General features: G+C 61.9%; 45 protein-coding genes, 1 tRNA gene, 1 other RNA gene and 1 pseudogene (2 of these 48 only partly in view). 35 read left to right on the top strand and 13 right to left on the bottom strand.

The features are described 5' to 3' along the window. From M1L53_RS14460 to M1L53_RS14450, 3 genes are all read right to left on the bottom strand, one after another. Window positions 1-282: the 5' end (the start) of a pentapeptide repeat-containing protein gene (locus tag M1L53_RS14460; protein WP_054188621.1), read on the bottom strand. It extends 537 nt beyond the left edge of the window; 282 of the gene's 819 nt are visible here — the first part of the coding sequence; the start codon lies at window positions 280-282; its stop codon lies off the left edge, out of view. A 229-nt stretch (window positions 283-511) separates the two neighbouring features. Beyond that, window positions 512-1,777 (bottom strand): Fic family protein, encoded by a 1,266-nt coding sequence (locus M1L53_RS14455; RefSeq protein ID WP_054188620.1) that lies wholly within the window; start codon window positions 1,775-1,777, stop codon window positions 512-514. Window positions 1,778-2,135: 358 nt separating this feature from the next. Next, window positions 2,136-2,223 (bottom strand) — tRNA-Ser (locus M1L53_RS14450). Window positions 2,224-2,359: 136 nt separating this feature from the next. Here M1L53_RS14450 and ffs point away from each other — a divergent pair. The 4 genes from ffs (at window position 2,360) to M1L53_RS14430 (ending at window position 5,847) form a co-directional block, all read left to right on the top strand. Continuing rightward, an RNA gene (ffs, locus tag M1L53_RS14445) (signal recognition particle sRNA small type) lies at window positions 2,360-2,459 on the top strand. A gap of 41 nt (window positions 2,460-2,500) precedes the next feature. Next, entirely contained in the window at window positions 2,501-3,793 is a 1,293-nt protein-coding gene (locus M1L53_RS14440) for an aminotransferase class I/II-fold pyridoxal phosphate-dependent enzyme (protein WP_019746524.1), read from the top strand. A 98-nt stretch (window positions 3,794-3,891) separates the two neighbouring features. Continuing rightward, the gene (locus M1L53_RS14435; protein WP_054188619.1) at window positions 3,892-5,247 is read left to right on the top strand and encodes a glycosyltransferase 87 family protein; all 1,356 of its coding nucleotides are present in this window, start codon (window positions 3,892-3,894) and stop codon (window positions 5,245-5,247) included. Between the two features lie 18 nt (window positions 5,248-5,265). Further along, the gene (locus tag M1L53_RS14430) at window positions 5,266-5,847 is read left to right on the top strand and encodes an HhH-GPD-type base excision DNA repair protein (RefSeq protein WP_054188618.1); all 582 of its coding nucleotides are present in this window, start codon (window positions 5,266-5,268) and stop codon (window positions 5,845-5,847) included. Window positions 5,848-5,854: 7 nt separating this feature from the next. Here M1L53_RS14430 and M1L53_RS14425 read toward each other — a convergent pair whose 3' ends face one another. Further along, window positions 5,855-6,763 carry a LysR family transcriptional regulator gene (locus tag M1L53_RS14425; RefSeq protein WP_007731572.1) on the bottom strand — a complete coding sequence of 303 codons (909 nt, stop codon included), beginning with the start codon at window positions 6,761-6,763 and terminating at the stop codon, window positions 5,855-5,857. A gap of 101 nt (window positions 6,764-6,864) precedes the next feature. Between M1L53_RS14425 and M1L53_RS14420 the strand changes: the two genes are divergently transcribed. Beyond that, window positions 6,865-7,911, top strand: coding sequence for a YeiH family protein (locus M1L53_RS14420; protein WP_083471245.1), 1,047 nt, complete (start codon window positions 6,865-6,867; stop codon window positions 7,909-7,911). Here M1L53_RS14420 and M1L53_RS14415 read toward each other — a convergent pair. Next, the gene (locus M1L53_RS14415; protein WP_007731570.1) at window positions 7,904-8,908 is read right to left on the bottom strand and encodes an AraC family transcriptional regulator; all 1,005 of its coding nucleotides are present in this window, start codon (window positions 8,906-8,908) and stop codon (window positions 7,904-7,906) included. The genes M1L53_RS14420 and M1L53_RS14415 overlap by 8 nt on opposite strands. Before the next feature lie 200 nt (window positions 8,909-9,108). Here M1L53_RS14415 and M1L53_RS14410 point away from each other — a divergent pair, with 200 nt between their 5' ends. The 7 genes from M1L53_RS14410 to M1L53_RS14380 all read left to right on the top strand — a co-directional run bounded on the left by M1L53_RS14410 (window position 9,109) and on the right by M1L53_RS14380 (window position 16,162). Then, window positions 9,109-10,083 (top strand): quinone oxidoreductase, encoded by a 975-nt coding sequence (locus M1L53_RS14410; RefSeq protein WP_003943928.1) that lies wholly within the window; start codon window positions 9,109-9,111, stop codon window positions 10,081-10,083. A 30-nt stretch (window positions 10,084-10,113) separates the two neighbouring features. After that, entirely contained in the window at window positions 10,114-11,013 is a 900-nt protein-coding gene (locus tag M1L53_RS14405) for a TauD/TfdA family dioxygenase (protein ID WP_007731564.1), read from the top strand. A 52-nt stretch (window positions 11,014-11,065) separates the two neighbouring features. Further along, window positions 11,066-12,118 (top strand): 3-keto-5-aminohexanoate cleavage protein, encoded by a 1,053-nt coding sequence (locus tag M1L53_RS14400; RefSeq protein ID WP_003943988.1) that lies wholly within the window; start codon window positions 11,066-11,068, stop codon window positions 12,116-12,118. Between the two features lie 97 nt (window positions 12,119-12,215). Beyond that, entirely contained in the window at window positions 12,216-13,577 is a 1,362-nt protein-coding gene (locus M1L53_RS14395) for an MFS transporter (RefSeq protein ID WP_007731563.1), read from the top strand. Further along, window positions 13,577-14,200 carry an alpha/beta hydrolase gene (locus tag M1L53_RS14390; protein WP_050656466.1) on the top strand — a complete coding sequence of 208 codons (624 nt, stop codon included), beginning with the start codon at window positions 13,577-13,579 and terminating at the stop codon, window positions 14,198-14,200. Before M1L53_RS14395 ends, M1L53_RS14390 begins: the two co-directional genes overlap by 1 nt. Next, window positions 14,193-15,782, top strand: a complete 1,590-nt coding sequence (locus M1L53_RS14385; protein ID WP_054188617.1) for a long-chain fatty acid--CoA ligase — start codon at window positions 14,193-14,195, stop codon at window positions 15,780-15,782. Before M1L53_RS14390 ends, M1L53_RS14385 begins: the two co-directional genes overlap by 8 nt. 8 nt (window positions 15,783-15,790) lie before the next feature. Next, window positions 15,791-16,162 (top strand): carboxymuconolactone decarboxylase family protein, encoded by a 372-nt coding sequence (locus M1L53_RS14380; protein ID WP_054188616.1) that lies wholly within the window; start codon window positions 15,791-15,793, stop codon window positions 16,160-16,162. 6 nt (window positions 16,163-16,168) lie between these two features. Here M1L53_RS14380 and M1L53_RS14375 read toward each other — a convergent pair whose 3' ends face one another. Continuing rightward, window positions 16,169-17,482 carry an ammonium transporter gene (locus M1L53_RS14375; RefSeq protein WP_003943791.1) on the bottom strand — a complete coding sequence of 438 codons (1,314 nt, stop codon included), beginning with the start codon at window positions 17,480-17,482 and terminating at the stop codon, window positions 16,169-16,171. Window positions 17,483-17,644: 162 nt separating this feature from the next. On the opposite strand from M1L53_RS14375, the gene M1L53_RS14370 reads away from it, so the two are divergent. From M1L53_RS14370 to M1L53_RS14340, 7 genes and pseudogenes are all read left to right on the top strand, one after another. Further along, window positions 17,645-19,858 (top strand): DNA polymerase III subunit gamma and tau, encoded by a 2,214-nt coding sequence (locus M1L53_RS14370; protein WP_054188615.1) that lies wholly within the window; start codon window positions 17,645-17,647, stop codon window positions 19,856-19,858. A gap of 678 nt (window positions 19,859-20,536) precedes the next feature. Then, window positions 20,537-26,647, top strand: coding sequence for a type I polyketide synthase (locus M1L53_RS14365; RefSeq protein WP_054188614.1), 6,111 nt, complete (start codon window positions 20,537-20,539; stop codon window positions 26,645-26,647). After that, window positions 26,644-28,200 (top strand): hypothetical protein, encoded by a 1,557-nt coding sequence (locus tag M1L53_RS14360; protein WP_054188613.1) that lies wholly within the window; start codon window positions 26,644-26,646, stop codon window positions 28,198-28,200. Before M1L53_RS14365 ends, M1L53_RS14360 begins: the two co-directional genes overlap by 4 nt. 88 nt (window positions 28,201-28,288) lie before the next feature. Next, window positions 28,289-30,099: pseudogene (locus tag M1L53_RS14355) on the top strand (multicopper oxidase family protein). 222 nt (window positions 30,100-30,321) lie between these two features. Beyond that, window positions 30,322-31,536: an acetyl-CoA C-acetyltransferase gene (locus tag M1L53_RS14350; RefSeq protein WP_007731553.1), complete on the top strand. Its 1,215-nt coding sequence runs from the start codon at window positions 30,322-30,324 to the stop codon at window positions 31,534-31,536. 45 nt (window positions 31,537-31,581) lie between these two features. Then, window positions 31,582-33,723, top strand: coding sequence for a 3-hydroxyacyl-CoA dehydrogenase NAD-binding domain-containing protein (locus M1L53_RS14345; protein ID WP_003943799.1), 2,142 nt, complete (start codon window positions 31,582-31,584; stop codon window positions 33,721-33,723). 140 nt (window positions 33,724-33,863) lie between these two features. Then, window positions 33,864-34,901, top strand: a complete 1,038-nt coding sequence (locus tag M1L53_RS14340) for a type IV toxin-antitoxin system AbiEi family antitoxin domain-containing protein (RefSeq protein WP_003943834.1) — start codon at window positions 33,864-33,866, stop codon at window positions 34,899-34,901. A 36-nt stretch (window positions 34,902-34,937) separates the two neighbouring features. Here M1L53_RS14340 and M1L53_RS14335 read toward each other — a convergent pair whose 3' ends face one another. Together M1L53_RS14335 and M1L53_RS14330 are read right to left on the bottom strand one after the other, a co-directional pair. Beyond that, on the bottom strand, window positions 34,938-36,239 hold the full coding sequence (locus tag M1L53_RS14335; RefSeq protein WP_054188612.1) for a class I SAM-dependent methyltransferase: 1,302 nt from the start codon (window positions 36,237-36,239) through the stop codon (window positions 34,938-34,940). Beyond that, window positions 36,236-37,639, bottom strand: coding sequence for an FAD-binding oxidoreductase (locus M1L53_RS14330; protein WP_042447764.1), 1,404 nt, complete (start codon window positions 37,637-37,639; stop codon window positions 36,236-36,238). Before M1L53_RS14330 ends, M1L53_RS14335 begins: the two co-directional genes overlap by 4 nt. A gap of 338 nt (window positions 37,640-37,977) precedes the next feature. On the opposite strand from M1L53_RS14330, the gene M1L53_RS14325 reads away from it, so the two are divergent. Continuing rightward, on the top strand, window positions 37,978-38,412 hold the full coding sequence (locus tag M1L53_RS14325; RefSeq protein WP_003943959.1) for an SRPBCC family protein: 435 nt from the start codon (window positions 37,978-37,980) through the stop codon (window positions 38,410-38,412). 54 nt (window positions 38,413-38,466) lie between these two features. Here the strand turns inward: M1L53_RS14325 and M1L53_RS14320 are convergent, their stop codons facing one another. The 3 genes from M1L53_RS14320 to M1L53_RS14310 all read right to left on the bottom strand — a co-directional run bounded on the left by M1L53_RS14320 (window position 38,467) and on the right by M1L53_RS14310 (window position 41,160). Beyond that, the gene (locus tag M1L53_RS14320; protein WP_054188611.1) at window positions 38,467-39,978 is read right to left on the bottom strand and encodes an alpha/beta hydrolase; all 1,512 of its coding nucleotides are present in this window, start codon (window positions 39,976-39,978) and stop codon (window positions 38,467-38,469) included. Continuing rightward, window positions 39,978-40,274, bottom strand: coding sequence for a hypothetical protein (locus M1L53_RS14315; protein WP_054188610.1), 297 nt, complete (start codon window positions 40,272-40,274; stop codon window positions 39,978-39,980). Before M1L53_RS14315 ends, M1L53_RS14320 begins: the two co-directional genes overlap by 1 nt. Window positions 40,275-40,359: 85 nt before the next feature. After that, window positions 40,360-41,160, bottom strand: a complete 801-nt coding sequence (locus M1L53_RS14310) for an Rv3717 family N-acetylmuramoyl-L-alanine amidase (RefSeq protein ID WP_054188609.1) — start codon at window positions 41,158-41,160, stop codon at window positions 40,360-40,362. 109 nt (window positions 41,161-41,269) lie between these two features. On the opposite strand from M1L53_RS14310, the gene M1L53_RS14305 reads away from it, so the two are divergent. The 4 genes from M1L53_RS14305 to M1L53_RS14290 all read left to right on the top strand — a co-directional run bounded on the left by M1L53_RS14305 (window position 41,270) and on the right by M1L53_RS14290 (window position 44,369). Next, a complete protein-coding gene (locus tag M1L53_RS14305; RefSeq protein ID WP_003943929.1) occupies window positions 41,270-41,608 on the top strand; it encodes a YbaB/EbfC family nucleoid-associated protein in 339 nt (112 codons plus the stop codon). Between the two features lie 12 nt (window positions 41,609-41,620). After that, entirely contained in the window at window positions 41,621-42,241 is a 621-nt protein-coding gene (gene recR, locus M1L53_RS14300; protein ID WP_003943917.1) for a recombination mediator RecR, read from the top strand. Next, window positions 42,241-42,810, top strand: a complete 570-nt coding sequence (locus M1L53_RS14295; RefSeq protein ID WP_054188608.1) for a TetR/AcrR family transcriptional regulator — start codon at window positions 42,241-42,243, stop codon at window positions 42,808-42,810. The genes recR and M1L53_RS14295 overlap by 1 nt, the downstream gene beginning before the upstream one ends. 86 nt (window positions 42,811-42,896) lie before the next feature. Continuing rightward, window positions 42,897-44,369, top strand: coding sequence for an MFS transporter (locus tag M1L53_RS14290; protein ID WP_054188607.1), 1,473 nt, complete (start codon window positions 42,897-42,899; stop codon window positions 44,367-44,369). Here M1L53_RS14290 and M1L53_RS14285 read toward each other — a convergent pair. Next, window positions 44,356-45,069: a TetR/AcrR family transcriptional regulator gene (locus M1L53_RS14285; RefSeq protein ID WP_172827063.1), complete on the bottom strand. Its 714-nt coding sequence runs from the start codon at window positions 45,067-45,069 to the stop codon at window positions 44,356-44,358. The two genes, M1L53_RS14290 and M1L53_RS14285, sit on opposite strands and share 14 nt — an antisense overlap. A gap of 65 nt (window positions 45,070-45,134) precedes the next feature. Between M1L53_RS14285 and M1L53_RS14280 the strand changes: the two genes are divergently transcribed. The 11 genes from M1L53_RS14280 (at window position 45,135) to M1L53_RS14230 (ending at window position 56,770) form a co-directional block, all read left to right on the top strand. After that, entirely contained in the window at window positions 45,135-45,713 is a 579-nt protein-coding gene (locus M1L53_RS14280; RefSeq protein ID WP_054188606.1) for a MaoC family dehydratase N-terminal domain-containing protein, read from the top strand. After that, window positions 45,710-46,138, top strand: coding sequence for a Zn-ribbon domain-containing OB-fold protein (locus M1L53_RS14275; protein ID WP_054188605.1), 429 nt, complete (start codon window positions 45,710-45,712; stop codon window positions 46,136-46,138). Before M1L53_RS14280 ends, M1L53_RS14275 begins: the two co-directional genes overlap by 4 nt. Beyond that, a complete protein-coding gene (locus M1L53_RS14270) occupies window positions 46,135-46,548 on the top strand; it encodes an acyl dehydratase (protein ID WP_030535712.1) in 414 nt (137 codons plus the stop codon). Before M1L53_RS14275 ends, M1L53_RS14270 begins: the two co-directional genes overlap by 4 nt. Then, window positions 46,545-47,726, top strand: a complete 1,182-nt coding sequence (locus M1L53_RS14265; protein WP_042447777.1) for a lipid-transfer protein — start codon at window positions 46,545-46,547, stop codon at window positions 47,724-47,726. Before M1L53_RS14270 ends, M1L53_RS14265 begins: the two co-directional genes overlap by 4 nt. A 32-nt stretch (window positions 47,727-47,758) precedes the next feature. Continuing rightward, window positions 47,759-48,967 (top strand): DegT/DnrJ/EryC1/StrS aminotransferase family protein, encoded by a 1,209-nt coding sequence (locus tag M1L53_RS14260; RefSeq protein WP_042447780.1) that lies wholly within the window; start codon window positions 47,759-47,761, stop codon window positions 48,965-48,967. Between the two features lies 1 nt (window position 48,968). Then, complete coding sequence (locus M1L53_RS14255; protein WP_054188604.1) at window positions 48,969-49,823, top strand: SDR family NAD(P)-dependent oxidoreductase; 855 nt, start codon at window positions 48,969-48,971, stop codon at window positions 49,821-49,823. Then, window positions 49,820-50,950, top strand: coding sequence for a steroid 3-ketoacyl-CoA thiolase (locus tag M1L53_RS14250; RefSeq protein ID WP_054188603.1), 1,131 nt, complete (start codon window positions 49,820-49,822; stop codon window positions 50,948-50,950). The genes M1L53_RS14255 and M1L53_RS14250 overlap by 4 nt, the downstream gene beginning before the upstream one ends. Before the next feature lie 27 nt (window positions 50,951-50,977). Further along, on the top strand, window positions 50,978-53,188 hold the full coding sequence (locus M1L53_RS14245) for an acyl-CoA dehydrogenase (protein ID WP_047271590.1): 2,211 nt from the start codon (window positions 50,978-50,980) through the stop codon (window positions 53,186-53,188). Window positions 53,189-53,205: 17 nt separating this feature from the next. Further along, entirely contained in the window at window positions 53,206-54,411 is a 1,206-nt protein-coding gene (locus tag M1L53_RS14240) for an acyl-CoA dehydrogenase family protein (protein WP_047271591.1), read from the top strand. A 1-nt stretch (window position 54,412) separates the two neighbouring features. After that, window positions 54,413-55,540 (top strand): acyl-CoA dehydrogenase family protein, encoded by a 1,128-nt coding sequence (locus M1L53_RS14235; protein ID WP_054188602.1) that lies wholly within the window; start codon window positions 54,413-54,415, stop codon window positions 55,538-55,540. Between the two features lie 66 nt (window positions 55,541-55,606). Continuing rightward, the gene (locus tag M1L53_RS14230; RefSeq protein WP_047271595.1) at window positions 55,607-56,770 is read left to right on the top strand and encodes a low temperature requirement protein A; all 1,164 of its coding nucleotides are present in this window, start codon (window positions 55,607-55,609) and stop codon (window positions 56,768-56,770) included. Window positions 56,771-56,774: 4 nt separating this feature from the next. Here M1L53_RS14230 and M1L53_RS14225 read toward each other — a convergent pair whose 3' ends face one another. Continuing rightward, window positions 56,775-57,671, bottom strand: partial view of a VWA domain-containing protein gene (locus M1L53_RS14225; RefSeq protein ID WP_054188601.1) — the 3' portion only. Its footprint extends 804 nt past the window's final position; the window shows 897 of its 1,701 coding nt (coding positions 805-1,701); its start codon lies beyond the right edge, outside the window; the stop codon is at window positions 56,775-56,777.

Raw genomic sequence — 57,671 nt, 5'->3', positions numbered from 1 at the left:
CGACGCGGTCTCCGGGACATCACGCCAGCTGATGCCGTCGTAGGTCTGCTGTGAAACCTTCTGTCCCGCACCGAAACAGTCGTAGACGGTGCAACCGGTGAAGCCCTTCTTTCGCAATCCGGTGTGAATGCCGCAACCGAAATCCTCCTGCAGGTTCTTGCAGGGGTCGCCGGCATTCTTGTTGGTCGCGAAGTCGGACGACTTGGAAAAGGGGAGTGCGACGCAGCATAGACCGAAGCAACTGCTGCAATCTGCGAGCAGATTGGTCTGGCCGGCAATCACGCGTACTCCCGATGGTTGGGTTGGACGGAAAGTCTGTCCTCGGGTTTGTGAGTCTGTCAAACGAAATTGCGTGGTTCGGCAGCAAGAAGTCCAGCGGCTCCGAGGTCGTATCCCGCGCAAATTGCGGGGTACCAATCCGGCAGACGTGATTCTGGACCACGCTCGTGAAGTAGGTCGAAAATCGGGTGGACGGCCCAGCTCGCCTAGCCCATCTGCGACCTGGCGAAAATCACTCCCCATCCAGATCGAGGAGCGATACCCCCCGTGCCGTGAGCCGGAAGCGCAGCGGTCTCTTCGTAACCGTCTCAATGATCCCGGCATCGTCCAGGCGCTGAAGTCGCGGGCGGGCGAACTGGCTGGATCGACCCACCACCTCGACCAGGGTGTTCAACTTGATGGCGCGGTTCGCCTCGAAGCAGTGGGCCTGACCCAGGGTGAACAGGACTGCGCCGATGTGGTTGCTATCAACCGGCGGCGTCGACTCGCGATCGAGTCCCAAGTTCAGCGGAAATTCCTCATCCTCCACCAGAACGCGGATACGCGCCTCGAGTGTGTCGATCTTATGCCGCCTCTCGGAGAGGTCGAGCAGCAGTCGATGTTGCCCCTCGGCGATGATCTCCAGCATATCGATCAGGTAGGGCGTCAGATCTCCGCGGTTCAATGGATTCTCCGCGTCAGAGAATGCTTTGTAGTAACGATCCTTGTTGTCGGCGACGGTCGCCGACAATGCCAGGCTCGCATACGGAGCCAACACCTGTCGAAGGTCCAGCGCGAGAAGGTAGCGTCCGGTTCGGCCGTTGCCGTCGTAGAACGGGTGCGTGTACTCGAAGATGAAGTGCGCGACCACTGCCCTGATCAGTCGTGGAATCGAGTCGTCGCCCCCCTGGCTCAGCATGAGGGTCAGCGCGTCGTCGATCGCTGACTCGGGTACCACACCGGTGTGCACGACCTTGATTCCTGACGTGATCGATACTGGCCCTTGCCGGAACCGCTTCCCATCGGGGGCGTCCTCGTCGCGAATCTCGCCCCGAGTTACCGCGTCGTAGACGTCTCGGATGTCGTCGAGCGTCTGCGGACTCTCGGCCTGGTCGTTGCCGATATTGAGATAGAGCCGCACCATCTCGGCGAACCGCTTGTTCGCGAGGGGTTGCTCCGCCCACACCATCTCGATTGCCTCGCTGATCTCCTTCCGGGTTGAGCGGACCTGTTCGATCTCGTTCGTTGCCTGGATCTCGTCGATCACCATGCGATGCAGGTAGTGGGTGCGCGCGAGGGCAGGCAGCCCGTTCCACTCAGCCCGGATCTTCGGCTCGAAGCTCATGATCCGTTCGATCAGCGCTGCGACTTCGGGTGTCATCAGTGCGAACGTCGAGTGTTCGCCGATCAGTAGGTCCCAGTGGACGGCGGCGGGAGAATCGCGTCGCGCTCGCTCCTCAGCATCGGCACCAGCACGATCTCGTTGGTGAAAGATCGATTTCAACGTCCTGTACGCCATCTGGTCTCTCCCCGTATCCACGCTATATTGCCGCCTTGCTTTCCATGCCTATCTTATCCAGAATGGGATCTGGATAAATAAGACTTGCGGCGCGGGTGTCATTTCATGACCAACGCGGGCTGCAGGAGCAGATGTGGCCATAGCTTCCCGAATCGGGTTCGGGCCATCGGCGGGCCACTCGAAATCACGCAGCAGCATTCCGATTCGGCGCGCTGCGGGATCGAAACCACCACGAGTCGGCAGACCGTCTGAGCTCGCAGAACATCGAGCTGAACCGAGACCCTGTTGCATTACTCGTTGCATGAGGACAGAAAAGAACCCCTGTGAACCGCTTCTCAGCAGTTCACAGGGGTTCCTTTGGCGGAGGATAGGGGATTTGAACCCCTGAGGGCGTTAACCCAACCCGCGTTCCAGGCGAGCGCCATAGGCCACTAGGCGAATCCTCCGTGGAGCAGCATACCCAATTGCGGGCGCGAAGCGTTAAACGGGTACCTGACCTGCGAAGAACCGGTGGGACTCGAGGTTTGCATCTCGGCCCCGGTAGGTGGTGTGCAGCGGCCGGAGAAAGCCGTCTATACTGTTCATTGGATCCCGCGCGGCGCGCATCCTGTGAACTCCCCCAGGGCCGGAAGGCAGCAAGGGTCAACGGGCTCTGCCGGGTGCGCGGGGTCCTCTATTTTTTCACATACCCGACCCCGCCTCGTCGGTGAAAGGCCGCTCCGGATGCCTATCCAAACCCAGATCGGGTTGATGAGCCATGAAGAACTCACCTCCGAGCATGAGAGCCAGAGCGCGAAGTACACGCAGCTCCAGGCGCAGAAGCTCGCACTCGATCTGACCCGCGGTAAGCCTTCCCCGGAACAACTCGACCTTTCCGCAGAGCTGCTGACGCTGCCCGGCGACGGTGATTTCCGTGACGGAAGCGGCACCGACTGCCGTAACTACGGCGGACTCACCGGTCTGCCGGAACTGCGCGCCATCTTCGGTGAGCTGCTGGGTATCCCCGTTGCGAACCTTCTCGCCGGAAACAACGCGAGCCTCGAGATCATGCACGACAACGTCGTGTTCTCACTGCTCCACGGCACTCCGGATTCGGCCCGGCCGTGGGCACAGGAAGAGAAGATCAAGTTTCTCTGCCCCGCACCGGGCTACGACCGCCACTTCGCGATCACCGAGTCCCTCGGCATCGAGATGATCGCGGTGCCGATGAACCACGACGGCCCGGATGTCGTCAAGATCGCCGAACTTGTTGCGTCAGATCCGCAGATCAAGGGCATGTGGGCGGTTCCGGTTTACGCGAACCCCACCGGTGCCGTGTACTCCGAAGAAATTGTCCGTACGCTCGCGTCGATGCCGACGGCCGCGCCCGACTTCCGCCTGTACTGGGACAACGCGTACGCCGTACATCCGCTTGTCGGCGAGACTGCGCCTTCCTACGACATTCTCTCGATGGCAGCGGAGGCCGGACACCCCAACCGTCCGCTCGTGTTCGCGTCGACGTCCAAGATCACTTTCGCCGGCGCTGGTGTGAGCTTCTTCGGTAGCTCGGCGGAAAACCTTGCCTGGTACCAGAAGTTCCTGGGCAAGAAGAGCATCGGACCGGACAAGGTCAATCAGCTTCGCCACCTGCGTTTCTTCGGCAATGCCGACGGCGTTCGTGCGCACATGGAGAAGCATCGCGCGTTCCTCGCGCCCAAGTTCGAGCTCGTACTGCGGATCCTCGAGGATCGTCTCGGTGCATCGAAGGTCGCGTCTTGGACCGAGCCGAAGGGCGGATACTTCATCAGCCTCGACGTGGTCGACGGCACGGCCAAGCGGGTCATCGAACTGGCGAAGAACGCGGGTATCGCGCTCACCGCTGCCGGGTCGGCTTTCCCGTACAGCACGGATCCGGATGACCGGAACATCCGGTTGGCCCCGAGCTTCCCGTCCACGGCTGAACTCGAAGTTGCCATGGACGGCGTGGCTACGTGTGTCCTGCTCGCAGCCACCGAATCGCGTCTCTCCGAGATCTGAGTTCTCGAAGCGGCGTGCCCGGTCGGTACTTTTCGGTCTCGTCTTGTACCGTTCGGAGCATCAATTCCCGACATAGGGTGTAAATCCCGGAGGTTGTAGTGACGGGCGCGATCAACGCTTCGGATGGGCCTTCTTTCGAGGCGCACACCGCGAAATCAGAGTCGGTCATCGAAGCTGACATACCGCGACGCACCCTCCGTGTCGGTGTTCTCGGATTCTCTGTACTCGGTGTTCTGGCAGTCGCGTCCGTGCTGATGGTTCTTTTCGCCGTGCCGATGAATACGCGGTACTGGGGCATCTTCGAAAATTTCCTCGATCTCGACGTCTACCGCCACGGCGGCAGCGTTGTGGTTCAGGGCCTTCCGTTGTACGACGGGCCAGTCCTGGACGGGATGATGTTCACGTACACCCCGTTTGCGGCTTTGCTGTTCACGGTGTGGGCGGTGCTCTCGTTCAAACAGGCGATTGTCGTGTGGACGGGTTTGAACATCGCTGCGTTGTTCGCAGTGATCGTGTTGTGCTGGAAGTATCTCGGTTATCGGCTCGACGTGAAGGCGTACGCCGTGAGTGCGTTGGCGACGACGATCTTTCTGTTCATGGAACCGATACGTACGACGCTCTGGCTCGGGCAGATCAACATCTTCCTGCTGCTCTTGATCGTGTGGGACCTCGGGCGGGACGAGAAGAGTCGCCTTCGGGGAATCGGAGCCGGCATTGCCGCGGGTGTGAAGCTGACTCCGGCCTTCTTCTGGGTATACCTGTTCATCACGCGCCAATGGCGCGCGCTGGTGACTGCAGTCGTGACGTTTGCAGCGACCGTCGCCCTCGGCTTCATCGTCATGTACCACGATGCGTACACGTACTGGACCGGCACTCTTGTCGACAGCGAACGCGTCGGACCGACGGACGCTCCGAGCAACCAGTCCGTGTCCGGTCTGATCGCTCAACTAACCCACACACCGACTCCGTCACGACTGTTGGTTCTCGCGTGCAGTGCAGTCGCCGCGTGCCTCGGGCTGGGGGCAGCGTGGGTCGCTCACCGCCATGGTCAGAAATTGCTCGGCCTCACCATGACGGGGTTGACTGCGACCACTGTCTCGCCGTTCTCGTGGGGCCATCACTGGGTGTGGTTCGTCCCGCTGGTCGTCCTCGCCGCGCACTACGCGATGGTGTCGAAGAAGCGCTGGGCGTGGGTGGCGCCGTTCGTTTTCCTGCTCCCGGTCTTGAACTGGTCTCACACCTGGTGGGACCCGTCGGTCATTCCGGGTACGGATCGCTTCATCGGAATGGGCCTGTTCATGTTCGTGCCGCCCGAGTATCTGCGGATTCCGACCGTCGGCGTCTACCTCTGGGTCTTCACGCTTGCCGCGGTCTCGACGGTGGTTCTGTTCGGCTGGAAGAAGTGGAAGATTCCGGCCCCGGATGCGTCGGCGCCGGTCACAACTGCCGCCTGACGTGGCAGTATCGGACTCATGGCACTTCAACTGAACCTTGTCGGTGACCCCGAAGCTGATGCTCTCCTCGCCGAGGACCCGTTGGCGTTGTTGATCGGAATGCTTCTCGATCAACAGGTTCCGATGGAAACGGCCTTCCTCGGTCCGAAGAAGCTGGCGGATCGGCTCAGCGGTATCGACGTCAGGCGTATCGCCGACATGGACACCGACGAGTTCATCGCCGTCTGTGCCGAGCCTCCGGCTGTGCACCGATTCCCCAAGTCGATGGGCGAGCGTATCCAGCTCATGTGCCAGTTCATCGTCGAGAACTACGACGGCGACACCGGCGCGATCTGGACTTCGGGAAATCCCGACGGCAAGGAAGTGCTGAAGCGGCTCAAAGCCCTACCCGGTTACGGGGATCAGAAAGCCCGGATCTTCCTGGCGTTGCTCGGAAAACAGATCGGCGTCGAGCCGAAAGGTTGGCGCCAAGCGGCCGGCGACTACGGGCTCGAAGGTTCGAGGCGCTCGATTGCAGACGTGGTCGACGAACAGTCTTTGCTCGAGGTCCGCGAGTTCAAGAAGGCCGCAAAGGCAGCAGCGAAGGCCGACAAGAAGTAAGCCGCTTTCAGGATTTCCGGGACCCGCTCGCACGCACTACTTTCATCAGGTCTCCTGCGGGACCCTCGAGCTGACGCGGGGGACGCCACACTGCGCGCAGGGATCGGTCGAGTTCCAAGCCTTCGACGGCTACCACCCGAAGTTCTCCCTGCTTCACCTGGTCCTCGACGGCCAGCGTGCTCAGTACCGCCGGGCCGACGCCACCGAGCACGCTGGTTCGAATCGCGGCCGAACTACCCAGTTCCAACAACGGTGCACCGCGCTCGTATTCGTGTAACGCCAGGTCGAGAGTCGTTCTGGTTCCCGATCCGGGCTCGCGCACCAGCAGCGGCGTCGCTGCCAGTTCGGCGACGGTCAGCGGCTTTCGTCGACGCGCCCATGGATGATCCGGATGAACGACCACGACCAGCGAGTCACGCGCGACGGTGACGCTGGACAGGCTCTTCGGAACGGTCGGTGACTCGACGAATCCGAGGTCGCACATTCCCACCTCGACAGCCTCGAGGACGCGGGTCGAGTTGTAGACCTGAAGGTGGACGGTGACACCAGGATGTAGTGACCGAAAGATACCGAGCCAGGCCGGAATCAGATGTTCGGCGACGGTCATGCTGGCACACACGGTCAATTCCGCGGATCGTTCGGTCCGCATCCCTTCGGCGACGTCGAGAAGCTGCCTCGAGTTGGCGAGGACGCGGCGCGCCCAGTGGACGATGACGGTCCCCTGCGGAGTCAAAGCCGCCCCCGTCGACCTTCGGTGTATGAGTGGCATCCCGAGCTGCCGCTCGAGGGCTTTGACGGCGCGGCTGGCATTCGGCTGCGCAATGTTTGCTGAACGGCTTGCCGCACTGAGACTTCCGTGATCATCGATGCCGATGAGTAGCTCGAGAGTGGTGAGGTCGGGCCACCGTCTGGTCATGCAAACAGGCTATACCCAACTTCACGTTCATATCGATTTGATATGCCGTGATGGTAGAAATCGCCCTACCGGAGCGATGGTGGCTCAAGGACGCTGGATGAGTGAACCGTGATGTGAAGTCCGTGGCCGAGAAACCCGCAGTCGCCCCTTCGTCAGAAGTACGACGGGGGTCCAGTGTGGCTGCATTGGTGCCCGGAGTTGCGTTGTGCGCCTTGGGGGCCACGGTCGCGCTGATAGCCGGTCAGTTCACCTCCGCCGTGAGTCCGTTGCTGATTGCGATCGTGGCGGGTGCGGTGTTGGCGAATACCGTCTCTTTGCCGGCGAAATTCCAACCTGGCCTGGCATTCTCGGCGAAACGGCTACTTCGGGTGGGTATCGCTCTGCTCGGGCTGCAATTGATGTTCTCCGACATCGTCGGTTTGGGCTGGGGAGTGATCGCCGTTGTGGTTGCGATTGTGTTCCTCGGTATCGCCGGGACCATGTATGCCGGAAAATTTCTCGGATTGAGTTGGTCGCAGAGAATTCTGATTGCCTGCGGCTTCTCGATCTGTGGCGCTGCCGCCGTGGCTGCTGCGGACGGTGTGGTGAATGCGCGAGAGGAAGAGTTGCTCACCGCTGTTGCGTTGGTGGTGATCTTCGGAACTCTGATGATTCCGACAATCCCACTGTTGGCCAACGCTTTCGGTATGAACGAGGTCGGTGCAGGCATGTGGGCCGGTGGGTCGATCCACGAAGTGGCGCAAGTGGTGGCTGCCGGCAGCGCTCTCGGCGCCACCGCGTTGGGTGTCGCGACCGTGGTGAAACTTGCGCGCGTGTTGATGTTGGCGCCGGTCATGGCATTTCTGAGCATCCGGCAACGCAGGATGGTCGACAGCACCGCCACCAAGCGTCCTCCGTTGGTTCCGTTTTTCGTCGTGGCGTTCATCGGCTGTACGGGCTTGCGCTCCACGGGCATCTTGCCGGATGAGCTTCTGGGGCTGGCGAAGACGGTGCAGACGGCGCTGTTGGCCGCCGCGATGTTCGCACTCGGGCTGGGGGTGCGGTTGAGCGTCATTCGTGGAGTTGGCGCCCGGCCATTCGTGCTGGCCGCGATTTCCACTGTGTGGGTGGCAACGATCGCCTACGTCGGAGTCGTGCTGGTCAGCTGATCGAGCGCTGAGTCCGCCACGCGCTCGGGCTCATCGAGAACTGAGTGCGAAACCAGCGCGAGAAACTACCCTGCGTCGAAAACCCGAGGTGCACAGCCACTTCGGTCAACGAATAGCGAGGGTTGGAGACAAATCGTTCCGCGAGGGAGCTTCGAACCGAATTGAGAACGGCCGTGAACGTATCTCCGGATTCGGCGAGATGACGGTGCAGTGTCCGCCGGTCGAATCCGAGACTGCGTGCCACTTGCTCGACAGAGCAGCGGCCGGTCGGAAGCAGAACTTCGATCAATTCCTTGGTGCGGCTGAGGGTATCGGAGGTTTCCGAGGCGGGAAGCGAGTCGAGGAACTGGCGAGCGTACGGCCGGAGTAACTCGTCGGAAAGTTGGTTAGCCGCATCCAGGTCGGCGGCGAAGAAAACGATACCGGTGAACTCGTGATCGAATTCCACCGTCTCGCCGAGGATTCGCCGATGCGTGCTCGTGTCTTTCGGGGCATTGTGCGTGAATCCCACGCTGACCGGTTGCCATCGAGAACCCAGGAAACTCCGCAGGATCTGCAGTGTCGCGCCGACTGCGAGTTCGACGCTCTGTCTGGTGTCGACCGGTTCGCCGACCTCGAGCGAGATTCGCAGGGTGGCGAGTCCGTTGACCTCGTTCAATCGAATGCGTAATGACTCGTTGTACGTGTGCTCGTATCGCATCAATACGTCGAGTGCGCTCCTGACGTCTGGTTCTTCCCTGATGACCAAGCTGAGGGGGCCGAGATTGGACAGTCGACGCAGGCCGGCGAGTAGAAGCCCGAAGTCTTCGTGTCCGGACTCCGCTGCCGATCGCTCCAGGAGCGATGCGATGGAGGCGGCCGGTACCCATTGGTCGGGGTTCGCCAGGCTTGCCGGGCTCAGGCCGACACTTCTCATGAGGGCCACAGCGTCCACATCCACTGTTCGGCACAGGTCGACGTATCGGTTCAGTGACGCGTAGCGGGCGAGTGGCTTCATAGGGCCCCCTTTACTCGATGTCCCGAAATGTTGTGTTGTGTGTCTCGTCAAGTTAAGCATGTGAGCCGGATCTCACATAGTTTTGTTCACATCAGTTCGGCACGACCACGAAGCCGAGCACCGACTTCTGGAAGTTGTTGCGTACGAATACAGCTCGACCGTAATCGAGTCGAGCCCGCCCACAGAATTGGAGAGCATTGATGGCAAACGCCATTCGGTTCCACGAGATCGGCACACCGTCCGTCATGCGTTGGGAAGAGATCGAGGTAGGACGACCGGGCGCCGGAGAGGTTCGGGTTCGTCATGAAGCGGTGGGGTTGAACTTCGCCGACACCTACTTTCGAAGTGGCCTCTATCCTGCGCAATTGCCTGCCGGGATGGGCGTCGAGGGCGCCGGTGTGGTCGAAGAGATCGGCGAGGGAGTAGTCGATTTTGCAGTGGGGGACCGTGTGACCTACACCGGCAGTCCGCTGGGTGCGTACGCCACCGAGCGGATCATGGCGTCGTCCGACCTGATCGCGCTACCCGACGGCATCGCCTTCGACACCGCGGCCGCCATGACCATGCGAGGACTGACTGCCGCCTACCTTCTGCGTCGCATCTACCCGTTGAAAGCGGGAGACACCGTGTTGCTACATGCTGCGGCGGGCGGGGTTGGACTGATCTTCACCCAGTGGGCAAAACTGTTGGGAATCAAAGTGATCGGAACGGTGTCGAGCGACGAGAAGGCGAGCGTTGCCCGAGCTCACGGTTGCGATGAAGTCGTCATCTACACCCGCGAGGACGTCGTCGCGCGTGTCAAGGAGATCACCGGGGGCGTCGGCGTGCCGGTTGTCTACGACAGTATCGGGCAATCCACGTTCGACATCTCTCTCGATTGCCTTGCCAGGCGGGGGCTGCTGGTGTGCTTCGGAACGGCGTCCGGACCGACTCCGCCGATTCAGGCAATGCAGTTGGCAGTCAAGGGATCACTCTTCCTCACACGTCCGGCTCTCGCCGATTACATCGCGGATCCCGAAGAACGTGCCGAACTGGCGGGCGAACTGTTCTCACACGTCGAGTCCGGGCGAATCAAGATCGAGATCAACCAGCGGTACCCCCTCGAAGATGCGGTGCGTGCGCACCACGACATGGAGTCCGGTCGCAGTATCGGTTCCTCCGTCTTCTCCGTCTGAACCGAAACAGCACTTCCCAGAGGAATTGTCATGACCAACACCGCAACGCTCACAGAAAACCTTCCCTCGTCGAGGAATACGATCCGCGTCGAGAAATTGACCTGTTCGATCGGGGCAGAGTTGTCCGGGGTGGATCTCGGCGAGGTCGCGCGAGATGATGCACTCTTCGCCGAAATCAAGGCATTGTTGCTCGAACACAAGGTTCTGTTCTTTCGCGACCAGACCTTCTCCAAAGCCGAGCACGTAGAACTTGCCCAGCGATTCGGTGAACTCGAGGATCATCCGGCTCTGGGCAGCGACCCCGACCACCCGGGCCTGGTCCGCATCTACAAGGATCTGGACAGCCCGCCGGAGCATTTCGAGAATGCATATCACTGCGACGCCACCTGGCGCGTTAACCCGCCCATGGGATGTGTATTGCGTTGTGTGGAAACACCTCCTGTCGGCGGCGACACGATTTGGGTGAACATGGCACTCGCCTACGAAAATCTGCCGGCGCGGGTCAAGGAGCAGATCAAGGATCTGCGTGCCAGGCACAGTATCGAGTCGACCTTCGGCGCTCGGATGCCGATCGAACAGCGGCACCAGCTGAAGGAACGCTTTCCCGACGCCGAACATCCCGTGGTACGAACACATCCGGAGACCGGCGAGAAGATTCTCTTCGTCAATTCGTTCGCCACACACCTCGTGAACTATCACACGCCCGAGAACGTCCGCTATGGAATCGATTACGCCCCCGGCGCCGGGAATCTGCTCACTTACCTGGCGAGCCAGGCTCAGATTCCCGAGTACCAGGTTCGGTGGCGTTGGACCGAAAACAGCGTCGCGATCTGGGACAACCGATCGACACAGCATTACGCGGTGCAGGACTACTGGCCCGCGGTTCGAAAGATGGAGCGCGCCGGAATCATCGGCGACGCACCGTTCTGATCTCTCTTCCCAGCCCCGAAGATAAATTCATTCACTCGATCGGAGTCACGCTATGCATTTCCACGACGATTCACTGTTCCCCGAAACCCAGGACAAGCTTGTCATCACCGTTGCTCCCTACGGACCGGAGTGGGAGCCGGACGATTTTGCAGAAGACCTCCCTCTGTCGATGGACGAGCACGTCCAGCAAGCCGTCGACTGTTTCAACGCCGGTGCCACAGTTCTCCACATCCACGTGCGTGAACTCGACGGCAAGGGCTCGAAGCGTCTGTCGAAGTTCAACGAGCTTCTCGGTCGCTTGCGTGAGGCCGTTCCCGAGATGATTCTGCAGGTCGGCGGGTCGATTTCGTTTGCCCCGGAGGGGGAAGGTGCCGATGCGAAGTGGTTGTCCGACGACGTGCGTCACATGCTGGCGGAATTGGAGCCGGCTCCCGATCAGGTGACGATCGCGATCAATACCAGCCAGATGAACATCATGGAACTGATGACCGACGACGACATCGCGGGTACGTCGATGCAGCGTCCGGAATTGGCCGATACGTATCGGGAAATGACTGTGCCCGCCGGTCCGGAGTGGGTGGCAGAGCACCTGCGCCGGTTGCAGGCCGCCGGAATCCAGCCGCATTTCCAGTTGTCCAGTATTCCGCAGCTCGAAACGGTGGAGCGGTTGATCCGACGCGGCATCTACACGGGTCCGGTCAACCTCACGTGGGTCGCAATCGGCGGCGGCTTCGACGGACCCAACCCGTACAACATGATGAACTTCGTCCAGCGTGTTCCCGACGGTGCGTGCCTGACGCTGGAAACGCTGATGCGTAGCGTCCTGCCGGTGAACACGATGGCCATCGCGATGGGCTTGCACGCTCGCTGCGGCAACGAGGACACCATCTGGGGCCGCAAGGGCGAGAAGATGACGTCGGTGCAGCAGATCGAGCAGTTGGTGCGCATTGCAGGCGAATTGGGCCGCGAGGTGGCTACCGCGAAGGAAGCTCGGGACATCTACCGGATCGGCGAGACGTATGCCGACACCGACGAGACGTTGGCGAAGCTGGGTTACGCGCCCAACCGCCGGATCGGCCAGCTGGGATTCACGCAGCACGCCTGAGTTCACACCCTCTCGTACAACAGTTCCGGGGGTACGAACCGCGACGGTTCGTACCCCCGAATCCCCCCGTCTACCTCGAGTACTTCCTAGGAGAGTCATGGGACTGCAAGCTCCCGCCACGCCACGTGTGGACACCGCGCTCGGAATCGGCGGACGACGAAAGTTATACCCGTGGATCGTTTTCGCCCTGGCTTTCGGTCTTCTGCTCTCGGACTACATGTCGAGGCAGGTGCTCAGTGCAGTCTTCCCGATCCTGAAAGCGGACTGGGATCTCTCCGATTCGCACCTCGCCTCCCTGAGCAGCGTGGTGGCATTGATGGTCGGGCTGTTGACGTTCCCGTTGTCGCTGCTCGCGGACCGCTGGGGCCGCGTCAAGAGCTTGATCTTGATGGCGGTGTTGTGGAGTGTCGCGACGTTGCTGTGCGCAATCGCTCAGACCTACGAACAGATGTTGGGCGCCCGGTTCCTGGTCGGTGTCGGTGAAGCGGCGTACGGCAGCGTGGGTATCGCCGTGGTCCTCAGTGTGTTTGCGCCCCGCGTGCACGCAGCTCTTGCAGGTGCCTTCATGGCCGGTGGATCGTTCGGTTCGGTCATCGGTGTGGCAATCGGTGGGTTCATCGCAGTCCAGTTCAGTTGGCGGTGGTCTTTTGCCGCCATGGCAATCTTCGGTCTGATTCTGGTCGCGCTCTTCCGTGCCCTCGTCACCGAGAAGAAGCTCACCGCTTACGCCGTCGAGGCCGCGCCGGATGCCGCCGGGGAAGCGGTGAGACACGACGGTTTTCGTGCGCCGGTGTCCTCGCTGTTCACCAATCCAGCCGTGTTGTTCGCCTACATCGGTGGTGGTCTCCAGATGTTCACCGCCGCAGTACTTCTGGCGTGGTTGCCGAGCTTCTTCAATCGTTACTACGATCTGGCCCCGGACAAGGCCGGCGTCACGGCTTCCGTGTTCGTCCTCCTGGTCGGAAGCGGGATGGTGGTCTGCGGTTTCATCACAGATAGATTCAGCCGCGACGATTCGGCGCGAAAATGGACCACCGCCATCGTCTACTGCGCCATCTCGTTGGTGACGCTGAGCATCGGGCTCCGGTTGGGCACGGGGACAGCACAACTCGTGTTGCTCGGTATCGGTGCATTCTTCTCCGCCGGTTCGTCGGGGCCGACGGCAGCGATGGTCGCGAACCTTACCCATCACTCGATTCGAGCGTCGGCCATGGGAACGCTCACCGTCGCCAACAACCTTCTCGGGCTGGCGCTCGGTCCCTTCGTTGTCGGCATCCTCGCCGATCACCTGGGTCTTCTCGGCGCTCTACAGCTTTCGCCCTTCGTCTATGTCGTCGCGGCCCTCGCGTTGGTAGCCGGCAAGCGTGCCTATCCCGCCGGGATGAGGCGGCTGGCGACGTTGCAGAATCGGCCCGAGATCCCCGGCGCCACTGAAGTAACAGACGTTCGGAGCTCATGATGAATGAATCAACTACGGTAGTAATGGTTCCCGGTCTGCGGGATCATGTCGAAGATCATTGGCAGACTCACCTCGCGCGCAGGCTCGACAACGTTCTGACGGTTCCTCCCCTCGAGACCGACAAGCTCAGCCGCGATGCGCGGGTTGCGGCATTGAACGAGGTGCTGACAAGTGTCTGCGGGCCGGTGGTCCTGGTCGGGCACAGCGCCGGAGTCATGACAGTTGCTCACTGGGCGAGAGCGCATCATCGAGAGGTTGCGGGCGCACTTCTGGTCACGCCGGCGGATCTCGAACTTCCGCTGCCCGAGTCCTATCCGTCTCTCGAAGATCTCGACCGTCACGGGTGGCTACCGATACCGCGTCAGCGTCTGCCGTTTCCAAGCACGGTCGCGGCGAGTCGGAACGATCCGCTCGCCGGGTATCGCCGAGTTGTGGGTCTGGCTGAAGGATGGGGGAGTCGGTTGCTGGATCTGGGTGAGGTCGGACATCTCAATCCGGCGTCCGGATACGGGTATTGGCCGCGGGCGGAATCGTTGGTGCGGGAACTGCTCGAGTCGGTGTCGCGCGCTGCCTCGTCTCATGCCACGGATTCCGATGCGCAGGAGGAACACAGTCATGCTTGATCTTGCTGCTCTGCTGGAAGACTCGGCCCGGCGGTACCCGGAACGGGATGCGCTGGTTCTCGGGGAAGCGAGGCTGACGTATGCGCAGTTCGACGCCTACGCGAATCGCATCGCCCATGTGCTCGTCTCGCGGGGTGTCGAGCCAGGTGACAAGGTGGCGTTGTCCTGCCCGAACGTTCTCGAGTTCCCGATCGTCTACTACGGCATTCTCAAGGCCGGCGGCGTCGTCGTTCCTCTGAACATTCTGCTCAAAGGGCGCGAAATCGCCTATCACCTGGCTGATTCGGAAGCAAAGCTGTACTTCTGTTTCGAGGGAAGTCCCGAATTGCCGATCGCTGAGTACGCCATCGCCGGGTTCGAGCAGAGCGAGACCTGTTCGGCCCTGATCGTGATCAGCGCCGAGTCGGGTGCACCGTCGTCGAGCCTCGGAGTCGAGACTCTAGGCGAAGCACTGGCATCCGTGTCCGGCACGGAAACGCCTGCAGCCGCGGTTGTTCGTGAACCGACGGACACCGCGGTCATTCTCTACACCAGCGGCACGACCGGAAAGCCCAAGGGCGCTGAACTCACTCACTGCAACATGGTCTTGAATGCACTGTCGACCAACCGGTTGTTCGAGAGCGTTCCGTCCATGCATGAGCGTTATCTCCTGACTTTGCCGTTGTTCCACTCGTTCGGCCAGACAGTGACCATGAATGCGGGAATCTGCGTCGGTGCCACCTTGGTGTTGATGCCGCGCTTCGATGCGACCGCGGCACTCGAGATCATGGAACGCGAAAAGATCTCGGTCTTCGCGGGCGTCCCGACCATGTATTGGGGACTGCTCGGCGTGCTGGAGGAGGTAGTGAAATCCGGGGTGGATATCGAGACCGTCGCACAGAACATGCGGTGCGCGATCTCCGGTGGTGCAGCGCTTCCCGTCGAAATCTTGACACAGTTCAGGGAACGCTTCGGTGTTCAGATCCTCGAAGGGTACGGGTTGTCCGAGACCTCTCCGCTGGCCTTGTTCAGTGACCCGGAGAGCGACCCCCGGCCCGGTTCGATCGGCGTGCCGATCTGGGGCGTCGAAGCGCGGCTTGTCGACGACTCTTGGCACACGATCGCCGGCCCCGATGAAGTGGGTGAGTTGGCCATTCGCGGGCACAACGTCATGAAGGGCTATTTCAACCGACCAGAGGCGACGGCGGAAGCCATGCGCGACGGTTGGTTTCGCACCGGGGATTTGGCACGGGTCGATACCGACGGAAATTACTACATCGTCGATCGCGCGAAGGACATGATCGTGCGGGGCGGATTCAACGTCTACCCACGCGAAATCGAAGAGGTTCTGCTCACTCACCCAGCCGTCTCACTCGTCGCCGTCGTCGGGGTGCCGGACTCGAGCCTCGGCGAAGAAGTTGTCGCGTTCGTGATCCGAGAGCCGAGTGAAGAGATCTCCGAATCGGATCTCGTGGAATGGTCGCGGGAACAGATGGCCGCCTACAAATATCCGCGTCGCATCGAGTTCGTGCCGTCGCTGCCGATGACGGCAACCGGAAAGATTCTCAAACGTGAACTGAATCAAGCATTTTCGATGGTCTGAGGAGATCGATGACTGACGTTCGAGCAAATGAAGCATTTCCCGTCACCCAGGCCATGAAGGATTCGGGTGGCTGGAATCCGTTGTGGGACGGCCTTTCGGAGCTGGATCCCGAGTGGACCGAGCTGTACATGAAGACAGCAATGCAGCCCTGGAACAGTGGGGTGCTGTCACCTCAGGTGATCCAGTTGCTGTGCATAGCCGTCGATGCGGTGAGCACACACATGTACGCACCCGGCGTACGACGCCATATTCGCGCCGCGCTCGACATGGGAGTGACCCCGAAGGAGATTCTCGAGGTGCTGAAACTGACCACCGTCGTCGGGATTCATTCCTGCAATGTCGGCGTTCCGATCCTGATGGAGGAAATCGCGAACCGGTGAGGGCGGTCAGTCCCGCTCGCGGTTCTCCCGTTCCTCACGCTGACGCTGGAGGAACGGGCTCGGGTTCTGTCCGCCGATCGGACCGTGGCCGAGTACTCCGTGCTCGTAGGCCGACTCCGCGTGCAGGGCAACGTCGATTCCGCGGGCCTCGTCTTCACGCGAAATGCGGAAGCCGAAGGTCTTGTCGATGAGCTTTCCGAGACCGTAGGTCACACCGAAGGCATAGAGCGCGACCACGACGACGCCGACGAACTGCTTGCCCAACTGCGCGAATCCACCGCCGAAGAACAAACCTTCCGGACCGCCCGTCATCACGGCCGTCGCGAGGAGTCCGATCAGCAACGAGCCGACGATTCCGCCGACGAGGTGCACGCCGACGACGTCGAGGGAGTCGTCGTAGCCGAGCTTGTGCTTCCATCCCACGGCGTACGAGCAGACGATGCCGGCGATCAGACCGATGACGAGCGCACCGAACATGTTCACCGTTCCGCACGACGGGGTGATCGCGACCAGACCGGCGACGACGCCCGAAGCTGCGCCGAACGTCGTGGGGTGTCCGTCACGATTCTGCTCGACGAACAGCCAGCCGAGTAGTCCGGTGCAACCGGCGACGAGTGTGTTGAGGAAGATCTGCGAGGCCATACCGTCGGCCGCAAGGGCCGAGCCGGCGTTGAATCCGAACCAACCGAACCAGAGCAGGCCTACGCCGAGCAGGACGAACGGCAGATTGTGCGGACGCATCGACTCGGCCTTGAAACCCATCCGCTGGCCGAGGACCAGTGCCAATGCCAGACCCGACGCTCCGGACACGATTTCGACCACGAGGCCACCGGCGTAGTCGAGTGCGCCCATCTGGGCGAGCCATCCCTGCGGATTCCACACCCAGTGAGCGACGGGGACATAGACGAGCAAGGACCAGATGGGGACGAAGATCATCCAGGCGGAGAACTTCGCGCGGTCGGCGATCGCACCACTGATGAGCGCTGCAGTAAGAATTGCGAACGTCAATTGGAAGGTTGCGAACAACACTTCCGGGACATTCCCGTGCACCGTCGACGGGTCGATGCCCGCCATGCCGATGTGCTCGAGTCCGCCGATGATGCCACCGTGATCGTCGCCGAACACGAGGCTGTAGCCCACGAACAACCACGCAACCGTGACGAGTGCGATCGAGACGAAACTCATCATGATCATGTTGAGTACGCCCGTCGAGCGGACCATGCCGCCGTAGAACAGTGCGAGTCCTGGCGTCATCAGAAGTACGAGTGCAGTACTGACGAGCAACCAGGCAGTTGCTCCGGCATCGATGGTGGCGGGCACAGTTTTCTCCTCACGCACGCGGACCAGCCCGCGTGCACGGAACCCACGATGAGTGCGTGCGGTTTCCTCCGCACTGCGATTGTGTTGCGAACATGTTTCGGGAGAAGTCGGCGTTGCACCCGCACCGGACCACCTGTCGTGGGTCGCCGGTAGTCTTTGCGCGTGGCCCTGTACCGGAAGTATCGACCCGCGTCCTTCGCCGAGGTGGTGGGGCAGGAGCATGTCACCGCACCGCTCAGCACGGCCCTCGACACCGGACGCATCAACCATGCCTACCTGTTTTCCGGCCCGCGCGGCTGCGGAAAGACGTCGTCGGCGCGAATCCTGGCGCGTTCACTGAACTGTGAGCAGGGACCGACGTCGACGCCGTGCGACGTGTGCGACTCGTGCGTTTCGCTGGGCCCGGGCGGCACAGGCAACCTGGATGTGACGGAACTCGACGCCGCAAGTCACGGTGGCGTCGACGACACCCGAGAACTCCGAGACAAGGCGTTCCACGCACCCGCTGCTTCTCGCTACCGCGTCTTCATCATCGACGAGGCACATATGGTGACGGCGGCGGGTTTCAATGCGTTGCTCAAGATCGTCGAAGAGCCGCCGGAACACCTCATCTTCATCTTTGCGACGACGGAACCGGAAAAGGTTCTCCCGACCATCCGTTCGCGTACACACCATTACCCGTTCCGCCTGTTGGCGCCGTCGACCATGCGCGGACTCCTGGAAAAGATCTGCGCCCAGGAGGGCGTACCGGTCGAGCCTGCGGTGTATCCACTGGTCATCAAGGCCGGCGGCGGTTCCCCTCGTGACTCGTTGAGTGTCCTCGATCAGCTGCTCGCGGGCGCAGGAGAAGAAGGTGTCACGTATCCGCGCGCGCTCTCTCTTCTCGGAGTCACCGACGTCGCGCTCATCGACGAAGCAGTAGACGCCCTGTCTGCCAGTGACGGGGCCGCGTTGTTCGGCACTGTCGATCGCGTGATGGACGCCGGTCACGATCCACGCCGATTCGCGCTCGATCTTCTCGAGCGCCTGCGTGATCTCATCTTGATGCAGGCTGTTTCCGACGCCAGCGAACGAGGATTGGTCGACGCTCCGGAAGCGGAGCTGGTCACGATGCGTGAGCAGATTCAACGAGTCGGCCCGGCCACGCTCACCCGCTTCGCCGAGACTGTCCATGCCGGACTCAGCGAAATGCGTGGTGCGACGGCGCCGCGGCTGCTGCTCGAAGTGATGTGCGCGCGAATGCTGCTGCCGTCGGCCTCCGACACCGAGTCAGCTGTATTGCAGCGGCTGGAGCGCCTGGAACAAGGTATTCCGGCTGCCGGAGTCGCGGCTGCTCCTCGCGCGGCAGCAACGCCGGCACCCACCGTGCCGCCGCTCGAACCGGAGATTGCTTCCAAGTTCCAACGGCCCTCTCAACGCAAGGCCGAGCCTGAGGCACGGCCGGAACCAGCCGCGCCTGCTCCAGCTGCGGCGCCGCCGGTTGTGGAGGCTCCTGTCGTCGAACCTCCGGTAGCGGCAGTTCCCGTCGTCGAGACTCCCACTGTCGAGATCGTGGAACCGCCGGTTGCCGAAGCTCCGGTGGTTGAAGCTCCGGTTGCCGAAGCTCCAATAGTTGAAGCTCCTGTGGTTGAACCACCGGTTACTGCTCCTGTCAAGGCGGAAGAGCTGATCGGGCTTGCCAAGCCGGAACCCGACTACGAGCCCGAGCCCGAGTTCGACGAGCCGGCGGTTGCCGAAGCTGCGCCGGTCTCGGCAGGCCCCACAGTCGAGACTCTCCGTGAATCGTGGAACACCTTGCGCAACAAGGTCGGTGAACGAAACAAGGTTCTTCCGGCCATGCTGTCCGCTGCGACGGTTCACGACGTGCGTGGACATGTCGTTGTCATCGCTCACGGCTCACCGGTCCTGGGTGCTCGTGTGACGCAACCGCACAACGCGGCGGTCATTTGCGAGGTCCTTGCCGAAATGTTCGGTGGCACTTGGCAGGTCGAGTATCAAGAAGGTGCGCCTACAGCGCCGACAGTATCGAGCGCAACCAAGGCGACGGAAGCTCCGAGCCGCCCTGCCGCTGCGCCCCGCTTCTCTCGCCCCAGTCAGGAGCGCGCAGCGCAGCAGCCCAAGGCCCCGCAGCCCCAGCGCGGAGATTCGGACGACATTCCGCCGCCCGAGGCCCCCGACTATCCGGAAGACCCTGGACCGGCCCCTGCTCCTGAGGTCGACTACGAGGCAACTCCTCCGCCTGCAACGCCGGAGGACGAGGACGAGATGTTTGCGGAGGCGGCTGAGCCCGCTGATCCGACTGCCAGACGTGATCCCGAGGATGTTGCAAAGGAACTCCTCAAGGACGTCCTCGGAGCTCGCCGCCTCGAAAGCTGAGTTGCCGAGTCGGTCCGTGTGCGTGAAACAGCTGTCGGAATCCAGCTGCACCACTGTGTGATCGAATTGTTATAAGTGCCGTTCCCTTTGTGCGCGCGCGTCTCGAAAGCGCGCCGGCTCGGCCTCGCAAAGCTGAATTGTATGTGGCTGGTTTGCTGGCACATTCGTTCGCTCAGTTCCGGTGTAACGAAACGTCGATTCGGACGATGGTCGCCGAAGAATATCTGGAATTTCTCGTTGTCTGATGGGCATTCGAGTGCTGCTGTTAAATTTCGGTGTGTCACGAATGTTCAGATTGATAGTTGTCGGATGTTTGATTTGCGGGGGATCGACCAATTTGGGACATTCGGCGAATTGGCCACATATTCGGCATTGCGGCATTTCGGTGCATATTCAACTGAATATTTGCCGATCGCGAGAAAATGGCGGCCGTGAAACCGGGATCCGGTACGGATGTTCAAGCAGGAGCATGACCGGTTACGAAGCAAATAAGTAACTCCGAGTTACAGCTAACTCTCGATTGCTGTCAAATTGCTGAAACACGTTCATTGCGCCGAACGACCTTTGTTATTTGTTTATGCCTTGAGGTGAATCTGCGTTTTACACACCGATGAGGGCGTGGTTAGTCTTCGGTCGATTGAGTCTCCCGTGGATGCGCGCGAAAATAGGAAGTGTAAGATGACTGAAGATTCAACTAATCCTGCGATTGCGATAGTCGGGATGAGCATGTGGTCCCCCGGTGCACATGATCTGCAAGGATTTTGGGAGAACGTCCTCGCGCGTCGGATGCAATTCCGAAAGTTTCCGGAGTCACGGATGTCCCTCGACGACTACTGGAGCGCGAGCCCTGACGACGTCGACAAGACATACGCCGATCGCGGCGCGTTCATGGATGGTTTCGAATTCGACTGGGTCGGTCGCCGGATACCGGAGCGGACCTTCAAGTCGACAGATCTCACACACTGGTTGGCTCTGGAAACAGCACTCGGGGCTTTGACCGACGCGGGCTACAGCCGAGGATCGGTACCCACTGGACGCAGCGCCGCAATCGTCGGCAACTCCCTCACCGGTGAAGAATCCCGGATGTGGTCGATGCGTTTGCGTTGGCCTTACGTCAAGCGCGCACTCGCTGTGGCAGCCGAAGCGCGCCAGTTGGACAGTTCCGTCGCCGATGCTCTCGCCGAGACGATGGAAGAGGTCTACAAGGGCCCATTGGTGGAGCCGAGTGAAGACACTCTCGCCGGCATGTTGTCGAATACGATTGCCGGCCGGATCTGCAATTATCTCGACTTCAACGGCGGCGGGTACGTCGTGGACGGTGCGTGCGCGTCCGGAATGCTCGCGGTGGCGACTGCAGCCGAAAAGCTGGCGTCCGGCGCGGCCGACTTCGTCTTGGCAGGGGGAGTCGACGTCAGCTTGGATCCTTTGGAACTGGTGGGATTCGCCCGTTTGGGTGCACTGACCCGTGGCGACATGAACGTGTACGACGCAAGCCGAAGCGGATTCATCCCGGGTGAAGGTTGCGGATTCGTGGCCTTGAAACGACTCGAGGACGCCAGGGCGGACGGCGACTACGTGTACGCGACGATTCGCGGCTGGGGCATCTCCACCGATGGCAAGGGTGGAATCACCAAGCCCCGCGCCGAAACTCAGGCCGAGATGATCCGTCGCGCATACTCGCGAGCGGGATTCGCGGCCAGCGAGGTTGCCTTCGTCGAAGGACACGGAACTGGTACTCCCGTCGGAGACCCCGTCGAACTGGCCGGCGTCCAGCAGGCCGCTCAGACGGACGGGCCCGTCGAGGCTCGTAGCATCGGCATGACGTCACTGAAGTCGTTGATCGGGCACACGAAGGCGGCGTCGGGCATCCTTGCGCTGATCAAGGCGACCATGGCCGTCAATCAACGAATCCTTCCGCCGCTCGCCGGTTGCACCGACCCGAACCCGGCGTTCGGAACCGAAGCGCCGGCACTCTTTCCGCTCGTCAACGGTGAGATCAGAGATCCGTCCGAGAAGATGCGTGCCGGTGCGCAAGCCATGGGTTTCGGCGGTATCAACTGCCACGTCGCGATCGAATCGGCTGATGCACCATCCAGCAAGCTGACACCCTCGCAAGACGTCCGCACGATGATGGCGTCGTATCAGGACACCGAGGTTTTCGTACTTTCTGCAGATTCCGCGGTGGACTTGGCGACCCGAGCGCGGGATGTTGCAGATCTGGCGGTTCCGTTGAGTGTTGCCGAGCTGCTGGACTTTTCGGCGAAACTCTCTCGAGTGATCTCGCCGACCGCGCCCTTCCGTGCCGCAGTGGTGGCCGGACGTCCCGCGCAGTTGGCCGAACGCATGCGTCAGCTTGCCGTGATCTGCGAGAACTCCGCTCCTGCATCCGGTCAGGTGAAGGTCGTGAGCAACGAGATCTCGATCTCGAACGCCGTCCACCACGACATCGGATTCCTGTTCCCGGGACAGGGATCCCAACAACTAGAGATGGCGCGCGTGCTGATCGAGCGCTTCGAGTGGGCACGCGAACTGGCGACCGAGGCGGACGGCTGGTTGGAGGGAGTTGGAGCGGAGGCGATCACGCCTCGAATTCTGCGGAACCCGGTCAAGAGCGCTGACGCTGCGGAATTGGCGAAGTGGAAGCGGGATCTCGCCCAGACGCAGTTCACCCAGCCTGCCGTCGCTTTGGCTTCGCTGCTCTGGTTCGAGCACCTCCGCCGATTGGGTGTCACACCCAGTGCTGTCGCCGGCCACAGTCTCGGCGAGTTGACCGCGCTCTACGCGGCAGGAGCTTACGACCAGAAGACGCTGATCACCTTGGCTGCGGCGAAGGGTGCGGCCATGGCTGTCAGTGGTGGTGGAAACGGCGCGATGGCGAGCCTGACCTGCGACCGATCGACGGCTGAGGCGATCATCGCGGAAACAAAGGGTTACGCGACCGTCGCGAATCTGAATACGCCTACACAGACAGTGGTTTCGGGCACCAAAGACGCGGTCGACGATGTGGTTGCCATCGCGAAGACGCGCGGAGTGTCGGCTCAGGCGCTTGCCGTGTCGAATGCTTTCCACTCCGAGATGATGAACGAGGCCGAGCGGGAGCTGAAGTCCACTGCGCCCGTTGACGAGCAAGTCGATTCGCTGACTTGCCCCGTGTATTCCTGCGTCGAAGGGAAACGCGTACAGACGCCACTGGCACTTCGCGAATTGGTCACCAAACAGGTTGTCTCACCGGTCGACTGGGTCAAGACGGTAAGTGGAATCTCGCAGGACGTGGACCTGCTCGTCGAGGTCGGTCCCGGCCGTGTGCTGACCGGGCTCACCAAAGCGATCAATGGGACCGACGGCGTGCGCTGCTTCCCCGTTGCGTCCAAGTCCGGACGCGACGAGGACTTCAATGTCGCACTGGCCGCGATGTACGTACACGGCGCTCAGGTCCGATGGAACGAACTTTTCGACGGCCGGTTCGTGCGCGAATTCGTTCCTGCCGATCAGAAGGTGTTCATCGAGAACCTGGCCGAGGCGAAGCTGACGGTTACCTCTGCTCCCGAACCGCTCGTACTTGGTACGTCCGGCGGGGATCCGGCTGCGGCGCTGGCCGATTACCTGAGCCGACGCGGGACCTTCCTCGTCGACGTGATTCGTGCTGATGTAGGCAGTGGAGCGACTTCTCCGTCTTCTCCATCTGCTCCGACTTCGCGGGCAGTCACCAACGGCCACGAATCCGTGGCAGCGAAAGCTCCTTCGCCGGTTTCGGCTCCGGTAGTCGAAGAGCCGGCTGTCGCGGGCGCTGGGTCCGTGGAAAGTGAGCTGATCAGGATCCTCGCCGATACGACGGGATTCCCCGCCGAGTCGATCACGACGGATCTGCGTCTGCTCGATGATCTGAATCTCGACTCGATCAGTGCGGCAGAGGCTATTTCGAAGGTTGCGCATCAGTTCGAGGTTGTCGACCTCGACCCTGCCGAGTTGGCCAACGCCACCATCGGAGAAGCAGCATCGCTGATCCTTGCGGCATCACCGAATTCCGGTTCTGCCGTTCCAGCAGCGAGTTCGGTGCAGTCGGACGTGTCGCGAATACTGCTCGAGGTAATCGCGGAGGACACCGGATTTCCGGTGGAGTCTCTCGATGTGGATCTCCACCTGCTCGACGACCTGAACATGGACTCGATCAAGGCTGCCGATGCGATAGCAACTGTGGCAACGCGATTGGGTGTTCAGGGTGATCTGGATCCGGCCGAACTCGTCAACGTCAGCCTGGGTGAACTGATCGAAGTGCTCGATCGATCCGCGAAAGAGAAGTCGGGGCAGCAGCAGCCGGTTGCGCGGGCGCTGCCGATGAAGGCAAAGGGTATATCAGCCGACAGCTTCACCTGGGTTCGCGATTACACTCTGGAAAAGGTTCGGAGCGAGACAGCGTTGCACGGAGTCCGAGACCTCACGGACACGACGTTTGTCGTCATCGGTGACGACGCCGGTTTGGTCGGAAGGTTGGAATCCGAACTACGAGGGCGTGGTGCTCAGGTCGACATTCGCACATTCTCCGACGGCGCTCCTGCGAATGCGCAGCACGTGGTTGCCGTAATGCCACGCATGACCGATGATTCCGTCACCGAAATCGGCTTGCGCAGTGGGATCGAACACATGCACAAGATGGTTCCGGCACAGCAAAGTGCAGGCGCACGAACCACATTGGCAGTGATTCAGTTCACCGATGTCGAGTTGGGCAATCCGGCGCCGGTACCGAGTGCGGCGGCTTTTGCCGCTTCGGTGCATCACGAGCGCCCCGAACTGGATGTCCGCGTCATAGGATTCGACGGCTCGACTGCGGACGCGGTGGTGGCAACCACCGTCGTCTCCGAGTTGGATTCGGTTGCATCCTATGTGTTCGCGACTTACGACACCGAGATGGGACGCACGGCACTGCAACCGCGGGTTCTCGCCTCGAGCGACTACACCGTCCGCGAGAGCGGGTTGGGAAGTTCGGATGTAGTGGTCGTGACCGGTGGCGCGAAAGGCATCATGGCGCAATGCGCTCTGGCTCTCGGCCGAAAGACAGGCGCCGAACTAGTGCTGATCGGAAGCTCTCAGCGACAAGCGGGTGACGAAATCGCTTCCACTCTTGCGGACTTCACGTCTGCCGGTTTGAGGCCTCACTACTATCGCTGCAACGTCACGGATGCTGCGGCGGTGGCCGGCGTCGTCGCCCAGATCGAGGTCGAGGTTGGGCCGATCACCGGGTTTGTCCACGGTGCGGGGGCGAATGTTCCGCGGCGGTTCGAGAGAGTCGACAGCGCTGCGGCTTTCAAGGAGGTTGCACCTAAGGTCCTGGGCGCAGCCAACTTCGTCGAAGCGCTCGCTGATCGCGACTTGAAGCTGTTCGTGGGCTTCTCCTCCATCATCGGATTCACAGGTATGCCCGGAAACAGCTGGTATGCATACGGAAACGAGCTTCTCGACGAAATGGTGATGCGGTATGCCGCCGGGCACCCGAAGACTCGGACGTTCTCGCTCGCGTACAGCGTGTGGGGAGAGACCGGAATGGGCGCCCGCATGGGCAGTGTCAACCACCTCGCGAAGATGGGTGTCATGCCGATTTCCACGGCTGCGGGAGTGGATCATTTCCTTCGCCTGGTCGACAGCGGACCCGAGGCGAGTCGTATCGTCGTGACCAGTCGACTCGGCGGTCTGGACACCTGGGCGCCGGCAGCACCGGCTCTGCCGGCGGTGTCGCGGTACATCGACCAAGTGGTGACCTTCGAGCCGCAGGTAGAACTGGTTACCCGGACGACGTTGTCCACCTCGGCAGATCCTTTTGTCCTCGACCATGTCTGGAAAGGATCGGCGCTGCTTCCGACGGTGTTCGGGCTCGAGGCGATGTCGCAGGCGGCGGCCTATGTCACCGGACGCGTGACTCTGGGCCGCGTCCGCATCGACGACATCAAGCTGGATCGACCGATCGTCGTCGACACGGTCGAGGGCACCAGAGTCGAGATCAAGGCAAGCGTCGTGGAGCAGGATCGTGATGCTGCAGGAACGCGGGTGCATGTCACGATCGGCACCGAACGGACCGGGTACGGACGGCCCCATTTCTCGGCCGACTTCATCTTCGGGCTGGACGAAACACTGCCGGAGTTCGAGAAGGAGTTGCCGCGACCGGTGCTCGACATCGATCCGTTGGACGATCTCTACTCGTGGTTGCTGTTCCAGGAGGGCGATTTCCGCCGACTCGAAGAGATCTCGAGCCTCGATTCCGAGCACATTCTCTTCAGCGCTATTTCGCGAGCCGACCGTAAGCAGCACCTCCTCGGTGATCCCTACTTCCTCGATTCCCTGCTCCAATCGGGTCAGATCATGGTTCCGCGGGAGATCTGCCTTCCGGTCAACATTGCGCGAATCGACATGTACGACGGACGATTCGAGGCTCGTTCGTTCACCGCGTACGCCTACGACAAGGTGCAGACCGAGACCCACATGCAAGCCGACGTGGCGGTGGTGAAGGACGGACGAGTGGTGATGCAGCTCGAGGGATATCGCTCCCAGATTCTCTCCCACGACGAAAGCCGTCCTACGGCTGAGGAAATCGCGGATCCGACTGCGCGCGACGCACAGATCATTCTCGACAAGCTCGCGCAACACAGCCGGGCGTTGGGAGTGAAGAGCCCGCGGGTTGTGGTCGCGCATACCCCGGGGATTCACGAGTTGACCAAGTCGGAACGCCACGAGCAGGAGAAACCGATCGCCGAGGCGGCCGTGAACATTCATCTCGATGAGGATGTGGTGATCAAATGAGTAATGCCTTTGCCATCGAATGGCAGGAAACCGGAAAGCCCGTCGTCGTCGGTGATATTCCACCCTCTGTGGATGTCTCGCTCTCGCACGACGGCAGTAAGTCACTCAGTTCGGCCGGCGACTGGCCTCAGGGATGTGACATCGAACCGATTCGCGCCCGAACCGTCATGCAGTGGAAGGCGCTTCTGGGTTCGGCGCGGATTCCGCTGCTGGACGAGTTGATCGCGGGCGGCGAATCACTCGATCGTGCGGGAACCAGGCTGTGGGCGGCGGCCGAGGCGATCCGAAAGGCCACGGGGCAGAGGTCGGTTTCTCTGGCGATGGGCGCCAGGGAGGACGACGCAGTGACCTTCCGCGGCGGCGCAGACGGAAGCGTGGTGGTTCTGACTTTTCCAGCTCTGTTGACGGACAACGAGGAGCGGATTCTCGCGTTTGTGACTCATGAGGAGGATGCGGAAGAACCGGCGCAGGACTCGGCACCACAGTTCGACTCCGGCCCGTTGTCGGCGAAGTCTCTCGCGCAGTTCGATCCGATGGCCTACGGCTCCGACGTGCATGTGGTGGCCCGGAGCGGCTATCCGGCGGTGACGATCCGGTTCCCCGTCGGGTTCCGGGACGCGTGCAACGTGGGTGGATCAGTGGGGTTCGCGAGCTTCGCGCTGTGGTTGGGCGCTTTGCGAGAGAGGGGAACCGGACCGATCTCGAAGCAGATCGTGGAGGACATGGCGACGGGTCGTTGGGGCATGGTGACCAACAACTCCGAGGTGTTCATCGATGCGAACCTGTATACCGACGACATTGTCGAGGGGACGATCTGGATCACCGAACTCACCGGTCCGGATCGGGCAACCACCAATCTGCATGTCGAATGGTGCCGGGTCGACGGCGAGACGCGCACTCACATCGGGTGGAGTGCGATGCAGACGACGTGGGTGGAAATCCTCTCCCACGGTGTGGTGGCGGCACGGCCGATGCCGCAGTACTTCCACGATTTCATCGAGCCGATGACGATTCCGACGGGGACGAAGAACATCGCTGTTCCCACCGAACCGAAGAACGTCGATCGTGGTTCCGTGATCCGCTCGGCTCCGATGGTGCCGCGCAATCCGTACCTGCTCGAATCCGAGGTGTTCTCGACGACGTTGCAGGACGGAAACGTCGTGGGCAACATCTACTTCGGCAACTATTACATCTGGCAGTCGAGGGTTCGGGACAAGTTCCTGGTCCGTTCTCAGCGTGAGGCCATGGCGGCCAGAGGCGCTCTCGGGGAACTTCGTTGTGTGCACACCAGGGTTGAGCATCTGCGCGAGGTCATGCCGTTCGACGACGTCCTGGTCACGATGTCCTTGTCTGCCCTCTACGAGAGGGGGATCGACCTCGAGTTCGAGTACTTCAAGGTCAATGAGGACGGATCACGGGAGAAGCTCGCGATCGCTCGGCACAGAACTGTCTGGACGATGCCGGGCGCTCCGGGAGAACTGGAAATCTCTCCGCCGTCGAAACTTCCACAGTCGCTGATCGATTCGGTGCTGGAGGCGATCGACGGAAAGTAGGCGGGGGATTTTCCGAGATCGAAGTGGAGAGACGGGTTGCGTTTTCCTTGCGGGAGAACGCAACCCGTTTCGATGGGGAGGGGAATGTATGGGTATCGGGGTTTCCAGAAGATCGGTTCTGAAAGGGTCGGTAGTCGGCACAGCGGCTGTTGCTTTGGGCGCAAAGGCAGGTGCTGCTCCGGCGGGGAGTGTGGATATCGAGTCTCCGTTGATTTTTCATTCGCCGGAGTTCGAGCCGTTCTGTGACGAACTACATTCGTTGTCAACGCTTCCGGAAACGAGATCACACTGACAGCGCAAGTGGGGCAACATGCCTTTCATCGGGATTTTCCCCCGTCCCCAGCACTGTCGTACCGCAGCGGAGAGATCGGTGGCGGTTATCTGGGCCCTACCGTCGAGGCGCATTCCGGCGAGCCGATCATGTTGACGTTCGAGAACGATCTGACCGGACATCCGTTGGCAGCGGACATGGATATGACGCTGCACGGAATGCATGCCGACTTTCGTGCGCACCCGCCGACGTCGTTGCACTTGCACGGTGGAGTCACTTCACCTGAGAGCGACGGCCACCCGGAACTGCTGGTGATGCCGGGACAGGCTGCGATGCATCACTTTTTGCACGGTCAGGAAGCCGCCCACCTCTGGTATCACGATCATGCGATGGGCATCACCCGGCTCAACGTCTACGCCGGTCTGATCGGGAACTACCTGATCAGGGATGAATTCGACACCGGCGAACTGGGAAACCCGTTGGGGCTGCCGGCCGAGGAATTCGAGATCCCGTTGATCCTGCAGGAGAAGATATTCACGCCGACAGGCGCCCAGAACGGCCGATCCACCATCTTGATCCCGGAAGGATCGTGGGAAGGCGGCGCGGTGGGCGACGTCGGCTTGGTCAACGGCAAGGTGTGGCCGGAACTGTCCGTGGCTCGGGGCCTTTACCGCCTCCGCATCGTCAATGCGTCGTCGGCAAGTGTGTGGAATCTTCACTTCTCGAACATGATGACGTTCTGGGTCATCGGCAACGACGCCGGAATGCTCGACGCACCCGTCGCGGTCAATGCCTTCCGCTGCGCACCGGGGGAGCGGTACGACCTCCTCGTCGATTTCACCGGACTGTCGGAGGGTTCGACGGTGGAGCTTCGCAACGACGAGGCGCCCCCGCTACCCGCCGCTGTCATCGGTGAAGTGACTATGCCGCTGTTCTGCCGGTTCCGCGGTGACGCCAGGCGCGGATTCACCGGTGGTGTTCCGTCGCAACTGCGCGGTGGGCGCCGGCAACGTGACGTTCTCGCCCCGTTGGAGCAGCCGACGGTAATTCGCACGGTGACGGTGAGCCAGCAACTGGAACTGCGGAATCCACCGGCTCAGATGACGTTGAACAACCTGACGTTCAGCACCACGGACGTCGAGAGGCCGCGGCAAGGCACCGTCGAGCAGTGGAACATCGTCAACACCACGCCGGACCCGCATCCGATACACCTGCACTTGGTGAATTTCCGGATTCTCGGCAGAACACCGATGCGGACGCTGGAGTACTTGATCCGCCATCCTCAGCCGGTGATCGGCAACAAGTGGACTCCGTCGCCCGACGGGTTCGAGGCGGGGCCGATGATCGCGCCGGCGCCGTGGGAAGCGGGGATGAAGGACACCGTCAGGGTGGACGGCGGCACTGTCACCCGGATCATCGTGCGATTCCCCACCGCGGATGAGCTGGGTTTCGATCCCGACGCGATGTTCGATCGTCTTCCGAGCGGTGTGATGACGGGTAGTGGGATGACGGGCGGTGGGCGCCACGATATGGCTGATTCTGGTCGACTCCAGGGATACGTGTGGCATTGCCATCTACTCGATCACGAAGATCACGACATGATGTTGCCGTATCGCATCGTGCCGTGAGTGCTTCCGGGGGCGCACCCGAAATGAACCGAAGCGGGCAGGCGTTCGCGCACCTGATCACCTCGGTCACCTAGCAGGATCGCTTCGGTCCTTCCCATGAATTTGGAACACGTTCTACAGTGAAAGGGCTGAGGTCTGTACCTCGGCCATGCGCCACCACCGACGGTGGCGCGGACGATCTGCAGACCGGTTCGACGAATTACACGGAAGGAACACCTCACAGTGACCACAGAGGCATTCATTTATGAAGCCATCCGTACCCCGCGAGGCCGCGGCAAGAAGACCGGGTCGTTGCACTCGGTCAAGCCGATCTCGCTGGTCACGGGTCTGATCCAGGAACTGCGCGTGCGCTTTCCCGACCTCGACGAGGACCGGATCTCCGACCTCATCCTGGGCGTCGTCACCCCCGTTGGCGATCAGGGAATGGACATCGCCCGCGTTGCAGTCAACGATGCGGGACTGCCCGACACCGTCGGCGGCGTTCAGCTCAACCGTTTTTGCGCTTCCGGCCTCGAGGCCGTGAACATGGCTGCTCAGAAGGTTCGGTCCGGCTGGGACGAACTGGTGATTGCCGGTGGCGTCGAGTCGATGTCCCGCGTTCCGATGGGATCCGACGGTGGACCGTGGGCACTCGACCCCGCCACCAACTACGACAACTACTTCGTGCCGCAGGGCGTCGGCGCAGACCTCATCGCCACCATCGAGGGCTTCTCGCGTGACGACGTCGACGCATACGCCGTGCGCTCGCAGGACCTCGCCGCCAAGGCGTGGACCGGCGGATACTTCGCCAAGTCGGTAGTGCCGGTCAAGGACATCAACGGCATCACCATCCTCGACAACGACGAGCACATGCGTCCGGGCACCACGGCAGAGAACCTCGCCGGCTTGGCTCCCGCGTTCGGTGTGATCGGTGAAATCGGCGGATTCGACGCCGTGTCGCTGCAGAAGTACCACTGGGTCGAGAAGATCAACCACGTTCACCACGGCGGTAACAGCTCGGGAATCGTCGACGGCGCTGCCCTCGTGCTCGTCGGTAGCGAGCAGGCCGGCAAGGACATGGGTCTGACGCCGCGCGCTCGCGTCGTCGCCACCGCCACCAGCGGCGCCGACTCCACCATCATGCTCACCGGCCCGACGCCGGCGTCGAAGAAGGTTCTGGCAGCTGCCGGCCTGACGGTCGACGACATCGACCTCTTCGAGATCAACGAGGCATTCGCTTCCGTCGTCCTGAAGTTCCAGAAGGACCTGAACATCCCGGACGAGAAGCTCAACGTCAACGGCGGCGCTATCGCCATGGGCCACCCCCTCGGTGCAACCGGCGCGATGATCACCGGAACGATGGTCGACGAGCTCGAGCGTCGTGGCGGCAAGCGCGCCCTCATCACCCTGTGCATCGGCGGCGGTATGGGCGTTGCCACCATCATCGAGCGCGTCTGACGCGGCGTCCGTCCTTCCAACGAGGCTTACCAGGAGTCAAGCAAAGTGACTGATCAGAACATCATCAACTGGGACCAGGACGCCGACGGCATCGTCGTGCTCACCATCAACGATCCCAACCAGGGCGCAAACACCATGAACGACGCGTACATCGCGTCGATGAAGGCCACCGTCGACCGTCTGGTCGCCGAGAAGGACTCCATCACCGGTGCCGTCATCACTTCCGGCAAGAAGACCTTCTTCGCCGGTGGCGACCTCAAGAACATGATCAAGGTCGGCCCCGAGCAGGCCGAGGAGATCTACAACCACAGTGTCGAGATCAAGGCAGACCTGCGTCGCCTCGAAACTCTCGGCAAGCCGGTCGTCGCCGCCATCAACGGTGCGGCACTCGGCGGCGGTCTCGAGATCGCTCTCGCGACCCACCACCGCATCGCGGCAGACGTCAAGGGCGTCAAGATCGGCCTGCCCGAGGTCACCCTCGGCCTGCTGCCCGGCGGCGGCGGCGTCGTGCGCACCGTGCGGATGCTCGGCCTGCAGAACGCGCTCATGGGCGTCCTGCTCCAGGGGCAGCAGCGTGGACCCGTTCAGGCCAAGGAAGTCGGCCTCATCGACGAGGTCGTCGGCTCGGTAGAAGAACTGGTTCCGGCTGCGAAGGCATGGATCAAGGCCAACCCCGAAGGCGGCGTTCAGCCGTGGGATGTCAAGGGCTACAAGATCCCTGGCGGAACTCCGTCCACTCCGGCATTCGCTGCCAACCTTCCGGCGTTCCCCGCGAACCTGCGTAAGCAGCTCAAGGGCGCTCCGATGCCGGCTCCGCGCGCCATCATGGCCGCAGCCGTTGAGGGTTCGCAGGTCGACATCGACAACGCGCTGCTCATCGAGGCTCGCTACTTCACCTCGCTGGTGACCGGCCGCGTCGCGAAGAACATGATCCAGGCGTTCTTCTTCGACCTGCAGTCGATCAACGGCGGCGGTTCACGTCCGGCAGGCATCGAGAAGTCCACCATCAAGAAGGTCGGCGTCCTCGGCGCGGGCATGATGGGCGCGGGCATCGCGTACGTCTCCGCCAAGGCAGGCTTCGACGTCGTGCTCAAGGACGTCAGCATCGAGGCTGCCAACAAGGGCAAGGCGTACGCCGAAGGCATTGAGGCCAAGGCGCTCTCGCGCGGCAAGACCACGCAGGAGAAGTCCGACGCACTCCTCGCCAAGATCACCCCGACGGCTGACCCGGCAGATTTCGCCGGCGTCGACTTCGTCATCGAAGCAGTCTTCGAGAGCCAGGAACTCAAGCACAAGGTGTTCCAGGAGATCGAGGACATCGTCGATCCCAAGGCACTGCTGGGCTCGAACACCTCGACGCTGCCCATCACGGGTCTCGCCACCGGCGTGAAGCGTCAGGAAGACTTCATCGGCATCCACTTCTTCTCGCCCGTCGACAAGATGCCGCTGGTGGAGATCATCCGCGGTGAGAAGACCTCCGACGAGACTCTGGCTCGCGTGTTCGACTACGTCCAGGCGATCCGCAAGACGCCGATCGTGGTCAACGACTCGCGTGGTTTCTTCACCTCGCGTGTCATCGGAACCTTCATCAACGAGGCCATCGGCATGCTCGCCGAGGGCGTCGAGCCCGCCACCATCGAGCAGGCCGGTATGCAGGCCGGTTACCCGGCTGCGCCGCTTCAGCTTTCGGATGAGCTCAACCTCACCCTCATGCAGAAGATCCGCAAGGAATCTGCCGACGCCGCCAAGGCCGAAGGCAAGGAACTGCCGGCAGATCCGGCCGGCGAGGTCATCAACACCCTCGTCGAGAAGTTCGATCGTAAGGGCAAGCTCGGTGGAGCCGGCTTCTACGATTACGCCGAGGGCAAGCGCACCGGCCTGTGGTCCGGACTCCGCGAGAACTTCAACTCCGGAACCTCCGACGCCCCGATCCAGGACCTCATCGACCGCATGCTGTTCATCGAGGCGATCGAGACGCAGAAGTGCTTCGACGAGAACGTCCTGATCACCACGGCGGACGCCAACATCGGCTCCATCATGGGTATCGGATTCCCGGCCTGGACCGGTGGCGTTCACCAGTTCATCGTCGGTTACGAGGGCGGCACGGCTGGCTTCGTCGCTCGCGCAAAGGAACTCGCTGCGCAGTACGGCCCGCGGTTCACCCCGCCGGCTTCGCTAGGGGCATAGCCCCCGTGCGCCTTTTTGGTAGTTACGGCTACCAAAAAGGCGCACAGGGGTTTATCCCCAGCTGGTGAGTTATCCACAGACGAACTCCGACAGCGAATTTCACGTCAGTCCTGTCGGAGTTCGGCCTGACGCTTGGTGCCATGACTACGTCTCATGGTGGAAGCGAGTTTCTCCGGATTCTCGATGCGCAATCCGGTCTGGTACGGCAACAGCAACTCTCGTCATTCGGGTACAACCGAGGGATGCTGCGGAACTTTCTGGACCGCGGCGAATGGCAGCGCGTTCTACAAGGCGTGTATGCAGTGACCGCTGGCCCGCTCACCAGAGAAATGATCTTGAACGCCGCTTGGCTTTATGGTGGCCCGCAAGCGATTCTGAGCCACGACACTGCAGCTGAGGAATGGGGAATGCGTCGCATCGACGCAGACAAGCCAGTCCATGTCACCGTGCCATACGGCAAGTCGGCTCGCTGTCAGTCCGCGACAATCCGCCGAGTTCCAGCGCGAACGTCGGGTGCACTTGTCAGAGTGGGTGGCGTGGTTCACCCTGGGGTAGTCGTCCACCGATCCCGAGCCCACCGATACATCGGCGTGCCGTCAGTCATACCTCGAACGTCGCGGGCGGATACCGCGATTGATCTTGCGACCGCCGAATCCACAGCGCGAAGCGCCTACGTTTCACTCATCACCACAGTGACAAATGCGCGAATTCCGTTGAACGATGTGCGTCGTCGGATTGACGAACGAACACCACATCGATTCAAGGGTGCGCTTTCCGATGCGGTACGACTCCTGGCAGACGGGGTGCAGTCAACGCTCGAATACCACTATGCGGTCGACGTGGAGCAGGCGCACGGGTTGCCGTCGGCCAGACGCCAGTCTCCGGTCCGCGTCGACGGCCGCACGCTGTACGAGGATTGCGACTACAGCGAAGTCAGTGTGCCGCTGATCGTGCGTCTCGACGGTCGGTGGGCGCATTCCATGGCAGAAGTGGCATTTCGTGATCGCCGCCGTGACAATGCGGCAGAGCTGGCAGGTCGTCCGCGGTTGGTCTACGGATTCGACGAGGTGATGAAGACCCCGTGCCAGGTTGCGCACGAGGTGGAGACGGTCTTGCGGCGGGGAGGTTGGGTGAGGACGCAGTCGGGTGCCTGCGGCACCTGTGCGCCTTTTTGGTAGTGCCGACTACCAAAAAGGCGCACAGGGGCTTTGCCCCTAGGCCTTCCACCACGGGCGAAGCGGCACATGCGCCTCACCCTTGGGGCCGAGCTTCACGGCCAGAACCTGGTGCAGCTGAACGACATTGCGCTCGAACCCGAGTCGTGAGCCGGCCATGTACAGGCCCCAGACGCGGGCGGTTCCTTCGCCGACCTCGGCGACGCACGCGTCCCAGTTGTCGACGAGATTCTGGCACCATCCGGCGAGCGTCAGTGCGTAATGCTCGCGAAGGTTCTCTTCGTGACGCACCTCGAGGCCGACGTTCTGGATTTCGGAGATGATGCGACCCGAACCGGTGAGCTCCCCGTCGGGGAAGACGTACCGGTCGATGAATCCGCCTGCCTTGGCGCTGCTTCGGTTGTCCGGACGGGTGATGCAGTGGTTGAGCAGACGCCCACCCTCACGCAGCTTGCCCTTGAGGAACTCGAAGTACGCCGGGTAGTTTCCGACGCCGATGTGCTCGGTCAGGCCGATGGAGGACACTGCGTCGAATCCGGTCTCGGCCACGTCGCGGTAGTCGGAGAAACGGACCTGGGCGAGATCGGCGAGGCCCTCGTCCTCGATGGCCTTCTGTGCCCAATCCGCTTGCTCGCGAGAGAGAGTCACGCCGATCACCTTGACGCCGCGCCTGGCCGCGTAGCGGACCATCGAGCCCCAGCCGCAGCCGATGTCGAGAAGTCGATCACCCTTCTGGAGTCCGAGCTTCTCGAACACCAGGCGGTACTTGTTCTCCTGGGCTTCTTCGAGCGTCTGTTCCGCATTGTCGTAAGCGGCACAGGTGTACGTCATGGACGGGCCGAGGACGTACTCGTAGAAGGTGTTGGAGACGTCGTAGTGGTGATGGATGACTTCGGCGTCACGAGTCTTGGAGTGACGCAGTCCTTCTGCGACGCGACGCCAGCGAGGGAGATCTTCCTGGGGCGGCGGGGCGATGGGCCGCAACAGATCCCAGCCCAGGGAGCGCGTGATGCTGGCGAGCGTCAGTGCGGACGGGCGCTTGAGGTGGAGTTCGTCACCCATGATGCGCAGGATCTCGTACGGATCACCGGGGTGGACACCCTCGGCTTCGAGATCGCCGGAGACGTACGCGCGGGCCATGCCGAGGTCGCCGGGAGCTGTTGCGAGATAAGTGGTTCCGCGAGTCGACTTGAGGTGCAGTCCGTAGTCGGCATCTTCGGGGCCGGCGGTGCTGCCGTCGTACGCGGTGAATCGAAGCGGCAGCATGCCGTCGGAAAGCGTCTCGAGAATCTCGGCAATAGAGAGCTTGTCCTGGCTTTTGGAGTCTTTGAACGTGGTCATTTACGTTGCACCGCCTTAGAGAATAGATCCAATAAACGGGATTTCGGGTCGTAGCGTTCCTTGAGTCCGATGTACCGGTCGCCGCCGTAGTACAGCTCCTCGAAGTCTTCCTTCGAGTAGTAGGAGTCGGAGTAGAGCGATTTGTGTCCGTCGAAATCGCTGACCTTTTCTTCGATCAGTCGATTTGCTGCCCCCTCGCGCTCACCAGGAACGATCGGCACCGAAGACCAGAAGCCGATGTTGACGTAGGTGCGCTTGGGTTCGAGGGGGTAGAGGGGCCACGGCCGTGATGCAGAAGCGGCGGCAGGGCTTGGCTCGCGAAGACGCAACGGGCACAACCACAGTGGTTCGATCGGGATTTCCTCGAGGAACCACGAGACGAAGTCCGCGGTTCGTTCGATGGGTACCTCGACGTCCTGGACGACGCGTTCGCGCGGGGGCTTGCCCTTGCGCTTTTCGAGGCGATCTCCGATGTCGTACTTGTGGTCGAGGGCGATCAGCTTCCAGTAGAAGCTGCTGCGCAGGTACTGCTTGGGCCAGAAGCGCCGGATCTTCGGGTTCTGTGCACCGAAAGCTCGTGAGCACCAGAACCAGTCGGTGTCCCAGCGCCACAGGTAGTCGCGAATGGTCAAGCGATCCGTCTTGGGCTGGGTGAGTGACGAATGCTGGATCGACCGGTAGAAGATGTCCTGGTCGGTGTAATCGCTGACCGGGCCTTCCTCGTCGGTTTGCGCGCCGAGTGTGAGGTAGCTCTCGGAATCGGTGAAGACCACCCCGTCGAGATAGTCGACGGCGATCCCGTCGTACTCGCGCTCGGTGACGATGCGATCCATCGTTTCTTCGAGTTTCTTCAACGAATCGAAGCGCACGTGGCGCAAGGCGACGTACTTCTTGACGGGTTCGAGTGCGATCTTCAATCGCGTCGAATAGCCAAGGGTGCCGTAGGAATTGGGGAAACCGAAGAACAGTTCGGCGTGTTCGCCGTCCGGTGTTGCGGTGATGATCTCGCCGCTTCCGGTCAGTACGTCGATTTCGAGTACCGACTCGTGCGGCAGGCCGTTGCGGAACGAGGTGGACTCGATGCCCAGGCCGGTCACCGCACCGCCCAGGGTGATGGTCTTGAGTTGAGGCACGACCAGGGGCGCCAGCCCGTAGGGCAGCGTCGCGTCGACGAGGTCCTCATACGTGCACATGCCGGCGACGTCGGCTGTGCGCGCTTGCGCATCGACGGCGATGACACCTGCCAGACCGCTGACGTCGAGGCCGGGGGCCGACGTCTTGGCGCGAGCGCGGAACAGATTGGATGTCTTCTTTGCCAGGCGTACAGAAGCATCGGCGGGAATGGCGCGGTATGACGCGAGTAGGCGTTCGACGCCTTCTCTGTGCTGCTCGAACCCCATTTCACGCGCAGCATCGGAACCCGGGCCTTGCTTTGTCCGGATTCGATCTAACTTCTGAACTACCCCATTGAACGAGAGAGTCACACCCTGACGCTATCGGTAGTTGCGTGTGCAAGCTATCCGGAGGGGTATTAATGCCCGAATTTGATCGAGTTGTTGCAATCGAACTCGGTAAATGCTCCGAGTGGTGAACCAGCTCACACGGAATGGGTAGATGGTCGAGATACCCGGGCGCAGCAGGCAGTATGGAAAGGAATATCTGCGCAGTTCGAGGTGCGGATTCGGGTAGTCATTCGCGGTATCGAGCCGCGTTGGTCGAGCAAGGAGACGTAGGGCATATGGGTCAGGTCAATGCAATGAGTTCGACAGTCGTCACAGCAGCACCCGACAAGGTGCTCGCGGCGCTCTCGGACTACGAGACGGTTCGCCCGCGAATCCTGTCCGAGCAGTACCTCGACTACAAGGTCGTCGAAGGTGGCCAGGGTGACGGAACCGTCGCGCAGTGGACGCTCAAGGCGACGGAAAAGCGCTCGCGCAACGTCAAGGCGACAGTGACGGTCGACGGCAACGTCATCACCGAGAAGGACGCGAACTCCAGCCTCGTCACCACCTGGACCGTTGCCCCCAACGGCACCGGAACGACGGTGACGACGCTCACCCAGTGGCAGGGTGCCACCGGTATCGGCGGCTTCTTCGAGCGCACGTTCGCTCCGAAGGGTCTGCAGCGCATCCAGGCCCAGGTCCTGGACAACCTCAAGCGCGAACTCGTCTAACCGATCCTGCATCACCGAGATGGCGTCGTACCTTCACCGGTACGGCGCCTTCTTTCACGGGCCGGTAATGATCCGTCCGAATTCGGTGAGTGCGGGGTTTCCGCTTTCCCAGTAATCGCTGTGAACTCCGAACCCAGGCTCCCCGGGAGATCCGGTGAATACCTGCGCGCCGAATTCCGGATCCGACGGGTCGAACCCGTGGACTCCGAGGATCTTGGGGATCAATTGGACCGGATCCCAGAAGGCCGTCGTCGAATGAACATGGTGAGCCACCTCGTCCGAGTCGACGCCGTCCAGGCTCAGTTCGTTCACGCGCTCGGCATCGACGCCGGGGCTTGCGACAAAAACCAGTTCGTCGACGTCGAGAGAAGCGCCACGGGTAGTCGCAGCACCGATCACGGTGCTGCCGTAGGAATGACCGATCACCACGTTGTGCGAAGGCGGACCGTCATGCGAGGTTCGTAACCCGTCCTGGAAGCCGTCGAGCCTCGGCGCTGCGGAGTCGGCGTACCGATCCGAGGCTGCGTCGGGAATGCCTGGGGGAGCGTCGTATCCGGACCACAGGATCACTGATGTGGCTTCCGTTGGCGCCGCCCTGACCGCCGCGTCGTACATGGCCTTGGTTCGTTGCAGGTCTCCGCCGACGCCCGACAGCCCGGAGCCGGTTCCGGGAACCAGTGTTGCGACGTTGCCGGCGGCATCGGGATTACCGACTGCCACGACGGCATGCCCATCAGTGACCGAGAGAAGGAACGTGTCCGGTCGAAGTTCGCCGCGCACGGCCGTGTATCCGGCAGCGACCGTTCGATCCGGCAACTGCTCGAGCGCAGAGAGGTACCGCCGGTTGTAGTAGTCCCGGTCGAGAGCGGGAAGGCCGTCCCGGCTACCGATGGACGGATCCCACCTCGCCAACGCGTCTTTCTCGTTGGGCGTGAGCGATTCCCAGAGTCGGTGTAGCTCCGTTGGTGTCCCGGGGAGTGTCGACCTCCCGTCGAGGATGTCGAGGACAGTGCGGTCGAGGCGATCAGGCTGATTGCCAAGGAGTGATCCGATCTCTCGGAATGCCGCACCCAGAGCAGTCGCGGCCCGGTTGTCTTCGTCGTCGAGTGCCGTCAATGCAGTGGAGATCTTCTGCTGAAAAACCTTTGCAGCCGTGTCGTTTTCGGAATCTTGCATGGCGTCGGCCAGATTCCACGGCTGCTTCGTCTCAGGTGCCGATACCGCTCCACTGTCTGACACCGTCAAGCCGTGTTCGAGAGTCGCCTCCTCGATCAGGTCCAGAACTGATTTTCGCGCCGCACCGATCGTATTGGTTGCTCCGCCATACAGATCCGCAACTACGCGAACCGCAACCGACAGCCGCGACGAGGAAAGCGAGATACCAGACCACTGCACTGCCGCCGCGCTCGACGCTTGTCCCTGCCAGAATTCGCGGACGGCGTCGATGCTGCGTCCGGCGTCATTGCCGAGAACTTCGATCTGCCGGTCGATGTCGATCAGTTCCGAAGCGCTTGTGCGCAATTTCTCCGGTGACCACGTTCGAAGCTGATAGACGGTGGGCCGCATCAGTAGGCTCCGCGCAGTTCGGACACCACTTCGCCCTCGGCAGCGTCGTACAGACGTGCTGCGGCAGCGGTTCCCGACGCCATGAGTCCCAATTGCGTAGCCAGGTGCCGGTACGCGTCGGCGATGACGCCGGCATTCCCAGTCGACACAGCCGCGACGGCGGACGAGTTCAGGGCCGCCGCGGCTTCGAAAATCGTACCGGCGGAATCGATCCCCGAGATCTGTTCCGCAATTCGAGACAGATCAGCTGAAAGTTGCTGCAGAGCAGCGAAATCTACCTGAAGTATCGGCCCCATGGCAGAACCGTATCCAGGTGAGCGGGCTACCTCGGCGGTGCCGACATACCTGTGGACAAGTGGAATTTCTCCACAGAAAGACAGGTCAGGGGGTTGTGAGGAAGGCGGTGACTCCGCTGGTGACGGCGGACGCATATTCCTGCTGACCGTCCGGGCTCGTCATGCGCGCTGCCTCGTCGGCATTTCGCATGTTGCCGAGTTCGACCAGAATCGACGGCCGCTGCGACAGATTGAGTCCCGTCAGATCGGCGCGTGGTGCCAGCCCGTCGTCACCGATGTAGGTCGACGGGGTGAGTCCGGCTGTGACGAGTGAGTCGCGCATGGTTTCGGCAAAGGTGACGGACGGGCCGGCCTGCACCGCGTTCAGCGGGGGCGCGGAGTAGCAGACGTGGAAGCCCTCGGCTGCGGCTGCTGCGCCGTCCGCGTGAATGCTCACCACTACGTCGGCGCCGGAGGAATTGGCAGCTTCGGCGCGTGCGTCGACGCAAGATCCGACGCTGATGTCGTCCGGTCGACTCAGGACCACTGTGGCGCCTTGGCCTTCGAGTTCGCTCTTGACCAGGCTCGCGACTTCCCAGTTGAAGGTGTGCTCGGGGAACCCGGCATCGGTGTTGGTGCCGGTGGTCTGGCAGTTCTTGGTGCCGCCGCGGCCCGTGGGGACCTGGGTGTTGATGCTGTCGTCGTTCGCCCCGCTGTGCCCGGGATCGAGGAAGACGACCTTGCCGGTGAGCGCAGCGGGGACGTCAGCGGCGACAGTGCTCAGCGGAGACACCTCGACCGAAGTCGTGGCCTCGGCAGTCTCGGTCGGAATCGTGCACGCAGCGCTCAGAAGCCCGGCCCCGAGCATGGCGATCAGGGCAGTGGAGCGGAACACACGTGATGCCATGTTTGACCCTCTTGACGGTTTTACGGTGTCTGACTGGTTCCGGCGCACCCGCTCACGGTAGCGCGCACCGACTACGCTGGTGGGGATAACTCTGTAGAAAGGACCGCTCGTGCAACCAGGTGGAGCACCCGACATGTCTGCTCTGTTGGCTCAGGCTCAGCAGATGCAGCAGCAATTGATGGCGGCGCAGCAGGAAATGGCTCAGGCCGAAGTGACCGGTCAGGCCGGTGGCGGACTGGTTGTCGCCACGGTCAAGGGCACCGGCGAGGTTGTCGGTCTGCAGATCGATCCCAAGGTCGTCGACCCCGAAGATGTCGAGACGCTGCAGGATCTGGTGATCGGCGCGATCGAGGACGCTTCGCGTAAGGCACAGGAAGTCGCTGCTGAGAAGCTCGGCCCGTTGGCCGGCGGACTCGGCGGAGGCCTTCCCGGTCTCCCCGGCTTCTAGAAACGAGAACGCGTGTACGAAGGTCCGGTTCAGGATCTGATCGACGAACTCGGGAAGCTTCCCGGAGTCGGGCCGAAGAGCGCTCAACGCATCGCTTTTCACCTGCTCTCCGTGGAGCCTCCCGAGATCGACCGTTTGAAAAATGCATTGCAGCGCATCCGTGACGGCGTTCAGTTCTGCACGGTGTGCGGAACTGTCTCCGATCAGGAGAAGTGCCGCATCTGCGCCGACGCACGTCGCGATCGCACGGTGATCTGCGTCGTGGAGGAACCGAAGGACGTCCAGGCCGTCGAGCGCACCCGTGAGTTCAAGGGTCGTTATCACGTGCTCGGCGGTGCGCTCAATCCGCTCTCGGGGATCGGGCCGGACCAGTTGCGTATCCGGGAGTTGTTGGCTCGCATCGCAAATCAGGAGGACGGCGTCGACGTGTCCGAGGTCATCATCGCCACCGACCCCAACACCGAGGGCGAGGCGACAGCTACCTATCTCGTTCGCATGATGCGAGACATTCCGGGGCTGACGGTGTCTCGGTTGGCTTCGGGTCTTCCGATGGGTGGCGATCTCGAATTCGCAGACGAGTTGACGCTGGGTCGCGCTTTGTCCGGCCGTCGCGAATTGTCGCGGAACGCTTGATGAGCGGCACGGAGCAAGGTCAGCAGGTGCGTCGTACGTCCGAGCAGACGCGTGCGCAGATCATCGCGTCGGCCGGGAAAGCATTCGCGACTCGGCCGTACCGCGAAATCACGCTCAAGGACATCGCCGAAGACGCAGGCGTCAGCGCACCGCTGATCATCAAGTACTTCGGTTCCAAAGAGCAGTTGTACGACGAGTTGGTCGACTTCCGGGCAGCGGCGGTCACGGTCTTCGACGCCCCGAACGACTCGCTCGGCGAGCGCATGGTCTCGCTGTTCACCAAGCCGCTGGAGTCGTACAAGCCGCTGTCCATGAGCTTGTTGTTCATGAGCGGCGTCAGTGAAGAGAGCAACCGCAAGCTGCGCGAGAACTATTCGACGCAGATGATCGACACCCTCGCCGCTCGCCTGTCCGGCCGCGACGCGAGATTGCGCGCGGAACTGGCGATGTCGATGGTGGTCGGAGTGGCGATCATGCGCCGACGGATGATGGCCGGCCATGCCACCGGCACCCAGGACGAGGTGGTTGCGCTGTACGCACCGCTGGTGCAAAAGCTGCTCGACGGGTGAGCGGCGTCACAATTCTTGCTAGGTAAATATCCGTTCACCTAATGTAGGTGAACGGATATTTACCTAGTGAGAACAGGCGGTGTGGGGTGACGACGCTCGACCGTCCGCCGGGCACGCCTGCAGTCACCACCTCCGATGCGGGACTCGCGCAGCCGCGCTCCCGCTTCCTGTTCCCCATCGTTGTCGCCGCCGCAGTGTTCCAGGCTGTTCTGCAGACGGTCATCGTTCCACTGCTGCCGGAGTTGCCGCACTTCACCGGCGCTGGACGCACGGCCGTGTCCTGGCTGGTGACCGTCACGCTGCTGGTCGGCGCTGTCGTCACTCCCATCTTCGGTCGACTCGCCGACATGTTCGGCAAGAAGAAGATGCTTCTGGTTGCTTTCTCGATGATGACTCTCGGCTCGATGTTGTGTGCGCTGTCGTCGGACATCGCTGTCCTCATCTTCGCGAGAGCGTTGCAGGGGGCCGGGTCGGCAGTCATCCCCATCGGAATCTCCATGCTCCGTGACGAATTGCCACGCAACAAGGTCAACGGCGCAGTGGCCATGATGAGTTCGACGCTCGGCGTCGGAACCGCTTTGGGCATACCGTTTTCTGCGATGATCGCGCAGTACTCGAATTGGCACGTCCTGTTCTGGGTAACCACCGCCATCGGGCTGTCCGTGACTCTTGCTGCGGTGCTGTTCATTCGAGAGTCCGAGCCGAATCCGTCGGGAAGATTCGACGGCGTCGGGGCGGTTGGTCTGAGCGCCGCGATGATTGCTCTGCTTGTGCCGATCACTCAGGGGTCGAGTTGGGGGTGGACCAGTGGAGCGGTGATCTCCATGCTGGCCGCGTCGGCGGTGCTGTTCGCGCTCTGGGTAATTCAACAGCGGCGCAACGTCAATCCGCTGGTCGACGTCCGTGCTCTCGTGAAACGTGCAGTGTTGATCCCGCATCTGGCGGCTCTGCTGGTCGGGTTCGCGTTTTTCGGGAACACGCTGATCACGACACAACTGCTGCAGGGGATGAAGGGGCCGGGTGCCGGGTACGGCCTGTCGATCATCGCGGCAGCGCTCTGCCAGATTCCGGCGAGTATCGCGATGGTGCTGTTCTCACCGGTTGCGGTGCGTATCACCGACCGCTTCGGTTCACGGACCGCGATGTTGACCGGTGCCGTGTTCCTCGCCGGCGGGTACGGGATTCACGCCGTTGCCGGTAAGCCGCTGTGGGGAGTGGTTGCAGCACTGGGTATCACAGCGGTCGGGACTGCCATCGTGTACAGCACGCTCTCGCTGCTGATTCTGGTTGCCGTACCTCGTCAGCGACTGGCGGCTGCCAACGGGGTGAACTCACTTCTGCGGACGTCCGGAAGCACGATCTGCAGTGCGACGGTGGCAACCATTCTCGCTGCATTCGTGATCAGCGGTTCGGAACATTCCACGTCGTGGACCGGATTCTCCGTCGCCTACCTGGTGTGCGCGGGCTGCGCGGTGGTCGTGTTCGCGGTGTCGATCCTGTTGCCGCAGGGACGAACCCCGAAACATCTGGATTTGCCGGATCTGGTCAGGCGACCCTGAATCCCGAGAGGAAGAGCGTGATCATCAGATCCGCGAACTCGTCGGTGGTGTACTTCTGGCGATCCGGCCAATGCGTTGTCGACCACAAGGTGTCTCGTACCGATCGATAGAAAATTTCCGGTGCCACGTCTTTGCGGAAGATTCCCTGATCGACGCCTTCGGCAATCGCTTTCATCCAATGCTCGCGGACTTGGCGGGAAGGCCCGTCGACGGATTGCAGGAGATCGTTGTCGCGAAGATAAGCCCGATCGTTCTGGTAGATCGCCGTCGGGTGCGGGTGTAGTTCGATGACGACCAGCGTCTCGCGGATCAAGCCGCGCAGGACTTCCTCGGGGTCGTTTGCCGTCTTCTCCACCTGATCGAAGCGGAGCTGAATGTCGGTGATGAAGCCGCGCATGAGCTCGGCAACTATCGCATTCTTCGACTTGAAGTAGTGGTAGAGGCTGCCCGAGAACACACCGGCGGCGTCGCCGATCTCGCGAACGGTCGTGGTGGCGACACCCTTCCTGGCGAACAGCTCGGCTGAGCTCTCCAGGATCTTCTCCCGACGATCTGGTGATGCCACTGAAATCTCCACTGGTTGTCGGTCCTGCTCAGGGCAGGGTTTCGGGGGTGCCGGGCTGCCGGCGTCGAACGTAGCGCAATCCTGCCTGATAGCTCCGGCTCGAACCAATTCGTCGGTGAGATCGCGTGTTTCCACTTCCGGATTCCTATGCTAGCTTCAAAATCAAGCGCTTGCTCAACTTTCGTTCACGGAGGATTTCAGTGCAGAGCCTGCAGACGCAGTTTCCGAATTTCATCGGCGCAGAGGCCGAACCACCCCGCGTCGCCCGCTACGCCGTCAACGAGGCGATGATCCGCAACTGGGTCGAGGCGCACGACGACCGCAACTCGATCTACGTCGACGCCGAGGCCGCCCGCAGTACCGGTCGTCGAGACGTCGTCTGTCCGCCCGCCATGATCTCGACCTGGGTGATGGCGGGTTACCGACGTTATAGGCAGGTCCAGCAACTTCGTGCCGACGGAGTCTCCGAGGACTTCGCCTATTCACGACTGCTGGCGCTGTTGGACGAGGCCGGATACACCTCCGTTGTCGCGACCAACGTCGAGCAGGAGTATTTCGCGGAGCTGAGCCCCGGTGACCACGTCACCGCGCATTTCACCATCGAAGCGATCTCGCCGTTCAAACAGACGGCTCTCGGTCACGGGTGCTTCATCACTCTGTTCAAGAAGTACGTGGACCAGGACGGAAAGACGCTGGTCGAAGAGCGCTTTCGACTGCTCAGATTCAAACCAGATGCCCAGACAGATACCAAGCCCGAAGCCCAGGAGGTAATCGCATGAGCGAGACTGGCTCCCGCCACACCGCGGTGCCGAGACTCACCGTCACCGACGACAACGATTTCTTCTTCTCCGCGGCCAAAGAGGGTCGCCTCGAGATCCAACGGTGTGCGGATTGCAAGACTCTGCGCCACCCGCCAGCGCCCGCCTGCCCGGAATGCCGCTCGTTCAGTTGGGACACAGTCGAATCCACGCGGCGATGCACGTTGCACAGCTTCACGGTCATCCATCACCCGAAGGATCCTGCTTTCGAGTACCCACTCGCCGTCGGACTCGTCGATCTCGAAGAAGGCACGCGTCTGGTTGCCGACATCGCGGGGATCGATCACGAGGAACTCGACTTCGGCATGGAACTCGAAGTGACCTTCTCCGAGCACGCTCACGGCGAGATGCTGCCGCAACTGAGGCGACGGGGTTCGGTGCAATGACGAAACTGATTGACTGCGAAGTGGGTTCGGTCCTCCCCAGCCTCGAATTGCCGTTGGATCGAACGCTGATCGTGGCCACCGCGATCTCTTCTCAGGATTTCGAGGACGTGCATCACGATCCGGGCAAGGCACAGGATCGCGGAACTCCCGACATCTTCATGAGCATCAACACCACCAACGGGCTCATCGACCGCTACATCACCGACTGGTCCGGCCCGGCGTCACGGATCGTCAAAACATCACTACGGCTTGGTGTTCCGAACTTCCCCGGAGACACCATGACATTCACCGGCAAGGTCACCGCCACAGACGGCCGGGCGCTCACCGTGACGGTTCTCGGGAAAAACGCCCGCGGAACACACGTGACGGCCGACGTGACTCTCGAACCGGTGGAAAGGGTAATCGCATGACACGAGGATTTTCGAGGCAAGCAGCCATCGCCGGAATCGGCGCCACCGAGTTCTCCAAGAACTCCGGCCGCAGCGAATGGCAGTTGGCGTGCGAATCTGTGATCGCCGCACTCGACGACGCGCACATCGAGGCAGAAGAGGTGAACGGATTTGCGCTGTTCACCATGGAGAACAATCCCGAGATTGCGGTCGCACGTGCCCTCGGGATCCCGGAACTGACGTTTTTCAGTCGTATTCCACACGGCGGCGGCGGTGCCTGTGCACCGGTTCAACAAGCAGCGCTTGCCGTCTCCAGCGGAGTTGCAGACGTTGTGGTCGTCTACCGCGCCTTCAACGAAAGATCCGGCCACCGATTCGGCGCCGGGCCACCACCTTTTGCGTACAACGCGTCGACGGACCAGGAGTATCGGAACTGGATCAACCCGTACGGGCTTCTGACCCCGGCGCAGCAGGAAGCCTTCCTCGCCAAGCTGTACATGCACAAGTACGGGGCAACAAGCGCCGACTTCGGCCAGATCTCGGTCCTCTCACGCAAGCATGCGGCGAACAACCCCAAGGCCTGGTTCTACGAACGCCCGATCACTATCGAGGACCATCAGAACTCGCGCATGATCGCTGACCCCATCCGTCTGCTCGACTGCTGCCAGGAAAGTGACGGCGGACAGGCGCTGGTGATCGTCAGTGCGGAGCGCGCCCGCGACCTGCCGCACAAACCTGCGGTCATCAGTGGCGCTGCGCAAGGTGTAGGTCCGCAACAGATTTCGATGAGCAGCTACTACCGAGACGACATCGACAGCATGCCGGAAGTCGAACTCGTGGCGCGCCAACTGTGGGACCAGGCCGGTATCGGGCCGGACGACATCGATGCCGCAATTCTCTACGACGCTTTCACCCCGATGGTTCTGCTTCAACTCGAGGAGTACGGATTCTGCGGTCGGGGCGAGGCAAAAGACTTCATCTCCGACGGCAATCTCGAGCTGGACGGTCGCCTGCCGATCAACACCCACGGCGGTCAACTCGGTGAGGGATACATCCACGGCGTCAACGGTATTGCCGAAGGTGTTCGCCTGATCCGCGGCACCTCCACCAATCAACCGACCAAAACTCTGGACAACGTGCTCGTGACCGGCGGCTCTCCCGTCCCGCACAGTGCGCTCGTCCTCTCGGCAGATCGCTGAATCTGCCGCCTATTCGAGAAAGCAGGAACAAGATGAGCGAGCGGATCACCTACGCCAGGGCCACCCACGGTGAGGAAGAAATACAGGCTGTTGTCGACGTCTTGCGCAGCGGGCATCAAGGATTGCGCATCGGCAAGAACGTCTTCGAGATGGAAGAACGTATCGCGGCCTTGGCCGGCAAGAAGTTCGGCGTCATGTGCAACTCGGGATCCTCGGGTTTGTACTTGGCAGTCGAGCTGCTCGGACTGCCTGCGGGAAGCGAGATCATCACGTCGCCGCTGACGTTCTCCACCGATATCGCACCGATCGTGCGTGCCGGTCTGGTGCCGGTGTTCGTGGACGTGGAACCCAACACGTTCAACGTCGACGTCACCAAGATCGAGGCAATGGTCACCGAAAAGACCGGTGCCATCCTGATGCCGAACCTGGCCGGCAACTGCCCAGACTGGGACGTCATCCGTGATATCGCTGATCGCCATGGACTCAAGGTGATCGAGGATTCGTGTGACGCGATCGGCGCCACGCTCCGCGGTACTCCCACCGGGTCTCGGGCGGACATCGTCGTCACCAGTTTCTCGATGGCACACATCATCACGTGCGCGGGAACCGGTGGAATGGTGTGCGTCGACGACGAAGCCAGCCGTGACAAGGCTTTGCTGCTTCGCCGCTGGGGCCGTCGTAGCGAGCCGAACCTGTTCGGCAGTACCAAGTCCGGCCGAGTCTTCCGTGAAGAACTCGACGGCGTCGACTACGACAACGACTTCATCTTCGAGCTCATGTCGTGGAACTTCGAGCCCTCCGAACTCGGCGCAGCTTACGGCGTCGTGCAGCTCGACAAGCTGGAACAGAACTACAAGACGCGTAAGGCAACATTTGCGGCCTTCACGGCGGCATACGGCGCCCATCCTGAATTCTTCACGACGCCGGTAGAACTCGACGGTCTCAACACGGCGTGGCTGTGTTACCCGGTGATGATCAACGAGAACGCCCCCTTCACGCGCAGCGACCTGCAGGAAGCCATCGAGGCCGACGGCATCGACACCCGAACCGTGTGGAGCGGCAACGTCACTCGTCACCCCATGATGAACAACATCGAATTTCGCCAGCCGGCCGAAGGTTTGCCGGAAGCGGACGCAGTTTTTGCCCGCGGCATGACACTCGGCATGAGCCACGGTTTGCGTGACGACGAAGTTGCTCGGATTGCGGAGAGCATCAATCGCTTCGCCGCGAAGTGGAAGTAGCATGACCGATCGCTTCGAAGGACGCCGAGCGCTTGTCACCGGTTCCAGCCGCGGAATCGGTGCAGGCGTCGCAGAGAGGCTGGCAGCGGAAGGTGCTGACGTCGCTCTCGTGGCCCGGACGCTCGGTGCACACGCAACCCTGCCGGGCAGTCTCGAAGAGACTGCGGCTCGAATTGCCAAGTACGGAAACAAAGTCGAGATAGTTGTCGCAGATCTGACGGACGAGCAGCAGCGCGACACCGTTGTGCCGCTGGCGATCGAGAAGCTTGGCGGGGCTATAGACATCCTGGTGAACAACGCGGCAGCGGCGATCTATCAGCCGCTCTCGGATTACCCACTGCGGCGGCGACGGTTGATGTTCGAGGCAAATGTCCATGCACCGCTCGATCTGATGCAAGCCGTGGTGCCGGGGATGGTGGCAAACGGATACGGCTGGATCGTGAACGTGTCCAGTGGCACCGTCAAACCGTGGCATGGCCCGCCGTTCACGTGGGTCGAACCGGGACCTGCCATGACCGTGTACGGCGCGTCCAAAGCAGCGCTCAACAGGATGAGCAACGGCATGGGCGTGGAACTCTACGGCCAGGGGGTTCGCGTCAACACGGTTCAACCGCGGGCAGCGGTGCTCAGTGAGGGCGCCAGGGTCCTGGTCGGTGAGACTATCCGGCCGGATCAGGTCGAATCTATGGAAGAAATGGTGGAAGCGGTCACAGCGCTGTGTGATTGCGACACCGAGTTCACCGCGCGCTCGAGCGTCAGCTTGGACCTGATCGACGAGTGGTCCCTTACCGTGCGTGGTCTGGACGGAACGGCATTACCGGAGAACCCGGCATTACGAACCGAGGAGTTGGCATGAAGCCCGTCATCGTGGACGCAGCACGAACGCCGTTCGGCAAGCGTGAGGGTTGGCTGTCCGGAGTCCACGCGGCGGAACTGTTGGGTTATGCGCAGAGGGGCGTGCTGGATCGGGTGGGCGTGGATCCTGACGCGGTCGACCAGGTCATCGGCGGCTGTGTGACGCCTCTCGGTGAGCAGTTCGGAAACATCGTGCGTACGTCCTGGATGCATGCGGGCCTTCCGTTGAAAGCGGGCTGCACCACGATCGACGCGCAGTGCGGAACCGCGCAGCAATCGGTGCAGTTGATTGCCGGGCAGATTGCCATCGGTGCAGTCGACGTGGGTGTGGCGTGCGGTGTGGAACTGATGTCGCGGGCACCACTCACCTACAAGGTGGGTACCGGCCTCGGAACACCACGTCCGGAGTCGTGGTCACTCGATACCGTCGATCAGTACACCGCGGCCGATCGGATTGCTGTCAAGCGCGGTTTCGGCCGCGAGGATCTCGACTCCTTCGGGCTGCGCTCGCAGCAGCGAGCCGCAGCAGCATGGGAGGCAGGACGCTTCGACTCGCACATCATCGATGTGGTCGCCCCGGGCTCTGACGCTCCGGTCCATCGGGATCAGGGTCTGCGCGAATCGAGTCTCGAAGGACTCGCGAAACTGCGGACCGTTCAAGAGGGCGGATTGCACACCGCTGGAACGTCTTCGCAGGTCTCGGACGGTGCGAGTGCCGCTCTGCTGATGTCCGAGGATCGAGCCAGGATGCTCGGCGTGCGGCCGCGGGCAAAGATATTGGCGCAGTGCGTCATCGGCGGAGACATCGAGTTCATGCTCGACGGCCCCGTGGACGCGGCAAACATCGTGCTCGGACGCACCGGTCTGACGATCGACGACATCGACCTGTTCGAGGTCAACGAGGCATTTGCTTCGGTACCGATGTCGTTCGCGCAGGTTCACGGCGTCGATCCCGAATTGCTGAACGTCAACGGTGGTGCAATCGCACTGGGCCATCCGGCCGGTGCAACCGGAATCAGACTGTTGGCCAATGTCATCGACGAACTGGAGCGCCGGGACAAGTCCATCGCGCTGATCGCGATCTGCGCGTCCGCCGCAACCACCTGCCTGATTCTCGAACGCATCTGACAAGAACCGAAGATTGAGGAACCTGCCATGGCACTGCCCCTGCTCGAAGATCACCGTGACCTGGCGGAAGCGGTAGCCGCATTCGCGAACCGCTTCGGTGGAATCGCCGACACGCGCAGCAACGTCAAGCGGTACGCCGCCGGTGATCGGCCGGACTCGTGGGATGGATTGGTCCGTCAGGGACTGCACGCAGTGCACCTGCCGGAGCAGTACGGCGGTGACGGGGCAGGTCTTGCCGAACTGGCGGTGGTAGTCGAGCAATTGGGTGATGCGCTTTACCCGGGACCGTACGTTCCGACGGTCATCGCCAGTGGGATCCTCGCAACAGCTGCCGGCCCGGCTGCGGAATCAATGCTGATCGAATTGGCCACCGGCGCAACCGGAGCAGTCTGCACCGGCGTGGGATTGCGCGCGGCTCGCAGCGATGCAGGGTGGACCGTGAGCGGTTCTGCCGACCCGGCTCTAGGTCTACCCGGAGCCGATGTCGTTCTCGTGCAAGCGAACAGCGAAGACGGCGAGTTGTGGTTCCGGCTCGAGCAGTCGTCTTCCGCTGCGGTGGAGGTCGAAGACGGAGTGGATCTGACACGCTCGATCGGGACGCTGACGTTGACCGATCACAAGGTCGACGCTGGGCTGATCGTCGAGGGTCTCCAGGCGCACCGAGTCGAACTGATCGTCAACACGGTGTTGGCTGCGGAGGCGAGCGGTATCGCCGGGTGGGCGCTACGCACCGCGGTCGACTACGTGAAGTCCCGGCAGCAGTTCGGCCGTCCGGTCGGAAGCTTCCAGGCAGTTCAGCACAAGGCGGCCATGATGCTGGTCCGCTCCGAGATTGCCTGTGCCGCAGCGTGGGACGCAGCTCGGTCCGAAGAGCACGGCGAGGATCAGCAGAGACTTGTCTCGGCTCAAGCTGCGTTGGCCGCTTTGCCCGTCGGCATCGAGAACGCCCTCGAATGTGTCACGTTGCTCGGCGGAATCGGATTCACTTGGGAGCATGACGCGCATCTGTACTGGCGCCGGGCAATCAGTATCGCTGCGGTGGCGGGTTCCGAGGTGAAGTGGGCACACACGTTGGGAGACCGGTCCGCCGATTCGGAACGGGATTTCTCCTTTGTAGACCCGGACATGCTGCCTGAACTACGAGAGCAGGTTCGCAGGGTTCTGGACGAGGTTGCGCTGCTGCCCGACGACGGAACCACCAGCGCCAGTTGGGCGCCGGCCAAGGGGAGCGCTCGACGCGCCCGATTTGCCGACGCCAAACTGGTAGCCCCGCACTATCGGGCGCCGTACGGGCTGGGAGCAGGACCGAGAGAACAGGCCGTCATCGCACACGAATTCGCGATGCGAGGTTGGGCTCAACCGTCCACGGTGATCGGGGAATGGGTGCTGCCCACGATTCTCGAACACGGCAACGCCGAGCAGCAGGACAGGTTCGTCGAGCCTTCGCTGCGCGCCGACATCATCTGGTGCCAGCTGTTCAGTGAGCCGGGCGCGGGATCAGACCTGGCCGGTCTGAGCACGAAAGCGCGCAAGGTCGACGGTGGCTGGGTCCTGTCGGGTCAGAAAGTGTGGAACTCGGGCGCGCACGAGGCCGATTGGGGAGTATGCCTGGCGCGTTCCGACGCCGACGCTCCGAAACATCGTGGGCTGTCGTACTTCCTGGTCGACATGACCTCGAAAGGTATCGACGTACGTCCGCTGAAACAAGCCACCGGTAAGTCGGAGTTCAACGAGGTATTCCTCGACGACGTCTTCGTCCCGGACGACTGCCTGGTGGCGGAGCCGGGGCAAGGGTGGAAGCTTGCTGCGACAACGCTGTCCAACGAACGCCTGAGTATGGGCAGCACGCTGCACCACGGTTCGAGTCGGCTGTTCCGTCAGGTTATCGCCGACGCGAGCCACGACTGCCCTCGCGAAGACGCAGTGGAGGGCCTCGGCCGCAGTATCTCTCGTGAGTTGGCACTGTCCGCGATGAATCTACGCGGGGTGTCGGCGCGACTGGCGGGTCAGGAACCGGGCGCCGAGATCAGCGTGTCGAAGGTGTACAACGCCCTGGCGCAGCGCGAGGGCTCGCGGGACCTGTTGCGACTGCTCGGACCGCGCGCCGCCGTTGTCGACCCGTCGGCGAATTACGCGATAGACCACATCGGACTTCCCTCGATTCTGTTCGGCGGCGGAACCGTCGAAATTCAACTCAACGTCATCGCGCAGCGCGTACTCGGCCTGCCGCGTTCGTAGATCTTAGGAGTTTCACCATGTACTTGGATTTGTCGGAGGAGTCGAAGACTCTGCGCAAGGAATTGCGGGCGTACTTCGCGGAGATCATCAACGACGAAGACCGCCGTGCTCTCGTGGATCAGACCGAAGGCGGCCCCGTCTTCGATCGCATTCTGCGCCGAATGGGTAAAGACGGTTGGCTGGGCTTGGGGTGGCCGGAGGAATTCGGCGGTCGGGGCGAGAACCCCGAAGCTCTGTACGTGTTCTACGACGAGGTGATTCGCGCCAATGCGCCGCTGTCGCTGGTCACGCTGAACACCGTCGGACCCGCTCTGATCAAGCACGGGACGCAAGCTCAGAAGGACTTCTTCCTGCGTCCGATCCTGGCGGGCGAGTTGATCTTTGCCATCGGCTACACCGAACCCAATGCGGGCACCGATCTCGCGGCCCTCGAAACACGCGCCCGCATCGAGGGTGACGAGCTTGTCATCAACGGCAACAAGATCTTCACCAGCGCCGGTGTGTTTGCCGACTGGGTCTGGCTTGCCGTTCGCACCGATCCCGACGCGCCTACGCATCAGGGCATTTCCGTGGTCCTGGTACCGACCAGCTCGCCGGGGTTCTCGGTCACCGAAATTCATACCGTGGGCGGAATCAGCACTTCGGCAACCTATTACGAAGATGTTCGGGTGCCGATCACCAATGTCGTCGGTGAGCTCAATCAAGGGTGGAAGCTCATCACCAACCAGCTCAACCACGAACGTGTTGCCCTGGCGGCACGCGGTGGCATAGCCAACGAGCTCTTTGCCGAGGTGGTCGAATGGGCAAAGACCGAACCCGCCGGTGACGGCCACGTCTACGACATCGGCTGGGTACGTGAGAAATTGGCGGAAGTCTACGCGCTGCTCAGTGCTGCCGACCTGATGAACCTACGACTGGTGGCGGACGTCGCCGCCAACACCTTGGGCGGCGGGGATTCGGCCGCGGCCAAGATCTTCGGTACCGAAGCCGTCGTCAGTGCGTACGGCATGCTGCAGGAAGTGCTGGGCGCCAAGGGCTTACTGCGCCCCGGCACACCCGGAGCGGTACTGGAAGGGCGGGTCGAGAACCTGGGTCGACGCGCACAGAACAACACCTTCGGCGGTGGAACCAACGAAGTGATGCGTGAAATTGTCGCCGCAAAATGTCTGGGCATGGCGCTTGCTGCGCGTCGCCGGCCCGCTGCACAGAACGAAAAGAGCTGACATGGAATTCGAATTCGACGACAACTTGTCCGCCGTGCGGGATCTGAGTGAATCGATCTTCTCGGCGAAGTCCGGAGTGGACCGACTGCGGGAAGTGGAGGGCGCCGGCGGTTTCGACGCCGAACTGTGGAAGCTCCTCGCCGATTCCGACGTTCTGGGGATTGCTCTGCCAGAGGAGGTCGGGGGAGCGGGACTCGGAATGCTAGGCCTGGCAGCGGTGCTCGAACAACAAGGCCGCCGGGTCGCCCAGGTGCCGCTCTGGTCGGTGATTTCGACGGCAGCGCTGCCGATTGCCGAGTTCGGCAGAAAGGAGCAGAAAGCGTCGTGGCTTCCGGGACTGCTCGACGGCTCGGTGGTCGTCACCGGCGCCTTCGACACCGGTTACAACGCCGAGACGGCGGTTCGCGCCGAGCCGGCGCCTGACGGTTGGGTTCTGTCAGGCCGCGTCGACTCCGTACCGGCCGCCGAGTTCGCTGCCGCACTGGTGGTTCCGGTGACGATGCCGGACGGCAGTGTCACCGTGATGATCGTGCCGACGGACCGGGACGCGCTGGTGCGTACACCGCTTGCGGTGACGAACCGCGAGAGCAACAGCGCTGTGCAGTTCGACGGGGTTGCGGTTACTGCAGCTGACGCACTTCCCGCGGACGGCGCGGTGGTTCGAGACTGGACGTTACGACGTGCGCGGGTCGCTCTGGCGGCCCTGGCTACCGGCGTCTGCGAGGAAGCGCTGGCGATGACGGCGAAATACACCTCCGAGCGAGTGCAATTCGGACGTCCACTCTCGACCAACCAGGCAGTTGCCGTCCGGGCCGCCGACGCGTATCTCGACACCGAGAGCACAAGATTGACCACCCACCGCGCTGCCTGGCTGATGGACAGCGGAGTCGAGAGTGAAGCGGAAGCGGCTGCGCTGGTCGCCAAATGGTGGGCGTCGCGTGGCGGTTTGCGCGTGGTGCACGCGACCCAGCACATGCACGGCGGAATCGGCGCGGATGTCGACTATCCGATTCACCGCTATTTCCTGTGGGGACGGCAGATCGCCTTCACTTTGGGGAGCGCGGGGGCGATAGGCGCCGAACTCGCCGATCAGTTGGAGATCCGAGCCCAGATCGGGGCGTCGGCGTGAATATCTGAGTCGACAGGTTCCAGTCACGGGCAGCGCGTCGGCAATCATCGCGCTACTCTGCCCTTCGTGAATCGCACCAGTTCGTTCATCAGGCCGTTGGTTCCGCGGGACCCGCACGAGCCGCACCGGGTGGCGACGCCGCTCGAACTGCTCACCGACCTCTGCTTCGTCGTGGCGGTCGCTCAAGCGGCCACCGGTCTGCACCACGCGATCAGCGAAGGGCATGCGGCTTCGGGCGTCGGGCACTTCGCGATGGCGTTTTTCGCGATCTGGTGGACGTGGCTGAATTTCACGTGGTTCACCTCGGCGTACGACAACGACGACGGAATCGCCCGGCTGCTGACCATCTTCCAGATCCTCGGATCGCTGGTCCTTGCAGCCGGCATCGTCCGCTTCTTCAACGACGACGCCCTGCTGATCATCGTCGGCTACGTCATCATGCGAATAGCCCTGGTCATCCAATGGCTCAGGGTCTCGCGGAACGACCCCGAACATGCGCTCACGGCGCGTCGATACGCTCTCGGAATCGTGTTGGTCCAGATCGGTTGGATCGGTTTCTACTTCGTGCCGTCCGCCGTTTACGTCCCGACGTTCCTGGTGTTGGTTCTGTGCGAATTCGCGGTACCGATCTGGTCGGAGAAGCCGGGCATGACGCCGTGGCACCCGCATCACATCGCGGAGCGGTACTCGTTGTTCTTCATCATCGTTCTGGGCGAGACGATCCTTTCGACCACCATCGCGATTCAGGACGCGGTCGACGGTGAGCATCCGGCAGCGCAGGTCACCTACGTCGTGATCGGCGGCATTCTGATTGTCTTCAGCCTGTGGTGGTTGTACTTCCAACGCAATGCAGGCGAAGTGATCGGCGGTGACAACGTCTCACCCTTCGTCTGGGGGTTCGGTCACTACTTCATCTTCGCCGCCGCTGCCGCCATCGGTGCGGGGTTGGCCTCGCGCGTCGACTTCTGGACTCATCACGGTGACGGCAGCGCGTTGGTGACGGGTGCTGCCGTCACCGTTCCGGTCGCGGTCATCCTTGCCGCCTTGTGGTTCATCCACATTCGACTACACGACTCCTCGGTACGCACCCTCGTGCCGTTCTCGGTCGCGATAGTCGTCGTGCTCGGTGGTACCTACACCGCGGTGCCCGAACTGGTCGCGGGACTGGCCTGCGCCGCGCTGTTGGCCGTGGAACTGATTCTGACCGAGGGCAAATCCGAAACCGTCTGAGCGCTCATTCGGCGGCAAGGAATATCGCCTTGGTGACGGCGACGGTTTCCAACGGTCCCTTCGACGGTCCGACCAGCACGGTCCACCGATCTTCGGAACGATCTATCGGATAGCTGCTTTCGGACCACACGATGGGGGTATCCGTCCCTTGCCCTCGGCAGGAGTAGGCGCCCGCCAGGCTTGGGTTCGATTCGGGAGAGGGCCACGAACCGCCGTGCCGGACGCGGCAGAGGAGGCCGTTCTCGAGTTCGAGCCCGAAGGGAGTCGGGTCGGCGGGCGGCGGATAGGCCTCGACGCCGTCCACGCCTCGAGCGGTGATCAGTTCTGTTCCCCAGGGAAATTGCAGGCAGAGAATCGAATCGGGCTCCGGGCCGACCCAACACGCGTCCGCGCCGTCAGCGGTGATTCCGCAGGTGATGACTCCCGGCGTGACAGCCGACTGTGATGCTGCGTAGCACTCGCTGATCTTCATGGCCGGTGTTTGGACGCTCCAACCGGATGTGGGTTTGCCGGAACCGTCGACGGCAACAAGATTCACGATCTCGGTCGGGGTACCGCCTGCCGATGATCCTGCAGTCGCAGGCAAGCATCGGCAGAGGACTATGCGGGTGATCGTTCCCTCATCCGCCTTCTTGCCTTCGGGTGTGAAGGTGATGCGATAGCCGGTTCCCGCTTCGGTGTCGGCCGGAAAGACTGCGACCGATTCCCCGTCGGAATTGGTTGTGGCAGTGAAGGGACCGTAAAGTTCGGCGGCACGCTGCATCTTCTGGCCGACGGTCAGTCCGTCCAGTGTGGCAGCGCCGGTCCGGGGCGCGATTTCGACGAGAACGCCGTCGGTGAAGGTCAATTCGCAGTCCTGCCATTGGACGACCACTGTTCCGGTCTTCGATACCGGCGCAAG

Origin of the sequence: Rhodococcus sp. T9N, from assembly GCF_024436645.1 — a bacterium.
Taxonomy (GTDB): domain Bacteria; phylum Actinomycetota; class Actinomycetes; order Mycobacteriales; family Mycobacteriaceae; genus Rhodococcus_F; species Rhodococcus_F qingshengii.
This window is presented reverse-complemented; position numbering and strand designations above follow the sequence as displayed.

Excerpts from the sequence above, each read along its gene's own strand:
- M1L53_RS14455 (WP_054188620.1), bottom strand. The coding sequence starts at position 1,777 with ATGGCGTACAGGACGTTGAAATCGATCTTTCACCAACGAGATCGTGCT.
- M1L53_RS14440 (WP_019746524.1), top strand. The coding sequence starts at position 2,501 with ATGCCTATCCAAACCCAGATCGGGTTGATGAGCCATGAAGAACTCACC.
- M1L53_RS14430 (WP_054188618.1), top strand. The coding sequence starts at position 5,266 with ATGGCACTTCAACTGAACCTTGTCGGTGACCCCGAAGCTGATGCTCTC.
- M1L53_RS14425 (WP_007731572.1), bottom strand. The coding sequence starts at position 6,763 with ATGACCAGACGGTGGCCCGACCTCACCACTCTCGAGCTACTCATCGGC.
- M1L53_RS14415 (WP_007731570.1), bottom strand. The coding sequence starts at position 8,908 with ATGAAGCCACTCGCCCGCTACGCGTCACTGAACCGATACGTCGACCTG.
- M1L53_RS14410 (WP_003943928.1), top strand. The coding sequence starts at position 9,109 with ATGGCAAACGCCATTCGGTTCCACGAGATCGGCACACCGTCCGTCATG.
- M1L53_RS14405 (WP_007731564.1), top strand. The coding sequence starts at position 10,114 with ATGACCAACACCGCAACGCTCACAGAAAACCTTCCCTCGTCGAGGAAT.
- M1L53_RS14400 (WP_003943988.1), top strand. The coding sequence starts at position 11,066 with ATGCATTTCCACGACGATTCACTGTTCCCCGAAACCCAGGACAAGCTT.
- M1L53_RS14395 (WP_007731563.1), top strand. The coding sequence starts at position 12,216 with ATGGGACTGCAAGCTCCCGCCACGCCACGTGTGGACACCGCGCTCGGA.
- M1L53_RS14390 (WP_050656466.1), top strand. The coding sequence starts at position 13,577 with ATGAATGAATCAACTACGGTAGTAATGGTTCCCGGTCTGCGGGATCAT.
- M1L53_RS14385 (WP_054188617.1), top strand. The coding sequence starts at position 14,193 with ATGCTTGATCTTGCTGCTCTGCTGGAAGACTCGGCCCGGCGGTACCCG.
- M1L53_RS14380 (WP_054188616.1), top strand. The coding sequence starts at position 15,791 with ATGACTGACGTTCGAGCAAATGAAGCATTTCCCGTCACCCAGGCCATG.
- M1L53_RS14365 (WP_054188614.1), top strand. The coding sequence starts at position 20,537 with ATGACTGAAGATTCAACTAATCCTGCGATTGCGATAGTCGGGATGAGC.
- M1L53_RS14360 (WP_054188613.1), top strand. The coding sequence starts at position 26,644 with ATGAGTAATGCCTTTGCCATCGAATGGCAGGAAACCGGAAAGCCCGTC.
- M1L53_RS14340 (WP_003943834.1), top strand. The coding sequence starts at position 33,864 with ATGACTACGTCTCATGGTGGAAGCGAGTTTCTCCGGATTCTCGATGCG.
- M1L53_RS14335 (WP_054188612.1), bottom strand. The coding sequence starts at position 36,239 with ATGACCACGTTCAAAGACTCCAAAAGCCAGGACAAGCTCTCTATTGCC.
- M1L53_RS14330 (WP_042447764.1), bottom strand. The coding sequence starts at position 37,639 with ATGGGGTTCGAGCAGCACAGAGAAGGCGTCGAACGCCTACTCGCGTCA.
- M1L53_RS14325 (WP_003943959.1), top strand. The coding sequence starts at position 37,978 with ATGGGTCAGGTCAATGCAATGAGTTCGACAGTCGTCACAGCAGCACCC.
- M1L53_RS14320 (WP_054188611.1), bottom strand. The coding sequence starts at position 39,978 with ATGCGGCCCACCGTCTATCAGCTTCGAACGTGGTCACCGGAGAAATTG.
- M1L53_RS14315 (WP_054188610.1), bottom strand. The coding sequence starts at position 40,274 with ATGGGGCCGATACTTCAGGTAGATTTCGCTGCTCTGCAGCAACTTTCA.
- M1L53_RS14310 (WP_054188609.1), bottom strand. The coding sequence starts at position 41,160 with ATGGCATCACGTGTGTTCCGCTCCACTGCCCTGATCGCCATGCTCGGG.
- M1L53_RS14295 (WP_054188608.1), top strand. The coding sequence starts at position 42,241 with ATGAGCGGCACGGAGCAAGGTCAGCAGGTGCGTCGTACGTCCGAGCAG.
- M1L53_RS14275 (WP_054188605.1), top strand. The coding sequence starts at position 45,710 with ATGAGCGAGACTGGCTCCCGCCACACCGCGGTGCCGAGACTCACCGTC.
- M1L53_RS14270 (WP_030535712.1), top strand. The coding sequence starts at position 46,135 with ATGACGAAACTGATTGACTGCGAAGTGGGTTCGGTCCTCCCCAGCCTC.
- M1L53_RS14265 (WP_042447777.1), top strand. The coding sequence starts at position 46,545 with ATGACACGAGGATTTTCGAGGCAAGCAGCCATCGCCGGAATCGGCGCC.
- M1L53_RS14260 (WP_042447780.1), top strand. The coding sequence starts at position 47,759 with ATGAGCGAGCGGATCACCTACGCCAGGGCCACCCACGGTGAGGAAGAA.
- M1L53_RS14255 (WP_054188604.1), top strand. The coding sequence starts at position 48,969 with ATGACCGATCGCTTCGAAGGACGCCGAGCGCTTGTCACCGGTTCCAGC.
- M1L53_RS14250 (WP_054188603.1), top strand. The coding sequence starts at position 49,820 with ATGAAGCCCGTCATCGTGGACGCAGCACGAACGCCGTTCGGCAAGCGT.
- M1L53_RS14245 (WP_047271590.1), top strand. The coding sequence starts at position 50,978 with ATGGCACTGCCCCTGCTCGAAGATCACCGTGACCTGGCGGAAGCGGTA.
- M1L53_RS14240 (WP_047271591.1), top strand. The coding sequence starts at position 53,206 with ATGTACTTGGATTTGTCGGAGGAGTCGAAGACTCTGCGCAAGGAATTG.
- M1L53_RS14235 (WP_054188602.1), top strand. The coding sequence starts at position 54,413 with ATGGAATTCGAATTCGACGACAACTTGTCCGCCGTGCGGGATCTGAGT.